The sequence below is a fragment of the Saccharopolyspora sp. NPDC045941 genome (assembly GCF_056431445.1).
The window spans coordinates 57,672-115,342 of record NZ_JBWKKU010000001.1; the positions used below are offsets into that span (position 1 = coordinate 57,672).

Consider the following 57,671-nt stretch of genomic DNA (forward strand, 5'->3'; position numbering starts at 1 on the left):
CGCGGCCGTGGAGCCCGGACGAGGTGGAGGAGGCCTGCATCCTGGTCGAGGCGGCCGCCGGCGCCGTCGCCCCGGAGCGGATGGACCTGCTGCTGCGGACCGCGACCAGGTTCGGCGTGCGGCCCCGGGTGGGCCGGTTCGCCGAGGCGGCCGGGAGGTTCGTCGAGTGGTGGGCGGAGCACCCGCACGCCGGCGTCGACCCGGCGCGCTGGACGTGCGGTCCGGAGATGATCGACCTGCTGCGCGACGTGCTGGCCCGCCGCTTGGCGGGCCCCGGCGCCGCCGAGGTCGCCGAGGCGATCGACGCCCGCTGGTGGCGGTTGCTGGCGCCGACGATCAGCGATCCCTTCATGCCGCTGGACGCGGCGGTCGCCGCCGCCGCGGTGGCCTCCGGCGGCTCGGTGCGGCAGGAGACCACCGCCCGGTTCCGCGAGCAGCTGCGCGCGCCGGACCGGCCGGGCACCGGCGAAGCGGTGTGGGAGGCGCTGTACCGGAACTCCGCGCCCACCATGGCCGAGCTCAAGGACTTCCTCACCGCGCTGCCGTCGACGGCCGTCTCGGATTCCCTGGCGCAGCGGGCGTTCACGGTGCTGGAGAAGTCCAAGGTGTCCGGTCGCTACCTGGACGTCCTGCGGATGCTGGGACATCACCTCGGCGACCGGGACGACCTGCGCAAGCTGTGGGACGACGACGGTCGGCTGCGGTCCTGGCTGAGCAACTTCGCGCGCAAGGGCGCCGAAGCAGATGCCGCGACGCTGAAGGGCATCTCGGAGTCGGTGTTCACCGCCCGCGCGGACCAGATCATCGCGGTGCTGCTCGACATGGACCTGCCTGCCGCGCTCGACCTGACCGTGCGGGGCGGCGACCAGCTCCAGCAGATGCTGGTGCACGCGCTGCCTGCGGTGTGGAACGACGAGCAGGCTGCGCAGTCTCGGCGCGACCACGCGGTCGTGCTCGCGTTCCTGACCGGCTGGGAGGACGCCGCCTCGGAGCAGGTGCGGACGGCGTTCGACAAGGCCCTGGAGCGCTGGGCGGGCCAGCACAAGCCGACCGACTACCGGCGGATCAGCAAGGTGCTGCGCGGCGTGGCGGCCGAGTACGCCGCGGGCTGGCACGAGTGGCTGAAGGAGTTCTCGCAGCAGAAGCCCAAACCGGCTCGCACCCGCGAGTTCGCGCGCCGGCTGTTCGGCAGACGGGAGAAGTAATGCCCTACGTGATCGGGGCCCTCCTGGTGCTGTGCCTGGGCTTGTGGCTGGCCACGGTGGTCATCGGGATCGTGGCCTGGCTGTTCCCGTTCTTCGTGCTGTTCGGCAGCTCGTGGGCGTTCGTCTCGACGTGCCTGGTGCTGGCGGGGCGCGGCACCGCGCAGCCGCAGCTGGTGACGCCGAACGACGTGGTCAACGGCACCGCCGGGTTGCGCAAGCCCAAGGGGCCGTTCCCGCACGACTGGGCCTGGCCGGGCTACCTCGCCGCGCAGTGGCGCCGCGACCTGGTCGCGGCCTGGCACAACGGTCTCGCCTTCATCGTGCGCGGCTGGCAGTGGGGCCTCAACTACGGCACCGGCAGCAAGCTCCGATTCGCGAGCATCGGCCTGACCGCCCTGATCTGGTCGGGTGTCACCCTGGGCGCGCTGCTCGGGGCGGCGGAAGTGCTGGTGATCGGGGCTGTGGTGCTCGGCATCGGATGGCTCGGCCGGGGTGCGCTCGTCGGGCTGCTGCGCGGCTACGACCTCGTCGTGCGGCGGCTGCGGAAGGCCAGCGGCAGCTGCCCGGTCTGCTACCACGTGATGGCCGTTCCCGCCTACCGCTGCGACGGCTGCCAGGTGGTGCACCACGACATCCGGCCCGGCGCGCTGGGCGCGGCGTCGCGCACCTGCGGGTGCGGCGCGAAGCTGCCGACGACCGTGCTGCGGGCGTCCAAGCGGCTGGAGGCGCTGTGCCAGCGCTGCGACCGGCCGCTGCGGGGCGGTTCGGGCGCGGTCACCGACATCCGGATGCCGGTCTTCGGCCCGGTGTCGGCGGGCAAGACGCGGCTCGTGCACGCGGGCCTGGTCACCCTGCGGGACCGGGCCGCCGCCGAAGGTGTCGTGCTCGACTTCGTCGACGGCGCCAGCAAGCAGGCCTTCGAGCACGGCGAGCAGCTGATCACCACCGGCGGCGACACCGCGAAGACGCCGGCCGGGCAGCTGCCCGCGGCGATCACGGTGCGGTTCACCCGCAGCGGCTCGGCGAAGGCCCGAGACCAGGCGCTGGTGCACCTCTTCGACGCGGCCGGCGAGTTCTACGTCGACCGGGACGACAACAGTGAGCTGGAGTTCCTCGACCACGCCGGGGGACTGGTGCTGGTGGTCGACCCGTTCGCCATCGGCTGGGTGCGCGACCAGCTCGGCGGCGCGCTGGAATCCCGCCTGGCGCAAGCACATCCGGCCAGCGGCGACCCCGAGCAGGTCTACCAGGTGACGGCCCGGCGGCTGCGCGACTACGGGGTCCAGACCGAGCGCCGGGCCCTGGCGGTCACGGTGGTCAAGGCGGACCTGCTGGCCGACCTGCCGTGGGCCGCGGACCTGTGCGCCGGGGCGGTGCGGGAGTGGCTGAACACCGCGGGCCTGGACAACCTGGTGCTGGCCGCGGAGCGGGACTTCGCCGAGGTGCGCTACTTCGTGGTGTCCTCGGTGACCGGGATCCGGCCGGGACACCGGCTCACCCCGGCGGCGCCGTTCCGCTGGCTGATGGGCCGCGGCGGCTTCGCCCTCGGCCGCGACGAGAAGCCGACCACGGAGGCCGTATGACCATCCGACCCCCGGCGAACTACCGGGTGTACCGCTGGCTGCTGATCGCGGTCTTCGCGATCGCGATGCTGCTCACGATCCTCGGCTCGGCGGTCAGCTGCGCCGACTTCACGACAGTGGTGTTCGGCGGTGCCTGACGAATTGGTGCTCGGCATCGACCTGGGCACCACCTACTCCGCCGTCGCGTCCATCGTGGACGGTGAGGTCGAGGTGGTGGGCAACCGGCTCGGCGAGCTCACCACGCCGTCGGTGGTGCACTTCGCGTCCGTCGACACGGCCGTGGTCGGCGCGGCGGCGCGGGAGAACCTCGATCCGGAGAACACAGTCGAGCTGATCAAGCGCCGGATGGGCACCGAGTTCGAGCTGCTGTTCCACGGCGCGCGGCACACTCCGGAATCGGTGTCGGCGCTGATCCTGCGCAGCCTCGTCGACGACGCCATCGCCCGCTTCGGTCCACATGGGACGGTTCGCGCGGTGATCACGGTTCCGGCGTACTTCGGGATCCGGGAACGCGAAGCCACCTTGCAGGCGGCGCGGCTGGCCGGCATCGAGGTGCTGGAGGTGCTGAGCGAACCGGTCGCGGCCGCGCTGCACTACTCCGCCCAGGCGGAGCCCGGCGCCGCGCTCGTCTACGACCTCGGCGGCGGCACCTTCGACACGACCGTGCTGCGGGTTGCCGACGACGGAGTGCACGTGGTGGCCACCGACGGCGACAGCAGGCTCGGCGGTGCCGACTGGAACGAGCGCATCGCCGAGCACCTGGCGGCGGCGTTCGCCCGCGAGTTCCCGGACTCGGATCCGGACGACGAGGAGTTCCGGCAACAGCTCCAGGGCGTCACCGAGCACCTCAAACGCCAGCTCAGCACGGTCACCAGCCGCCGGGTGAAGCTGCGCTGCGGCGACGACTCGGGCAGCTTCGAGATCGACCGGGCGACGCTGGAGGACCTCGGCGCGGACCTGGTGGAGCGCACCCTGCGGATCGTCGACCGGGTGCTCGCCGATGCGGCGACGAAGGGCGTGTCGAGGATCGACGAGGTGCTGCTGGTCGGCGGCGCCACGAAGGCGCCGATGATTCGCGCCGCGCTGCAAGCACATCTCGGCCGGTCACCGAAGATCATCGATCCCGACCTGGCCGTCGTGTCGGGGGCCGCGGTGCGCGCGCACCGGCTCGCCACGGCGCAGGACGGCACGTCGGCGGCGGTGGTGCCGCGCAGCTTCGGCGTGCTGGTCGAGGACAGCCACGACGAAGGCCTGCGGAGCTTCGTCGAACACCTCGTGCAGCGCAACGATCCGCTGCCCGCCACCGCGACGGCCCGGTTCGCCACCATCGTGAACCGGCAGCGGTCGGTCCGCATCCAGGTGTTCGAGCAGGCAGGCGACGTGCCTTCGGCGGAGGTCGAGCACAACCGCCGGGTGCTGGACGGCGAGTTCGCCGGGCTGCCGCCGCTGCCCGCCGGATCGGTGATCGAGCTGACGTTGCGCGTCAGCGCGGACGGCCTGCTCGCGGTGACCGCTCGGGAGCCGCTCAGCGGCGCGGCGCTGGAGCTGGAGGCCTATGTGGACGGTGTCGTGGACGGCGCGGCGACCGAGCGGCTGGCCGAGACCATCGCCGGGCTGACCGTGCGGTGCTGAGTTCGGGGGAGCGATGAGTTCGTGGATTCGCCGGGACTTCGGCGGGATCGGGTTGACGCAGGCACCGCCGGGCGAGTACCTGCCCAGGCTGCAGGAGCGGTACGGCGGGCACGTCCTGCTGTGCATCGACGTGAGCGCGTCGATGCGGGGGCAACGGCTGGAGCAGGCCATCGCCGGCGGCGAGCGGTTCCTCGCCGAAGCCGACGGCGCGCACTACAAGAGCGGGCTGGTGCTCTGGTCCGATGTCGTGCAGCAGTACGTGCCGCCGGAAGCCCGGCTGGACGACGTGATTTCCGCGCTCCGGAAGGCCAAGACGTGGGGCGGCACCGTGCTTTCGTCCGCGCTGCGGCTCGGCATCGAGGTGCTGCCGAAGTACCCGGGCGACCGCGTGCTCTGCATCTTCAGCGACGGGGCGCTCGGGGACCACGCGAAGGCTCGTGAGCTGGCGCGGAAGGCCTGCGCGATGGGCATCCGCATCGTCGTCCGCGGCCTCGGACCGGACGCCGCGGATTCGCTCGCGGACTTGGCCTGCCCCGGGGTTCCGGACGCCGACCAGCAGATCGACGACGCCGCGGGCGTCGCGGCGGGCATCGCCTCGATGGCCACCGGCCTGTCGGCTCGTCGCGGCCGGTGAGCTGCTCGTGCAAGGCGATCGTTGGGGTAAGGTCGTGGCAGCCGCGACAAAGCGAGGAGGTGAGCCCGATGACGACGACCCGTTCCACCCGGGCGCTCCTGGCTGCGGCGGCGGTCTGACCGACATCCAGGAGAGCTCGTTCCACGAAACGTGCACTGGATGAAGGAAGAAATGACTGTTCAGCCCTTTCGCATTTCCGTTCCCGACGACGTCCTCGACGATCTGCGCATCCGCTTGGCGCGCACCCGCTTCACGACCGCGTCCGACAGCGTCGGGTGGGCCGGCGGGACGGATCCCGACTACCTCCGCGAGCTCGTCGCCTACTGGGCGGACGGGTTCGACTGGCGCGCCGCCGAATCGGCGCTCAACGCCTACCCGCACTACCTCGCCGAGGTCGCGGGCCGGCAGGTGCACTTCGTGCACGTGCGCGGCAAGCGGGCGGAAGGCGCGCCCGCGCCGCTGCCGCTGGTCCTGACCCACGGCTGGCCCAGCAGCTTCGTGGAGATGCTGCGGGTCGCCGGGCCGCTGACCGATCCCGCCGCGCACGGCGGCGATCCGGCCGATGCCTTCGACGTGATCATCCCCTCGCTGCCGGGTTTCCTGTTCTCCGAGCTGCCGGCGGGGCCGTTCACCCGCCGCGGTGTCGCCGAGATCTGGCACGAGCTGATGACCGGCACCTTGGGTTACCGGCGGTTCGGCGCCTTCGGCGGCGACATCGGCGGCGGAGTCACCCAGTGGCTCGGCGCGCTCTACCCGGGGGAGGTGGCGGGGGTCCACGTGACCACCGCGGTGATCGCCACCGACTTCGGCGAACGGCCGCCGACGCCCGAGGAGCAGGCCTACCTCGACGCGGTGGCCGCCTACGACGAGTCGGACGGCGGGTACAGCGAGATCATGCTGACCCGGCCGGACACGGTCGCGGCGGCGCTGGTGGACTCGCCAGCTGGTCTCGTCGCGTGGATCGCCGACAAGTACCGTGACTGGAGCGACTGCGGCGGTGACCTGGAGCGGCGCTGGGACAAGGACGCGCTGCTGACCGTCGCGACCCTGTACTGGGCAACCGGCACCATCGGCTCGTCGTTCCGGCAGTACTACGACTACCACCGCAACGCGCCGGTCCCGCCGATCGAGGTGCCCGGGGCGGTGACGCTGAGCCAGGAGCCGGTCTTCGCGGACTTCCCGAAGAGCCTCGCGGAGCGCATCTACCGCGACCTGCGCCACTGGAGCAGTCCGGGGCGCGGCGGGCACTTCATGCCGCACGAGGAACCGGCGCAGGTGGCGGAGGAGTTGCGCGCCTTCTTCCGTCCACTGAGGACGCAGGGCTGACCCGGTGGTCCCGCGGGCCCCCGGTCGCGGGACCTGCCGGCCATCGTTCGAATTGCCGGAATTGAATTCCCGCGCACCAAAGGTCCGACTCGCTTGTTCCGGTCGGTGGGATAGCAGATTGTGAATAACGTGATCTGTTACACCGTTGGTGTATGTCTGGTCACGTTGTGATAACGATGGGGCAGGTGGGGAGGATACTCGTATTGGCGGATGCTGCGCACAACCATCGAGGCGAAACAAGACGACGGTCGTTCGCGGCTCTTTGGTGCACCGGATGTCTGGAGGTCGGCGATGGTCGCGGCGCTGAAAGCGCACGCAGCGTGGTTGGTCAACGCACTGGGGGTGAACCGGAACCCGTTGCGAAGGCCCATCGATCGGCTCGCGGCGGGCATCTCGGTGCTGCTGCTCATGGTCGCCCTGATCGCGATCCCCGCGTCGGGCCTGTTCGGCGCGTCCCTGCACGCCGACCTCACACAGCGTGCGGCGACGGCGGCGGAGACCACGCGGCCGGTGGACGCGGTGCTGACCACCCGCCCCGCGCTCAGCGTCCCGGTCTCCGAGGCCTACAGCCAGGACGCCCTGAACTCGACCGCGGTCGTCGAGTGGCGCGCCGGGCTGGCCCGGACGCAGAGCGCGACGGTGCAGGTCCCGGCCGACAGCACGCCGGGCGACACCGTGACCGTGTGGGTCGACCAGGAGGGCAACCGGGTACCGGCCCCGGCCGGCGGAGGAGCGATCACGGCGTCGGCGATCTTCGCGGCACTGCTGATGCTGCTGGTGGTCGAGCTGGCCTGCATCGCCCTGATCACGGGAACCCAGCACCTGGCCCGCCGCATGTGCATGCGAGCCTGGGAACGCGAATGGGCGTTCCTCCAACACGGCGGAACCTGGTCCCAGCGCTGAACTCCCGCGTCCCCACCCCCGGTGGCTTCCGGTCGCTGGATCAGGTGTTGTGGGGCGCGCCCTCCTCGGGTTGCCGGTAGGACCCCGCGTGTGAGCAACGGCCCGGCAGCGGGTCGGGCCGGGCGGCACGTGACGGGAGTTCGAGATGCCGGATGTCCGTTGGACCGATGACCTGCTGGACCGGATGCGCGGTGCCGGTGACCCGGGAGCCGACGAGGCCATCGCCGAGGTTTACGCGGCAGGGCAGGAGGAACCGGTCAGGCAGGCGCTGCTCGGGTTCGGCCGGAACGCGCAGGCGATACCCGACGGCCTGCCGCCGAAGCTGCGGGGCTACCTCGACCGGTCCTCGGTGCTGCCGGACTGGGCGGATCCGGCCCGGATGGAGCGCGGCAACGATCTGCTGGGCCGCTACGAGCCGCACGTGCTCTCGACCCTGCTGTGCGGATCGCTCCCGCTCTGCTACGCCTGCGCCAACGGCGTGCAGGTCCTGCACCGGTCCCAGCGGCTCACCGGGCAGGTCTACCGGCGACTGGTGGAGACCTCGCAGTTCGTGATCGACGTGCTCGACGAAGGCGGGCTCGGCGCCGACGGCCGGGGCGTGCGATCCGCGCAGAAGATCCGCCTGCTGCACGCGACCATGCGCTACCACGTCTCCAGCCTCGGTGATTGGGACGGCAACGGCGGCATCCCGATCAACCAGGAAGACCTCGCCGGGACGTTGCTGAGCTTCGCCGTCGTGATCCCGCTCGGCCTGCAGCGGCTGGGCGTGGAACTGCCCGCCCGCGACCGGGACGACTTCTTCCACATCTGGCGCGTCATCGGCCACGTCCTGGGCGTCGACGAGCGGCTCAACCCGTCCGACTTCGACTCGGCCGTGGCGCTCAAGGACCGGATCCTCGAACGGCAGCAGGCCCCTTCCGAAGCCGGGAGGGAGATGACCAAGGCCCTGCTGGACTTCATCCGCGAAGTGCTCCCGGGCCCGGCCTTCGCCGGTGTGGGGCCGAGCCTGATGCGCCACCTGGCCGGTGACCGGACCGCCGACATCCTCGCGGTGCCGCCCGCGGACTGGACGTCCCTGGGGATCCAGCTGCAGTCCGGCCTGAGCTTCGGCTACGGCAAGACCGGCGACAAGGTGCCATTGGCCGGAAAGCTCGCCAGCGAGTTCGGTCGGGTGGCGCTCAAGGAAGGGCTGCGCATGACGAACAAGGGCCGCCGCTACGAATGGCAGGTCCCCGCTGGCCTGACGGAACCTTCCTGACCTGCCGAATACCCACTTCGCGAACGGCCTGTTCGCCTCGATGGACGAGGTGAACAGGCCGTTCGCTCGTTCCGCTCGGCGGCGCCCCGCAGGTGTGGTTGCCGGGTGTCAGTTCGGCCTGGGGGCCACCACTGCGCGGTAGGGGGCGAGCATCTTGGCCAGCCAGGCCTCGCCGATCGGGGTGTCCAGGTCGATCTGCAGTTCCGGCTCTTCGCCGTCCAGGCCGTCCGCTCCGCAGCGGTCGCCGAACAGCACCAGGGCTGGATTCCCGGTGTCCCGCTTGGACGGCCAGATCAGCCCGTCCGCCCACTCCGCCTGCGCCCGGATCCACGCCGCCCAGTCCCGGGTCCGCTCGTAGGCGTCCTTGCCCTCGGTGTCGACCAGCCAGGAATCCTGCGCGACCGCGGCCAGATCGGGTCCGGTCAGCAGGCTGACCAGGGTCAGCTCGCGGGCGGTGCGGACGGCGCTGAGCCGCCGCTCGGCGATCTGCGCCCGGCGGATCAGCCGCTGCCCGTTGCCGCCGAAGCCCAGGTTGCGCAGCAGCACCTCCGCCAGCGCCGTCGTCACCTGCAATCCGGCGTAGTAGCTGGGGAACGGGTCCGACGGTGTGCCGTCGAACCGGCCGCCCGGCGCGTTGCCGGCCTGGGCGGGCTTGAACTCGGCCGCGTGCCGCCTGCGGTCGTGCAGCCGGAACAGCGTGGTGTCGGCGGGCAGCACGTACCGGGTCGGGGCGGCCTCGAACTCCAGCGGTGGGGTGGCCATCGGCATGGTCACACCTCCGCCGAGTCTTCGCGGGCGGCGTCGATCAACGCCTGGTCGGTGACCCGGCCGATCAGCTCGGCAGGCACCCCGCCCAACCAGTCGTTGATCCCGAGCCACCAGTCCGCCGCTCCCCACGGGTCGTCGGCGGCGCGCAGGTACCGGTTCACGGTGCGCACCAGCTCGCGCGGCGCCCCCGCGGCGTCGAACTGGAACGCGGGCCACCGGGCGGGGCCGCCGGCGCCCGGCAGCCGGATCAGGTCCGGGTCGGCCGGGTCGCCGCCGCCCGCCGAAACCTGGTGCGCGTCCAGCGAATCCGCCGCGCGCAGCCGGTCCAGGTCGGCGCGCGGCGCGGAATCCGCCAGCCGGTCGCTCAGGTCCGTGCTCAGCCGCTGCCAGTCCACCTCCGGCCGGCGGAACCGCGACACGGGTTCGGCGAGCGCCCGGCGCACCGGGTGCGTCACCGGCAGCACGTCCCCGAGCAGCGAGGCGATGTCCTCGGCGATCAGCGCGGAAGTCTCCGAATCCGCCGCGTCCTGCAGCTCGGCGACCAGCGCGACCAGCCTGGTGAACGTCTCGGGGTCGAGCCGGTCGGCGACGTCGTCCCACTCGGTCGCCAGCGCGTCCAACATCCGCTGCTGACTCAACGTCGACCTCCTCTCCGGTGCGCGTCCGGTGTCCGTGGTTCAGTCAACACCAAGATCCGACGAGGCGGGGCCGGGATCGCGGAAGCCCGATCGATCGCCGGGCGCTCGCGAAGCCGGGGCGCGCACCATGAAGACGTCCACGGCGTCCTCGGTCTCGACCGAAAACCCGTGCCGCTCGTACAGTTCCCGGGCCGGGCTGCCCTGCAGCACGTTCAGCCGGACCAAGGCGTCCTCCCGGTCGCATCGCTCCAGCAGGCTGCCCAGCACGGCAGATCCGATGCCCCTGCCCTGCAGGTCCGGGGCCAGGTAGAAGTGCTCCAGCCAGTAGGCGCTTTCGGCCGGGCGCAGCGCCACGCAGCCGGCGAAGGCGCCACCCACCTCGATCACCCAGGTGTGCGCAGGCTCGAACCCGTCCCGCAGCCGCTGCCGCACGCGCTGCTCGTCGTACCGGCCGAGCCGCTGGAGGTCCGCTCGGAGCACGACGGCCCGCAGCTCGGCCACCGCCCCGACGTCCGCTGCCGAAGAGTCCCGAAGCTCCCAGTCCGCCATGACCGCGAGGCTATAGGACCTGTTTCCAAACTTGCTCTGCGTGGCGGTGCGGGTAGCGGAACCTCAGGAACCTTCTCGCTGTGGGATCCCCGACTCATGAATGCCAATTCGCCACGTCGGGGCTGTCCTCGCGAGAAGGCCCCTGAGAACCCGCGGCGGTGCGAGTTGCGAGGGTGGGCTAAGCGGCTGCGCCGCTTCAAAGACAAACTCCGCGGGACCACACCTCACACCACGATATCCAAAACAGCCTCTATAGAGCCTGTTCCGGGGTAGGGGCTTGTGCCCTCGAAGTGGCGCGTGGGCTGTGGCGATTTCGCGCGAAATCGACGTTCCCGGACAGCCTCTGCCGCCGGGCTTGGGAGTTCCGGGCGTGGCCTAGGCGTTGGCCGGGCAGAGCACCGGTTTCCCGACCTCGCCCGAACCTCTGAGCTGCACCATGAGCTTCTGGGCGTTCGCCCCGGCCATCGCGCTGACCCCGACGGCCGTGCAGACCAGCTGCGTCGACGCGAGAGCGGACAACGTGCTCGGCGGCACCGGGATCTGCACGGTCACGATCCCGCCGTCCGGGGCGCCGGCCCACACCTGCTCGGTCGTGAGGAACGGCAGTTCCGTGCGGAATCCGGCCGCGCCTTCGGCAGGGGTGGGCCCGGCGGCGAGCAGGCGGAGCGCCTCCGTCACGGTGCCGAGCCGGCCGGTCTCCCGGGTCATCGGCCTGACCTGGCCGGGCTCGCCGGTCACGAAGTACAGCACCGGCCCCCGTGCGATGCCGTCCGGCCCTTTCCCGGCGAGCACCACGTCCGTCGGCTGCACGCCGCAACCGGCGAGCACCAGCAGCACGGCCGCCAAGGCGATGCGTTTCACGAGACCTCCAGGGGCAGCCGCAGCGTGAACTTCGCACCACCGCAGGGCTGGTTGCCCGCCTCGATGGTGCCGCCGTGTAACGCCGCGTTCTTCATCGCGATCGACAGCCCGAGTCCGCTGCCCTCCGACCGGGTGCGCGCCGCGTCGGCCTTGTAGAACCGCGCGAAAACGTGCGGCAGCACGGCTTCCGGCAGCCCCGGGCCGTTGTCGGTGACCTCGACGACGGCCTGCCCGCCGGCGCTGCGCAGGCGCACCCGCACAGGCGGCTCGCCGTGCCGGAGCGCGTTGCCCACCAGGTTCGCCACGATCACGTCCACCCGCCTGCCATCGACCTCGGCGACGATCCCCGGCGGCAGGTCCGCCTCCACCCGGTCGCCCCACTGGCGGGTGCGCAGCGTCCCGGTGATCAGCTCCCCGAGGTCGGTTTCCTGCCGGTCGAGCCGCGCGGTGCCGGAATCGAACCGGGAGATCTCGATCAGGTCGTCCACCAGCCGCGCGAGCTTCTTCGTCTCCGAGCTGATCAACCGGGCGGCGGTGCCGGCGTCGCCGGGAAGCCCCGCGCCTTCCTCGTCGAGCACTTCGTTGACCGCCGTCATCGCGGCCAGCGGGGTGCGCAGCTCGTGCGACACGTCGGCGACGAACCGCCGGGAGTCGGCCTCCATCCGCCGCAACTCGCCGACCGAAGCCTCCAGGCTGGCCGCGCTGTCGTTGAAAGTCCGCGCCAGCTCGGCGAGTTCGTCGGAGCCGCGGGTGGGCAGCCGCGTCGTCAGGTCTCCGCGGGCGAGGCTGCGGGCGCCATCGCGCAGCCGGCGCACCGGCCGGAGCACCGCGCTGGCGGCGAGCCAGGCGACGATCACCGCGAGCGGCACCGCGACGGCGCCGGTCAGCCAGCCGTTCGTCGCGAACTCCTGGATCTGCCGCTCCTGGTCGTAGAGCGGGAACGAGGCGTACACCTCCAGCCCCGACGGGTGGCGCTGGAAGTGCTCGTCGGTGGTCAACACGGGCATGCCGACGACGAGCATGACGGTGCTCTGGTTCTCGACCCGCTGGAACACGACCTGCGTGCCGTTGCGCACCGTCGCGCGCAGGCCTTCCGAGATCTCCGCTGCGGGATAGGTGGCGTCCTTCGCGGTCAGGCCGCCGAAGACGACGACGGTGTGCCTACCGAGCCGGCCGTGGAGTTCGTCGAGGGCGGCCTGGTCGAGGGGCAGCCGGAGGCCCGGGGCCAGCCGGTCGACGTCGTCGCGCAGCTGCTGCATGAAGTGGTCCTGCGTCGTGGCGAGCACGGTGCGGCGGGCCGAGACGTAGTTCGCCCCGGTCGCCGCGACCGTCGCCAGCAGCGCGACGAACGTGACGATCAGGACCATCCGCGGCCGGATTCCCCGCGTCCTGCCGAGCAAGCGCCCGATCACAGGGGGCCGAACCGGTAGCCGAAACCGCGCACGGTCCGGATGTAGACGGGGGAGCCGGGCACGTCCTCGATCTTCATGCGCACCCGCTGCACGCAGGCGTCGACCAGCCGCGAATCGCCCAGGAACTCGTGCTCCCACACCAGGTTCAGCAGCTGCTGGCGGCTGAGCACGTGGCCGGGCACCTTCGACAGCTCCAGCAGCAGTCGAAGCTCGGTCGGCGTCAACGGGACCGGTTCGCCCGCCTTCGACACCACCAGCGCGGCGCGGTCGATCACGAGATCGCCGTGCCGTTCCCGATCCTGGCCCGGGCCACCGCCGTTGCGGCGCAGCACCGCCTTGATCCGCGCGTCCAGCACTCGCGCCTGCACCGGTTTCACCACGTAGTCGTCGGCGCCCGCCTCCAGGCCGCTGACCACGTCGATGTCGTCGCCGCGGGCGGTGAGCATGATGATCGGCAGGTTGCCGGCGGCCCGGATCCGGCGGCACACCTCGAAACCGTCGATCCCGGGCAGCATCACGTCCAGCACCACGATGTCCGCGGCGCCCAGCAGCCGCAGCCCACCTTCCCCGTCCGGCGCCGGCTCCACCACGTGTCCGTGCCGGAGAAGGCCCAGGCACAGCCCCTCCCGGACGGCCGGGTCGTCCTCTATCAGCAGCACATTCGGCACCGGCCGATTATGGATCTCCACCGCGGCACCCATGTGGTTCTGTAGCGAAACCATGACATGACCAAGGCTTGACGCCGACATCGCGTCGCGACGCTGGAACCATGTTGGAAGCGAAGACCAGGCCGCTGCGGGCACAGCGCCCCCGGCGGCGGAACAACTGGCCGGTCGTCGCAGCGCTGGTCGCGGTGGCGGTCCTGGCCATCGCGTTCGGCGTCGGCCAGGCATCCGGGGATACCGACTCCAGCACGGTGGTCTTCGACCGCGTCGAGCAGGAAACGCTGCGCACCGACCACGCGGACCGGCAGTTCCGGTCGGCGTCGCTGGTGAAGCTGCTCATCGGGCTCGACCTGGTCGACCGCGGGATCCACGCCGAAGCGGCCGAGCCCGCGGGTGACCCGGATGCTCTCGCACAGCGACGACGGCATCGCCAGCGAACTGTGGTCCTCCGGTGGCGGGCCGCAGATCGTCACCCGCGTCGCGGCCGACCTCGGCCTGTCCGACACCGAACCCCCGGACACGCCGGGCCGCTGGGGCGACACGCTGATCACCGCGAACGACGTGGTCAAGGTGTACCAGCACGTCCTGGAGCTGCCGGCGGAGAAGCGCGCGCTGCTGCTCGATCCGCTGCGTGATGCCGCGCGCATCGCCGCCGACGGCACCGACCAGCACTTCGGCATCCCCAGCGCGCTGCCCGGCGGGGAGTGGGGCGTCAAGCAGGCGTGGGCGGCCGGACGCGGCGGCGTGGACGTGCACACCAGCGGGCTGGTCGGCGGCGGCGACCGGTACATCGTCGTGGTGCTCACGCACCATCCGGAGGGCTATTCGCTGGAGAAGGCGGAAAGCCGCGTGACGGCCGAGGTCGAGGAGCTGTCCGCGCTGCTGGGCTAACCGCTCACCTGGTGGCCTGCGATGTCGGTGCGTGCCTTGGCCACCGCCTTCTGGTCCATGCCGCCGATCTCGAGCTCGAAGCGCACGTCGTTGCCGCTCTCCAACTCCTTCGCGTGCACCGTCAGCGCGCCGGTTTCGGACATGTGGAAGGTGATCTCGATCCGGCACCCGGCCGGCCGGGCCGGAATGCCGGTGAGCATGCCGTGGCCCACCTTGGTGTTGTCGGCCAGCTCGTCCGACGGCGTCGACCCGGCCTGCTCCCACACCTCGATCTCGGCCATCCGCTGGTTGTCGATGGCCGTCTGGAACGGGTACGGGCCGGTGTCGGCGGGCAGCTCGGTGTTGGCGTGCAGCAGGTGCGCCACCATCTGCCGCGCCCGCATCGGGTCCGTCAGCGCCAGCGGGTCCCGCGGATCCAGCGCCTTGACGCCGAACGCCCGCGGCACCACCGTCGCGACCCGCTTCCTGGCCATCGCATCGACGTCGGCCGCGCTGATCCCCAGCTGCCGTTCGGCCGGCGCGCCCTGGACCTTCTTGGCCTGCCTGATCAGCGCGAACAGCGCCGCGCCCTTGGCGACGGCGAGGTCCGGTTCGGAGAGCCGTGCGTCGAGCCCGAACCGCCGCTTGAGCTCCGCCGCCACGGCGGGCATCCGGGTCATGCCGCCCGCCAGCAGGACCTCGTCGAACCGCTCGACGCCCTTGCCGCGCGCGGTTTCGATGATCCGCTCGGTGATCGTCATCGTCCGGTCGAGCAGGTCGGCGGTGAGTTCCTCCAGCTGCTCCCGGGTGACGGGCACCGTCACCGCGGCACCCGCGGCCCGCAGCGCGACGTTGCGGGACATCGTGGCGCTCAACGCCTTCTTAGCCTCTTCGGCGCGGTCGGCGAACTCCTGCATGGCCAGCTCGTCCGCGCTCGGGTCCAGGTTCGGGTGCGCGTCCCGGAACGCGGCCAGCAGGTGGTCGGTGATCCGCTCGTCCCAGTCCGCGCCGCCGAGCCGGCCGTCGCCGTCGGTGCACACCACCTTGATGTCGTCGCCGGAAACGCGGATGACGGTGGTGTCGAAGGTGCCGCCGCCGAGGTCGTAGACCAGCACGTGCCGGGTCTGCGGCGCGTTGTCCAGCGCGTGGTGGTGCAGCGCGGCGGCGACCGGCTCGTCCAGCACGTCGAGCACGTTCAGCCCGGCGATCTCACCGGCCTTGCGGGTCGCGTCGCGCTCGGCGATGCCGAAGTAGGCGGGCACCGTGATGACCACGTCGCGCACGGTGTGCCCGGTGTTCTCCTCGGCCGCGCGGGCGAGTTCGCGCAGGATCAGCGCGGAGATCTTCTCCGGCGTGTAGCGGTTCCCGTGGTAGGTGAACTCGGTGTTCTTGCGCCCCATGTCGCGCTTGACCAGCTGCGCCACCAGGTGCGGGGCGAGCAGCGCGGAGTTCTTCGCCGCCGTGCCCACCAGCGCCGTGCCGGGCCGTTCGAAGTACACCACCGAGGGCGTGGTGTCCTCGCCGACCGCGCTCTTGGCGATCACCGGGCGAGCGGCCTCGTCGATGTGCGCGATGCACGAGTGCGTGGTGCCGAGGTCGATGCCGAACGTCGCCGACGCCATGGGACTCCTCTCAAGCGGAGAGTTTTCAGGGTTTGCTTGCGCGGCGGTGCAAGCTGCGTCCCACACCGCAAGCGGCTACGCCGCTCATAAAAGCAGAAGTCACCGGCCTTGGTAGGTGAATCCTGCCCAGTGCGCGAGCTCGGCGGGGTCGATGTCGGCGAAGAAGAGCGAGAGTTCTTCGGGCAGGCCGGGCAGCGGGCGGCGGCGCGGGTCGAGCATCCACAGCTGCGCGGCCCGCAGCGCGCTCGCCGGATCGGCGTAGCCGGCGTTGAGGTAGTGGTGGAACACGATCATGAACATGGCCGTGGGCAGGTCCTCGACTTCCCAGCGCGTGCCCACGACGCCGGCGGCACCGGCGGCGAGGAACGCGGTGGACAGCGTCAGCACCTCGTCGTGCTGCCGGTCGGTGAGGTCGCTGGCGCAGGCCGCGAGCACGACGAGCGCCCCGGCGGCATCCCGCGGCCGGTCCCGCGCCTGGCGCAGGATGTCCTGCACCGGCAGCACTTCTCCGGAACCGAGCAGCAGCGCGGACTCGATCGGCAGCTCGGCGGGCGTGGCGTGACATGCCAGGTGCAGCAGCGAGGCGGTGGGCAGCAGCGCGAGCACCTCGGCGGGCTTCGGCGGCTCGCGGCGTTGCCGACGGCGCCTTGGGTCTGGCGGCTTGCCCAGGTAGGTGCCGTGCCCGTAGTGCGCCTCGTGGATGTGGCCGAGCTCGTGCCGGCTGAAGTGCAGGTCCGGCGTCCGCACCAGCGCCGGTTCGCTTGCCCAGGAACGGGTTTCGCGTCGACCTGCCTCGACGAACTGCCGCGCCGACGCGGCGTAGCAGATGACGGCGTCCTGGCAGACGTGCCGGACCTTGCCGCCGGGCACCCGCCGCCGCGCCGCGTGCCACGGCACGGTGCCGAGCTTTCCGGTCGGCACCAGCACGATTCGCAGCGGTCGCTCGCGGGGACCGGCGGCGACCAGGTCCAGCACCGGGTTCAGCACCGCGGTCCACGCCCAGTCGCAGACGCTCGCCAACGCCGCGCGCCACTGCTCCTCGACGTCGTCGCCCCGGGCGCGCTCCCGCTGCAGCCGGTCGAACCGGGCGACCGGGCCGTCCTCGGTGAGCTGCGGCGACTCCACCCGCTCGACCAGCCCATCGGCGGTGACCAGCACCGCGGCCCCGGGCAGCAGGTAGACGAGGGCCTGGGTGCGAGCGGCGCGCAGCCCGGCGGCGATCTCCGCGACCGGCGGCGGAGCGAGCAGGTGCGCTTCGGCGGCGGTGCCGTCGAAGGCCCGCAGCACCCGGTACCGCAGGTCGCTGGGCAGCGCGGCATCGGCGACGCTGGCCGTGCCGGCACCACCGACATCCCACGGTTGTTGTTGCCCCACCTCGGATTCCCACCGCTCGGCCAGGTCCGCGTGGCCGTTCTCCCGCAACAGGGCCGGCATGTTCGCGTCGACCGTCGCGGCGTGCAGCACCATGCCGCGCCCCAGCTCCAGTGCCTGCACCGCGGTCTCCGGCTGGCCCGATGCCAGGCACCACCGGCTCACCTGCACCGCCTCGCCGGACGCGGTGTTCGCGGTGTCCAACGCGCGGCGGGCGCTGGATTGCAGCAGCACGTTGCGCGCCCTCTCGCGCAACGCCTCAAGCCCGTTCTGCACCGCGCGCTGCGGATCGCGGCGCACCGCATCGCCGCGGGTCGCGTAGCAGTCGGCCAGCGAGTTCAACAGGTGCGCGGTCTCGAACGCGCCCGGCTCCAGCTCGAACTCGCGGAGCACCTGCTCGAACCGGTCGATGGCGTTGTTGAGATCGCGCGGATCGCGGGTGAACTCGTAGCGGACCCGCAACGCGGTCCCCAGCATGTCCAGCGCGTGCCGACGCTCGCGCGGGAACAGGTCGGTCTTCCCGCAGACCTCGACCATCAGTCCGACGCCGCGGTTGAGCAGCGTGAGATCCCGGGTGGCCATGCCCTGCACGACCAACGCGTTCGCGGCGCCCAGGGCCTCGTTCGGCTGGTCGACGTGGTGCTCCGGAACCCGGGCCACGGCGTCGAGGACGGCGTTCATCGCGTCGCGCGCCTCGCCGGAGTCGGCACCGGCGAAGCTCAACTCGTCGCCGTCGAGGAGGTTGCGAAGCATTCGCGCCGTTCCCAGCGCGCTCGCGATCCTGGGCTGGAGGAAGTCCCCCGGCGACATCTCCGCTGCCAGCTCTTCGAGCTCTGCGGCCACTCCGTCCAGCGTGGCGGCGTCGAGCCGGTGCGGCGAAAGCCGGCTCACGGCGGCGGCGAAGCGCGTGACCTGGTCGTTCCCGTCGTTGGCCGCCGCGTAGTAGCGGGCGGCGTCGAGGTCCTCCTGGCCGCCGAAGGCCATGAACCGCTGGGTGAGCAGCCAGCTCAGCCACGGCATCATCAGCGGCCGCAACTTGTGGTCGGCGGGCAGCAGCTCGTCGGCGCGCCGCATGTTCGCCACGGCTGCCCCGAGCTTCTCCTCGGCGCGGTCGTTGACCACCTGGAAGCTCTCGGCGGCGCCCAGCAGGAAGTGGTTGATCCCGGCGTTGACCCGGTCGGCGCCGCCGCGGCGGATCGCCTGTTCGCTCAGCTCCCGGACCCGGGAAAGGGACGCCGGCGACTGCGCGCGGTCGGTCGCGACGGACCTGAACAGCGTCGACGTCAGCTGGGTGAGCACCGTCGCCCGGTCCGGGTCGTCGTCCGAGAACTGCTCCAGCGCCTGCTCCAGCCGCCGGATCACCGCGGCGTTCTCGGCCGGGTCGAGGTCCGGGGCGGCCTTGCCGGGCGGGTTGGAGGCGAAGCGCAGCCCGGTGAGCAGCAGCGAACGCATGGGGTGGTCGGCGGGCAAGGCCGCGGCTGCCGCGGCGATCTGGGCGGTCGCGGCGTCGGCGTCCTCGGCGCTGCCGCTGACCTCGGCGAGCTTCGTGGCCAAACCCGCTTGCAGCGCGGCGATTTCCCGCTTGCCGGGTTCTTCGTCGGGCCACGCGTTCTTCGCGTCGTCGAGTTCGCCGATCGCGGTCGTCCAGTCCTCGGTGGTCGAGCCGTCCAGGTTCCCCACCGCGTTGACGATGACCTTCAAGGTGGTCACGGACCCGTCGCCGGCTCCGTCGGGGGAGATCGCGTCCAGGTGGCGGCGCACCTCCGCGAGGTCCTCGGCCGGGGCCGTCAGCGTGATCCGGTCGGCGACATCGGCGGCGATGGGGCCCTGCCGCAGCTCGGCGGGCATTTCCGCGGTCAGCAGCAGGAAGGCGAGGCCGATGTGGCAGGCGTCCGAGGTGCGCGCGTCGGACGGCACGTCGAGCGTCGCGGTGAGGTCCTCGGTGGCGGTCCGGTGATCGGTTTCGCCGCCGCCCATCGACAGGTACCGGGTGAGGTGCATCGCGCCGCGCCGGAAGCGGATCTGGTTCCGCAGCAACGAGTCCGGCAGCTGCGCGAAGGCCGCGTCGAGATCGGCCAGCGCGTCGTCGACGTGCTCGAAGGATTCCAGGACGAGCGCCGCCTGCGCGGTGATCAGGCCGATCCGGGCCACGATCTCGGCGGAATCGTCGGGCAGCAGCGGCCGCAGCCGCCGCAGGTAGCCGACGGCGGCGCGGAACTCCTCCTGGGCGCCGCGCTCGGCGCGCATCGCGTGCGCCAGGCCCAGCTGGTAGAGCGGTGCGGCGCGGGCGGGGGAGTCGTCGGCGAGGGCGTCGAGCAGGTTCCCGGCGACCTCGATGACGTCGTCGATGTCGTCGCTCTCGGCACGGTGCAGCAACAAGTCCGCCAGCTCCACCAGGACCTGGTAGGCGGTTTCGTCGTCGAGTTCCTCGGTGAGCTGCGCGTACCGCTGCGCGATGGCCTCGTCGAGCTCCGCCGGATCGCTAGTCACCGAACCTCCCGAACCGATCGAGAACCCACCCTAAGGCCCCGCCGATGCCCCCACCCCGAGGTCGGTCCGCAATTTCCATTGAAATCGAAGGTTCAATTTCAATGGAAATTGCGGAAGGGGGACCAGCCGGGCACCCATCCGGCACCCGCCACGCGGCCGAACGGTGGCGGTCGAACAGGTGAATTCCGTTCTGTCGCAGCGTTGGTCCGCGTAGCCTCCCGATGTTCGCCGCTCTCGACCAGAAGGAGACCCCGGTGAGCAGACGAAACCTGTTGGCCGCAGCGTTATCGGCGGCCGTGGTGACCGCGACGCTGGCAGCCTCACCCGCCGCGGCGGTCCCGGCGGATGCGCCCAACCTCAACGATTTCGTGCTCAACAACACCAGCGGTGACCTGCAGTCGAGGGTCGACAAGCTGGACGCCCAACTGCCGAAGCTCGGCGTGCAGAACATCCTGGACCAGGCAAACCGCCAGGGCAGCACGGGAAGCGCCTGCACCTCTCCGGCGCTGGACACGATGAAGGAACCGACGCTGCGCAAGTTCTGCTTCAACGCGGGCGACACCGACACGACGGTGTGGATGCCGCAGGGCGTCACGACCGTCGCGGACGCGCAGGAAGACCAGCAGTGGGGGACGAAGCAGGCCCTGCTGGTCAGCTGGTACAACAAGGACACCAGCCCGGCGAAGGGCGTGCGGGTCTCCTTCCTCGACCCGGCGACCAGCAAATACCAGCACGTGCTGCTCGTCTACCCGTACATCAACAGCAACGGGAACCCGTCCTACGAGGCGGTCACCACGCCGCAGGCGGGCGACGGAGGCAGCGTCCACGCGGGCGGGATCGTCTGGTACGGCAACTACCTCTACCTCGTCGACACGGCCCGCGGCATCCGGCTGTTCGACATGCGCTCGATCTTCGACCTGAAGTCGGCGACGAACGGCGACACGGCCGACCAGAACCAGGTGGGCCGCCAGAACAACGTGTACTACGGCTTCGGCTACCGCTACGTGATGCCGCAGGTGGCGGGCTGGTCGAACCCGGAGGGCGTGGTCGACCACCCGGCCGACTACAAGTGCCTGGCGGGAGGCCGCCAGCGCTACTCGTACGTGTCGCTGGACCGCAGCACCACCCCGGACACGCTGCTGACCGGCGAGTACTGCGGTGACCAGGGCGACCCGAACCTGAACGGCCGGGTGGCGCGCTGGAACCTCGACGGTGCGACGGGCCTGCCGAGCCCGGACGGCGACGGCATCTGGCGGGCGAAGTCGGCGCTCCGCCTGCCGAAGCCGCGCGTGCAGGGAGCAACGGCGACGGACGGCCGCTGGTACCTCAGCAGCACGGGCGGAGGAACAACCGGTCCGGGCCACTTCCAGGCCGCGTTGCCGGACAAGGCGACCGGAGCAGGAGTGCTCACAGTGGACGGTCCGGACCGCGAGGTGGCGATCGGCGTGGAGGACCTGTCGTACTGGCCGGGCAAGAACGAGGTCTGGACGGTGACGGAGCACCCGGGCAAACGCGTGCTCTACAGCGTGCCCCGCTGACCGGGAAGCGTAGGCACCCGGGACACGAGCTCGGCGAGAGCGCGTTTGCTCCTGAAGGTCGCGGCGCAGCCGCGCCCGTGGAGCAAGCGACGAAGCGCCGAAAACTGATCGAACCAGCACAAGCAGCGGGGTGGAACACCAACCAAAGGTGTCCCGCCCCGCTTTCGCATGCCCAGCGGCGAGCTGCAATAAAGGATGACCAGCTTGGGGTTCGGTGACGGGTTGGAGACCCACGTCGAAGGCGTCCCATGTGGTCGCTGGCCTCAAACGGGACCGGCTTGGGGAGCCGGTGACGGATCGAACGGTCTCGTTGACCTGACGAACGCGAGGGCGCCTCAAAGGGGACCGGCTTGGGGAGCCGGTGACGGCTGGACAAGCTCGAACCCTGCCCTGCCAACGGCGAGCCTCAAAGGGGACCAGCTTGGGGAGCCGGTGACTGGAGTCGATGACCGATGCAGAGATGGCTGAGTGGCAGCCTCAAAGGGGACCGGCTTGGGGAGCCGGTGACGGTGCGCAACGACCCCGTCATCGAACGCCGCAAGCAGGCCTCAAAGGGGACCGGCTTGGGGAGCCGGTGACGGAGGGTTTGGGTTTTGGGTGCTTTGACCTGGGGTTTCAAGGATCGTTGCGAAGGGTCTCTGGTAGAGATCGTTCACTTGGGGTTCTTTGATCTTACACCGTTGTGATACGTCGTTTGACCTGCGGTTTTGGGTCGCGAAGGGTCCGTGGCTGAGGGCGTGACGCCGGAGCCTTCGCGTGATTCCGGTGGTGTTGCCGATGGCGCCGTGGCTGATGGGCTGGCTGTGGCGTTGTCGATGTAGGCGACAGTGTTTGTCGTGTGCTGGTTTGTGGCGGGGCCGGGAGGTGCCACGGTGCTCCCGGCCCCGCTCGTCCGGATCGCAGGTGCGGTCAGGTCCGCGATCCGGGTGCCGCCGCGCGCCGCGGGGGAGGGGGCGCGTCGCGTCGGGCGACGGCCTCAGCCCGCTGTTCCGGGAATGTCCATGATGGACAGATCGGTGGGCAGCAGGATGCAGCAGAACTCGCCGAACTGGACCGGCACCAGCGGTAGCCGGCCGACGGTGGAGGTGTCGTGCGGTAGCACGTGGCCCTCCATCAGTTCGCCGAAGACCTGCGCCTGAACCCGGGTGCCGGGTGAAATCCGGCCCAGTGCGGGGAGGTTGGGAGAGGGGCGGTCGCCTGATGGGGTCGGGGCAGTAGCGGCCGCCTCCTCTCCCGCCCGAGGCCGCGGCACGGCCGGGGGAGAAACGGCCGCAGGTCCTCGGGAGACCGGTGCAGTGGTGGTCTTCATCGAAAAGTCCGTTCTGCTCGGAAATCCAAGAAGCGGTGCCTGGCAGACGCGCGAGGTCGGGGGATACGCCCACCAGGCACCGCAGCACCGACGCGGATACCGGCTCGCCTGGGGGTGCTTGCCAGTCTCGCCGAGACTTGCAAAATGCAACTAGCAAGATCTTCAGATTCTTCGCCGCCAGCGCAAATTTAGCTGGTAGTAGCAGAAATCTGGCTCCTGTGGCTGCCCTCTGTGTCTCGATGCAATTCCGTTCGGTACGTCATCAAGGTAGCAACGCAATTGCGTTTTGGGCAGTAACATGATCGGGTGAGATCGCGCCGCTGATCGCCCGGAGCGTGGAAGGCTGACGAACATGCCGACACCAACAGTGCGTCGACTCCAGCTCGGACACGAGCTTCGGCACCTCCGCGAAGACGCCGGCTGCGACCTGGCCGAAGCCGGTCGCGCCATCGGCAAAGCGGAAAGCACGATCAGTCGCCTGGAGTCGGGCCAAACCGGACTGAAACGTCAAGTCCTGGACCAACTCGTCGACTTCTACGCCGGCAAGGTCCGCGTCCGAGTCGACCGGAGCTTCTACCTGGACCTGGCGAAGGGCAGCGAACAACGCGGCCGCTGGACGGGCTACCGGGCGATCTACCACAAGTACGCCCGCATGATGGTCGACCTCGAAGCCGACGCCTCGGTCCTCAACCACTACCAGTGCGAGTTCCTGCCGGGCCTGCTGCAGACACCCGAGTACCTGCACGCCATGCATGCGGAAGCCGTGCCGCAGGTTGTCGAGAATATTGACGACGTGTTCCAAGCCAGAGCGGCGCGTCAGGAGATCTTCACCAAACAAGACCGACCCGACATCGGTTTCGTGCTGTCCGAGTCCGCCCTCCGCACCGTGGTCGGAACGCCCGATGTCATGCGGAAGCAGCTCGACCACGTAGCGAAGATCTCCGAGCTGCCCAACGTGCAGCTCCAGGTGCTGCCGTTCGGGGCGCGGATCCATCCGGCGGCGCGAAGCCAGTCGTTCATGACCTTCCGCATCGAAGCGCCGGGAAACTCGGGGCCGCTCGAGTTCGTGTACCTGGAGGAACATCACGACGGGAAGTACCTCGACGACCGCGAAGACGTGGACCTGTACAACCGCCTGTGGTCGCGCTTGATCGGCGCAGCCCTCGACCCGGTGGCGTCCAGGGATAAGGTGCTGGAAGTGGCCGAGAGCTACTGAGCCCAGCACAACCCTGTAACGCAAGGATCGTCGCCATGAAGTTCAAAGACTGGCGCAAGTCCGCCCGCAGTGAGCAGAACGCGAACTGCGTCGAGATCGGCTTCGCCCCGGGCCGCATCGGCATCCGGGACACGAAGCTCGGCGAAAGCAGTCCGATCCTGGACGTCGACGGAGCGGCGTTCGCCGCGTTCGTGCGTCGAGTGCAGGACGGTGCGTTCGACATCTGATCGAACCGACAGAAGAGCGGGGCGGGCCACCAGCCACAGGTGCCCCGCCCCGCTCTTTCTGTGACCGGCAGGTAGCTGGCCTCAATGGGTACCGGCTTGGGGAGCCGGTGACAGTCTCCGAACTGTTCTATTCATTCCAGGGCGAGGGTGTGCCTCAAGGGGAACCGGCGTTGGACGCCGATGACAGGCATCGTCGCTCGACGAGATCGAACGCTGGATCACGGCCTCAAGGGGGACCGGCGTTGTGGGCCGGTGACAGCTCGATGAACTACGACACGGCCATGCTGGCGCTGTACCTGCCTCAAAGGGGACCGGCGTTGTGGGCCGGTGACAGGGGCAACACGCTGAGCCGATGTGGGACGCTCGCCAACACGCCTCAAAGGGGACCGGCGTTGTGGGCCGGTGACAGTTGCGGGCATTGTCGCCGCGCTGGTGCGAAAGTCTTTGGTGGCCTCAAAGGGGACCGGCGTTGTGGGCCCGTGACAGGCCGACGTGCTGTCGGACTCCACCGGGATCCCCGCGCCTCAAAGGGGACCGGCGTTGTGGGCCGGTGATAGGGCTTGGTGTTTTTGGGGGCTTTGACCTGGGGTTTCAAAGATCGACGCGAGCGGTTTCCGGTGGAGATCGCTCGCTTGGCTCTCGTTGATCTTACACTCCTGCTATTCGTCCTGTGACCTGCGGTTTTGGGTTGCGAGCGGTTCGTGCCTGGAGGTGTTCGCGTTGGACCGCTCGCAGTTGGGTGACCATCACCAGCGGTGCTGGTGGTGCGCGGGTGGTTCAGGTAAGGGTCGAGGTGTGGCCGATGAAGGCGGCTGTGGTGGGGCGTAGTGGGGTCAGTTGGATGAAGTCGTCTCGGTTCAGGATCTCTTTGTTTCCCTTGAACTGGTGGACTTGGCCCTCGTCCTGGTGCCAGTGCCGCAGTTTGGTGATTTCTGGCTCCGGCACCTCTTCGTGCTCGGTCCACAGGTCGCCGACCGCCGCTTCGCCACTGGTCAGCAGGGCTGCCCAGCAGTCCGTGCCGTCGATGCGCACGCGCAGCCAGCGTCGCGCGGCCCACGCCCACAGGTGGGTCGTGATCGGTGGCCGGGTGGGCATGGGTTCGAGGTGGAAGCCGTTCACGTCCGCCCAGCTCGCGTCCCAGCCCGCAGCGATCGAGTGGAGCTCGCGCCAGTCATCGGCCAGCCGGTGGCCGCTGCCGTGCAGGTGCCAGGTCATGCAGCGTCCTTCCGGAGCGTCGAGGCGAGCGACGCCAGGTCGGGCTCCCGCCAGTCGGTGTCGGCGACGCGTACCGTCCCGTAGCCGCGCATGGTGCTCTGGCCGATGCCGATCAATCCGTCGTTCAAGTCGGCGATCACGGCGTTCAGCAGCGGCAGGTCGCCGTCTTCCAGCTTCCCGATCTGATCGACGCGCAGCCGGAACTGCCCGGCCACCACGAGTTCGTCCTTGTACAGCGCGCCGTCCTTGTAGCCGCCGGAGAACCGGTCGATCCCCACGTGCGGACGCTCCTTCTCCACCACCGGGTTCTCGATGACGGCGGTGTGCACGACGATCGCCCCTCGCCGCGCGGACTCGTGGCCGCCTGACCCGAAGATCCGGCACGGCCGGCACTCGTCATCCTCCTGGCCGTTGCAGGCCGGAACTCCGACCACGCGGCAGATGTACTCCGCGCGGGACCGCATGATGCCCTTGAGCGTCGAGCCGGGAATCGCCGGAGCACCGTCCAGCTGGAAGATCTCGCGCGGCGCCTGCTCGGGTTTGTCCTCGTCACCAACGCCGCAGTGCAGACCGTCCACAATGGTCATATGCACGTTCAGCAGCGGTTCGGCAGCGGGCGCGGGCACTGGCTGACTGGTTGGTTCGGGGTAGGAGTCCAGGCCCGTGCGGCGGACCCAATCGAGCAGGCCTTCGGGCGTGGCCAGGTCGTAGTCGGCGGCGCCCCAGCCGATGAGTCGGCACTTCCCGGCCCCGGTGGTGACACCTCGCCCCAGCCTCGGGTGCCAGGACTTCAGCTTGGTCAGGAACACCTCGCGCCGCTGATCCGGGTTATTCCAGCGCAGCATGATGTCGAACTCGGTCCCGCGCGGCAGCTGCTCGACCCTGTGCAAGGCGTTGTTCCTGGCCGCGCCGCGCGATCGGTCGATCGCAGTTCGGGCGTGGTGACCGGTCTCGTCCCGCCCAGGATCGTCGACTGCCGGACGATAGCGGGTGCCGAGGACCTGGATCGTGGACGGCGTCAGGGCGAAGTCTTCGGAATCCGGTTCTTTCCGCTCCTCCGGCCGGCTGCCGAACAGGTCGTCCAGCGCCTCGCCGCAGTGTTCACGCAGGCTGCCCGCCACGGTCGTGCCGGGCAGGTGGATGCTGCCGGCCGGGTCGCGGTGTAGCCGCAGGTCGCTGCCGCGCTCGGTCGGAAGCTCGGCACCGATCACACCGCCCTCCGATTCCAGGCGAATCCGTGCCGTCAGCAGCAGTACCTTCACTTCCCGTACTCCAACTTCTCGACTAGGCGGCCGAAAAGCACTGGATCGGTGACGTCCAGCAGTTTCCGCAGCGCCTTCGCGTACTCGTCGTCGCGATCCAGCAGATCCCGGAACGGCGCGTCGCTCTCGATGCCCTTCCGTAGCTCCGCGGTGCGTTTGCGCAGGTGGGGAAGGGCTCCCCCATCGTCGACACTCAGGTCCGCGCGCAGCTTCGCGAGAACGCTGCCCCACTGGTAGAAGGAAAGTGGTGCAACCGGCCGGCACAGCGCGCCGAAACCTTCCCGCCGCCGCAGCCCCACCCCGCGAACCATGAGCGCACGCAGGGCGGCGTCGCTCGGCCGCTCCGCACAGCGGACGCGGTAGGTCGAGCCAGCCTGAACCGCCCGCTCCGTCGGCTTCGGCAGGCCGCTGGCCAGGTGCCAGCCGCCGACCTCTGTCCAGCGCTGCCAGGGCTTCACCACCGATGAGGCCTCCACGCCCAGCACCTCCGACAGCTCGCACAGGTCCGGCTCGGCGGCGGGCAGGCCCAGCGCATCGACGAAGATCCCCGGCGCGGCCAGCTGCAGGATCACGTCCTTGCCGATCAGCTTTGCGGGCTCCGGCTCGGCCTCGAAGTCGATGGCGACCTCGGCATTGCCCTGAATCGTGCGCTTTCCGCCCAGGGAGATTGTTCGCACCGGTTCACCATCGATGTGCAGCGAGCGCAGCGCGGGCCCGGACAGCCAGCCTTCGAACACGTTGCCCGCGGCGATGCTGCTCTGGTTGAACAGGCTTCCCGTGCGCACGACGCCTTCCGCATCGAGCGCGGGCCGAGTGCGCGGCGTCCGCCGAACCTTGCCGATCGGGCCGCCCTTGCTGTATTCGAGCTTCTGCTTGCACCACGGGCATGCGTCCGCCTCCTCGTCGACCGAGTCCCACCAGAGCTTTCTGCAGTCGTCGCCCGCCCGGTATTTGTGGACCTTGACGCTCAGCGGCACCGGAAGGCTCGCCGCGCAGTGCAACGGGCCGAAAACCACGTCGCCTTCGAAGATTTCGAGGAAATCATCGTTGGGATCGCCGTGCGCGAGCAGCCACTGCTCGGCCAGCGCTCCTCGCACGGCTGTGCCGGGGATGTGGTCGTAGGACTCCTGCCGGAAGTCATTGCGCAGGTGGCGGACCACCGCGACCGGCTCGGTGAGGGTGACGGTCAGCTTTGCAGATTCGGTCATGGCTGATTCACCTGGAGGAATCGGCGGACGGCGGCTTCGTCGAGTTCGTGGCTTGTGCAGGTGATGCCGACCCAGCCCAGGCCGCGCCGCCGCAGCGCGCCCAGCGACCGGGTCGCTTGCGCGGCGACTACCAGCACGTCCTGGTGCATGGTCAGATCTTCGATGCGGGCGGTCTGCGTCACCGTGAAGGTTGCGCTCTCCGCCCCGGTCTGTTCGGCGATGACGAGCATGTCCTCGGCCGCGGTGTGGGTCTCGCGATCGATGCGCACTCGCGCGCTCGGCATCGCCGGATACCAGGCCGGCTGCTCATCCGGTTCGTGCGCCCGGGGAACCGGCGAACTCCAGTGCCACGGGCAACGCTGCCGACTGGAGCCGAATACCTCGGCCACCACCGGGTTGTCCGTGCCGAGCAGCAGTCCGGCGGTGGCGCGCACGACGCCTTTGAGGCTGGAGCCAGGTAGTGCGTGCCGCTGGCTAATGGTGTTGTGCACGCCTGGGCCACCCTGCCCGAGCGCGACCCGGAACGGGCCGTGGAAGGTGATCTCGAATTCGAACCGGGTTACCGCCGCCACCAGTGCACCATCCCCAGTGCGTCCGCCAACAGAATCGGATCCTCCCGGAAGGGAGCGACCTTGCCGGCCAGGCCGAGCCGCCGGAGGTGCTGCTCCACCGGCTTGGTGCCGAGGTCGTGAGAGCGCAGCAGTTCGGCGAGTCGTTGCCGCGCGGCGTTGGGAAGCTCGGCGAGCTCGGCCAGCTGGGGAGCCTCGTCCTCCAGTTTTGCGTGCCGGAACGGCGTCCGGTCGATCGGCTCTTCGCCGTCGCGCGTCGCGTCCTGCCAGGCGATGGCGGCCTCGGCACCGAGGTATTGCGTTTTCGCGTTGCGCAGCAGTGTCGAGACGAGATCGTGCATCACGTGCAGCGGCTTGATGTGGTGGTGGAAGACGATTCCGGCTGACAGTGACGGCGATAGGACACCGGTTCCGTCCGTCTTCTTCCTGATCTGCCGCCCGAACACCGATTGCAGCGTCCGGACGAAATCCCACGCACGGTCGGCCGGGACGCTGACCAGCACGTCATCACCGCCGACCAGGTGTGGGACCACGGGCGGTGCCGTGTCGCTGTCCCAGATCTCCCGGACGGCTGCGACAAGGGCTTCCCACGTGGACTCATCGATCACCTTCGTGACCTTCTGCAATAGTTCCCGAGCCCGCTTCTCGTGGCGCATTGTGTGGAGCTCGCCGATAAACTTCCCGATCGCGTTGCCGTCCGCGTAGATCAACGCCACGTGCGTGCCACCGCTGCTCAGCTTGGCAAGATCCTTCATCATGTTCGGGACCCGTGTGGTCGTGCCGAGCCTGCTCAGCAGTTCTTTCTCTTGGCGCGGCATCCGCTCGCCCTGCTCGGCGTCGATCGCCGCCGCCTTGCGCTGAGCGCATTCCCCGCACAGGCGGTTGTTCTCCTCGTCGGCGTTGTTCGGGGTCGCGGGCCAGCTGTAGCACCAACCGCACGGCTTGCCCGGCGGCCAGTCGCTCACCGCCGGAGACCACGTGTTCTCCCGCTTCGCCGGGCTCAGCTTGGCTTCGGCGTAGTTCCCACCGACGAATGTGCCGGCGCGAAGAGTGGCGGTCGGCAGCTTTCCACGAAGATGGCTGATCACGCGCTGCCTGACCCGCTGCTCGACCTCATCGTCGTCGACCAGTAGCTTCAGCGCCACGACGCCGTCGATGTCGCCGACCTCGTCATTGCGCACGACCTTGTCCCGCATGCCTTCGAGTACCTTGTCGATGGTCTCGCGAGCGGTCGCCTCGGAGATCATGGTCGATCCGCCGCGTCGGCCGCGCAGCTTCGTCGTCCGGGTCAGCCACGACTGGATGTGCACGACGCCGATGTCCAGGTAGACGCTCACGAGCTCCCCTTCTGCTGCGGATTCTCCTCGACGACGAGCGGCAACTCGTGGTCGTGCTCGGCGCGAGGATCCACATGGGGTAGCGAAGTGAGGGGATATTCGCCGTAACCCGAGGTGTGCTTCCAGAACGCGAAGCCGGCATCGAATTTCTCCGAACCGTGCCGCGCCCACGGCTCGCCTGGCGGATACCAGACCCTCTCCGGATCGACGGAGTCCGGGTGCAGGACCTCGGCGAGTTGGGGCCATAGGGTTTTCCGCAGCGGTTCGGGCTGAGCGTCGCGAAACTCGGCCAGCAGCTGCTCGGCGTCGACAGGTTGCTTCGCCGAGCCGCCGTCGTAGCGGGAGCCGTTCGTCCACATTTCGCCCTCGACCAGCGTGATCCGGCTGCTGCCGAAACCGAGCGGCCGCCCGCCGCCGATGTGCTGCAACAAGCCGCCCGACTCCATCGCCCGGCCTGGAAGCAGGGCCGCCAGCAAGCCGCCGAGCTGGGCGTGGTCGATGTCGGTGAAGGTGATCGTGGCGGTGAGCTTCGTTCCGGCCGGGAAGGCCACCGCCTCCGAAGCCATCTTGCTGTTCCGTTGGTGCGGGCGGGCGACCTCGCGTCCGTTGAACTCTGTTGTGTGCCAGTAGTATTTCCACCCACGCAACTCCCGAAGTTCCTCCTGGTCAGCCTCGGAACCCCACTCCCGCAGCGGCTGATCTTCCCCGCTGGCGGTCTTTCCCTCGAATTCATCGTTGTGCAGGTAGAACTGCCCGGCTCCCGGGCGCGGCACTCCCAGCGGAGGCAAGGTGTACGGCTCCGGCTTCACCGCCACGTCGGCCAGTGCATCTCCGAACCGCACATGACCTCGGTAGGAGCGCTGCATCGCCCGATCGGCCGCTTCGGGATCGTCCGGCTTTCCGGACAGGTCCGCCGAGCCGAACAGGCGGCAGCTAGGGCACAACTCGCGATCCGAGGTGCACGGCCCGAACTCCCGGACGCGTTTCCCGGTGGCGTGTTCGCCGGAGTGTCGCCAGGCCATCGCCAGGCCCAGGTCCGTGATGCCGTGCTCAGGATCCCAAGTGACCCATACCGGCTGGTGTTTCCGCAGCTCGGCACCCGCGATGTGCCGGTAGCCGACGGTGCAGACCTCGTCGGTGCCGTTGTTGTTCTTGCGACGGACGGTCACGAGCTTGATGGGCTTTCCGTCTTGTGCTTCCAGCTCGCTGGGGCGCTGGTCATCGGTGCCTGCGACCAGTTCCCGGAAGCGATCCCACACTTCCCGCCGCACCTCGACCGGTTGGCCGTTGCACTTGCGGAGGTGCCCGAAGTAAGGACCACTGTCGTCACGGGTGTCGCTGAGGAACAGCACCCACTCACCGCTGGGATCCCGCTGGAAAACGCCGTCTTCCTTGGTGAATCTTGTGCCGGACAGGAGCGGGCGACGTGCGTTGATGTCGTCCAGCTGCTTCGCGGTGAGCCGGTCCTTGCGCATGTCGCCGAGTTCGCAGAGCTCCACCACCGGTGGCCGATCGCCATGCGGCGCGACGGTCACGACCGCCATCCGCCGGCCCTTGCTCCACTCGACGGGATCCCGGTAGCTCGGCACGAACTCGTCGTCGAAGACCCGGAGGCAGCTGCCGGTCATCGTCTCGTGCAGTGACCGGATCGCGCCCTTCCACGACGAGCCCGGAATGAACGCGGTGCCGTCCGGGCGCGTCGGCAGTTCGGCGCTGTCGTCGTCGCCGAAGCCGCGTATGAGCAGAGGTGTCACGGCCTCTATCGAGACGGTGAGTTTTCCGGACAGCAGCGCCGGATCTCCTCGGTGCCCGTTGGGTGCCGCGCGCTGCGGCGCCTCCGGCGGGAGGGGGACGAACGTGTACGGGTTGACGAAAAATTCGTCCAAGGCTCTGCCTCCTGGGTGACCCTGCCCTTGAGGTGGAGAAAACCGAGCGTAATCACTCGGCGACACGGTAGGTTACATGCGTCCCCCCGAACGACGTGGAGCGGTATGGGAATCCTCTCGAATCTGCGACGTGGCAACGCATCGAAAGGCGTGCGGGCCTTCTCCATCGCGGTAGTCATGCTCGGTGCGGTGGCCACCGCGATGCTGTCGCTGGTACTCGAAGACCTGCTGCCGAAGGGCGACCCGCAAGCGCTGTTCGATCCGAAACGGCTGGCCATATTGGTCGCAGTGCTGCTCTTCGCCGGGGGCGCGGTGTGGCTGCGGTACGGAGTGCGCCAGACATCGGGAACGTTGTTCAGCGTGCAGGTGCTTGACGAGGGGATGCGCGACCGCACGCAGGAGCAGGGCCGGAATTCCCGTGCGGTTGCGGCGAAGAAGCACATGTCGATCCGGGTGCTGCACCGCTGGCTCGATTTCGAAACGAGCACGGGCAACGATGTCATCGACCTGGAAGCTGACTGCCGCGAAGCAGGTGCTCAGCTGCAGTTGATGGTCAACACCACGCCAGACGACGGCAAGCATTCCGTCGCGCCGGTCATGCTGTGGCCGATAGCGATGGCCGTCGGCGGCTACCTCCCGGCGCGCACCCACGACTTCAGGATGGTGGAGCTGCCGACCCAGCCAGGGGAGAAAGAGCAGCAATTCGAACTTCCCCTGATGCTGGAGAAAGATCTGCCGAAGCTGGCCGCCAGAGCGGAGCGCATCGAGGACGCAACAGGGGAGCGCATCGGTGTGCACATCGGCCTCGCCAAGTTCTCCGACCAGTTCTACAAGCACCGCTTCCGGCACTTCCGGGCGGCCGGAGTCCGGACCTGCTACACGGTCAGCGACTCGGATGACATCCTGATCAGCGAGAACCACAAACCGGTCTTCACCGGCGAGGAGCTGAAGCGGCTCAGCCGGCTGGTCACAGCGGAGTTGTTCCGCATCAAGGAAGAGCATCCCGACGACGAACTCGTGGTATTCGCCAACATGCCGAAAACCGTTGCCTTCGCCGCAGGATGGCAACTCATGCAGTACCGCCGCTCCTTCTACCGCAACACTTACCTGATGCATTACGACTCGGGGACGGAGACCTACATCCCGATGCGGGTTCGTTCGTCACAGCCGACCACTGGGTTCACCGTGCGGCAGATCCGTGGCGGTGCGGCTTGATGCTCACGTACTCCTTTCCACAGCACATGCGGGTTCGCGGGCGGATGGCCGGTGCAGTTGCCGGATGCTTGCGGAAGACCGTCATGAGCCGGGTGCCCGATCCGATTCCGCCGGAGATCAGCGGTCACGGCGCGGACAATCGGCCGCACGTCGCCTACCTGCCGCTGCTCGATGCCGGGCATCCCGATGCGGGCGGCGATGTGCTCGGCGTCGGGCTGTTGGTTCCCGATGGGCGGACGGATCTTGTCGCGGCCGTCGACGCCGCGCTGGCGGAAAGCTTCGAGCTCCGCCTGCCGGGCGCGCACCTGCGCCTTCGGCGCCGCATCACGGCAGGAACGCCGCTGGAGCCCGAGTGGTGGTTCGGGCGGGCTCGGCGCTGGGCCACGGTGACGCCGATGGTGCTCGACCGGTTCTCCGGAAGGGACAACGAGGAGGCAGAGGTCGGCCGCGCTTGCCAACGTGTCGGGCTTCCCGAACCGACGGTCGTGATCACAGGACACGACCCGCTGGTGCGCGGTGGCGCGTTCCTCAGGCCCGGCGACCTCGCCCGCCGGGAGAAGGTGCCGCGTCCCTTCATCCATGTCCTCCTGGAGTTCCCGACGCCGGTGTCGGGCCCGGTTCTGCTCGGTGCACAGCGGTATCTCGGCATGGGGCTCTGCGTGCCTCGCTAGGGCCAACTCGACTTCGCTCGAAACGCCTTGGGAATCGTCCGAACGCGCTTCCCCTGTCCTGTTCGGGGACGTGCGCAATCCTGCGGAGATCCTGGAAACTCGGTGGTCAGCAGCGGATTCGAGATCCCCGGGCCGGTCCGCCGATCTGCTCCAACCTCCGCGCCGGGACCAGCGGCCTGCCGGTCCTCTCGGCCGAGGTGGCGGCCGCATTCCGACCGGGGCGTTGGCCCGCGGGTCACTCGGCCGACAGCACGAGGAGTCCGAGACCGATGAGCGCGGCGAGAATGGTCAGCAGCATTTCGCCCGTGATGCCGAGCAGGAGCGCGAGGGCCAAAGCGCGCACGGCGAACTGTCGCTGCAGCCGGGCGACATCGGACGGTGTGCCGGACGACGGTGTGACCATCTCTTTCCTCCGAACGATCAGGAGTGCTTCCCGGTATGCCGTGAACTTGGGACCGGGCCGGCGAAAATCGGCGCGGTGCCAGGGGGAACAGGTGGTGCCGTCGGGCTTCTGCTTGCGCTCACCGATCGGACCGGCATTACGCGCGGAACGGCCGGCTCCCACCGCTCGCAGGCGATCACGCCGCATCCGTGCGCGGTGCGGTAGCCCGTGCTCAGCCGCGCAAGAAGTACAGGACGGTCATGATCACAGCGATGGCCAGGATGCTGCCCCGCAGCAGCGAGGCGGGGAGACGGCGGGCGAGGTGGGCGCCGGCCCAGCCGCCGGCCACCGCGCCGACCAGCATGGCCGCGAGGACGAGCGGAGCGCTCAGCACGTCTGAAGCGAAGAGGAACAGCACGGCCGCGCTGAGAAAGACGGCCGCGAGCTGCACGACCCGCATCGGGTTGCTGGTCGCGGCGTCGACTCCGAGCCCGATGCTCCACAGCGCGAGCATCGTGATGCCTACGGCGCCGCCGAAGTATCCGCCGTACATGGCGAGGAAGAACTGACCGATCAGGACGGCTCGGGGACTCATGCCGACCGAGCGGCCCAGCACGGTGCTCAACGCCTGGGGGAGGCGCCGCCCGAAAGCGAGGACCAGCGTGGCGGAGGCGAGCAGCCAGGGCGCCGCGGCGTCGAACGACGATGCCGGCAGTGCCAGCAGCAGGCCGGCACCGATCCCGCCGCCGACCATGCTGATCGCCGTCAGCGCCTTCGTGGACGTTCCCCCGACCGGGGTGAGCTCGCGTCGGTAGACCCACGCGCTGGCCACGGCCCCGGGTACGAGGGCGACCCGCGACAACGCGTTCGCGGTCACCGGTGGCAGGCCGAACGCGACGAGAGCGGGCAGCGCGACGAACGTCCCCCCACCACCGATGGCGTTCAGCGCTCCTGCGGCGATGCCGGTCAGCAGGACGAGCAAAGTCTCGATCACAGCCCGAGCATCGTCCCGTGACCAGCGGATCCACAATGCGCAATCGACGTACCCGGCCTAAGGCTGGGACTTAGGCTGAGGCGGTGCGCTATGACCTGGCCGACCTGCGGCTCTTCCTCCACGTCGTGACCGAGGGGTCGATCACGGCGGGTGCTCGCCGGATGCACCTGAGCCTGCCTTCGGCCAGCGCCAGAGTGCGCTCGCTGGAAGGCCAGGCCGGCGTGGCACTGCTGATCCGCGGCCGGCGGGGCGTGCGGCCGACACCGGCCGGGACGACCCTGGCCCGCCACGCGCGGGACGTGCTCGCCCAGACCGCGCGACTCGAAAGTGCCGTCGCGAGCTACACCCGGTCTCCCGCCGCTCCCCTGACGCTGCTGGGCGGCGGCTCCGCGATGCACCGGCTCGTGCCGAGGGCCCTGGTCTCCTTCCTCCGGGCACACCCGGACGTCGACGTCACGGTGTCCGAGAGCCGCACCCCGCAGACCGTGCGGATGCTCGCCGACGGCGAGGCGGACCTGGGCGTGGTCCTCGACGGCGAGGCCCGTGACTGCGGCCTGCGCATGGAGCCCCTCGGCGATGACTCCCTCGTCGTGATCGGCCAGGCCGGCGGAATCCTCGCCGAGCGGACCGCGCTGACCTACGGCGAGGTCGCCGAACACCCCCTGATCGGACTCAACGCCGACTCCTCGCTGCGCCGTTGGATCGAGAAGCACCTCGCACCACACGCTCCAGTGGTGCGCTACCGCACCACCGTCGCCAATCTCAACGTCCTCGTCGCCCTCGCCGCCGCCGGAGTCGGGCTCGCCGTAGTACCGCGTCCCGCCATCGACCCCCACCAGCCACTAGAGGTGTGCGAACTGCAAGACCCCTGGGCTCGCCGCCACCATTTGCTGGCCTGGGGCGTCAAGGACCATGCCGCCTCGACGGCCGTCGCCTCACTCGCCGAACACCTGCGTCACGCAGCCCTCTTCGATCCTGCCTCCCACAGCACACCCGCAGACGTCGTCGGCCCATGACGGCTGGCCGGCCGCCGCCCCGCCTTTACCGAGCGAGGGACTGCAACTGGACCGGCTCTTCACCGCCAGGTCATACCCCGAACAGGATTTCTCCCGAAACGCCATGGGAATTGCCCCAACGGGCCTACCCTGTCGTGATCAACACCACGAGGACCGAGTGGATTCGACCATGGCATCTGTTGACAGGCCGCAGATCGACACTTCCAAGCCGAGCATCGCGCGGGTGTACGACGCTTTCATCGGCGGCAAGGACAATTTCGAGGTGGACCGCGAGGTCCTGCAGCAGATCCTGCAGATCGCCCCGGACGCGGTGCAGGTCGGGAAGCAGTGCCGGGGCTGGCTGATCCGGGTGGTCCGCTACCTCGCGGGGCCGGCCGGCATCGACCAGTTCCTCGACCTGGGCTCGGGCCTGCCGAGCGCGGAGAACACCCACCAGGCGGCGCAGCGCATCAACCCCGAGGCGCGGGTGGTCTACTTCGACATCGACCCGTCGGTCGTCGCGCACGGCCGAGCGCTGCTGGTCGACAACGAGTACACGCACTTCGAGTTCGGGGACATGCGAAACCCCGCGGAGATCCTCCAGAACCCGGTGGTGACCAAGTACCTGGACCTGAGCCGCCCGGTGGCGCTGATCCAGGGCAACACCCTGCACCACGTGGCGACCGACCGGGATCCGGCCGGCATCATGTCGACCTACGTCGACGCCCTGGCCCCGGGCTCGTTCCTCGCGATCTCGCACCTCTACGACCCGGACGACGGCACATCCCGAGCCAGGCTGGCGGAAGAGGCCCAAGCCGCGTTCAAAGCGATGATGGGCACCTGCTTCTACCGGAAGCGCCACGAGATCGAAGCGCTGTTCGACGGTCTGGAAATGATCGAACCGGGCCTGACGTACCTGTTCGACTGGTGGCCCGACGGCCCCCGCCTGAAGGAACCCTCCGACGCGGAGCACAACCTCCTCGGCGGAGTAGCCCGCAAGCCCTGAACGGTGCGTGCCCATGCAGGGCCGCCGATGATCTCGCCGGCCTGCCGGAATCGCTACAGGATCCAGGTGGCGACGCCGAGCGCGATCGCGACGGCGAGCAGGACCAGGCCGGTGACCAGGACTGTTCGGCGCGGCGCCGCCTGCCTCGGGACGTGCGGCTGCTGCATCTGCGGCGGGTGGCCGAAGCCGGGCGGCAGGTGCTCCGACGACGGCACCCAGGCCGAGCGGTCCGGGACTTCCAGCCAGGTCGGGCCGGGCTGCGGCGGGCCGGTCGGGTCTGACGGAAGCGGGGCGTTCGCGATCGGCGGGGGAGCGGTCGGCCGCGTCGCGCGGCGTTGCAGCCGAAGCCCGTACACGGTCAGGGCCAGCCCGACGACCCCGATCAAGGCCGAGAGCACCGAGCCCAGCTTGTCCGCGATCTCCAGCACCCGAACAGATTGCCAGACCGGCGCGCGGAAAAGCGCTAGGCGAGCCGGATCCCGGGCCACTCACCGGCGGCGGCCATCTGCCGCGTCACCACCGTGATGCCCTCCTGCACCGCCGTCACCGCATCCCGGGACGGGTAGTACTCGACGGCGTTGCAGACCGCGACGCTGCGCGTGATGACCGGGTTGCGGATTCGCCGAACGCCGAGCTCCCGGTGGTTCTCCTGGTCCGCGACGCTCGACAGCGGCAGGATCGTGCACGCCTCGCCGCCGGCCGCGATGCGGATCATCGAGCCCAGCGAGTCCACGTCCGCGACGATCGACGGCACCAGACCCTGCGCGGCGAACGCCCGGTCGATCAGCGCCCGCAGGTTGCTGCGGCCGCCGGGCACCACCAGCGGCGTGTCGTGCAGGTCCACCAGCCGGATCTCGTCATCGTCGGCGGCGGGCGGTTTCGGCTGCCCGATGAGGAAGAGGTCTTCCGAGTACAGCGGGGTTTCGGCCGGTCGGACGGTGTCGTCGTCGCGGTAGAGCACCGCCAGGTCGAGGCGGCCGAGGGTGAGCAGTTCCTGGATGTAGCCGCTCATCGACTCGAACAGCTGGAGGTGGATGCCGGGGTGGTGCGCCTTCGTCCAGGAGAACAGCGCCGGCGCCAGGCGCACCGAGACGGTCGTCGGCAGCCCGACGGCGACCGGGCCGTGGATCTGGTCGCCGCTGAGCACGTCGCCGGCGATCCGGTCGAACTGCCGCACCAGCCGCTGCGCGTCGCGGTAGAGGGCGCGGCCGGCGGCGGTGGGCGTCACGCCGCGCGGCCCGCGTTCCAGCAACCGGACGCCGAGCTCGGCCTCCAGGTGGGCGATCCGCTGGCTCAGCGCCGGTTGCGAGACGTAGAGGCGGCCGGCGGCGCGGGTGAGGCTGCCGGAGTCGACGACGGTGATGAAGTCGCGCAGGTGAGCGATGTCCACGTCGCCCCCGTTCCCGCTGCCTGTCCACTCGTCCGGGATTCAACCACGCCCCGCCCGCAGCGTCCTGAGACGCCGGTTTCGCGCGAAACCGTCATCCCTCCTGCATGGGAGCGCCGGTTTCGCGCGAAACCGCCGAACCGATCTCCGCTCGGCTACTCCGCCGCGCGCAGCAGCCGCCGGGCGCGCTCGACCACGGGCCGGTCGATCATCGCGCCGTCCAGCGACACCGCCGCGCCGTTCGCCTGCTCGTCCGCGTCGACCACGCGTCGCGCCCACGCGATCTCCTCAGCGCTCGGGCGCATGGCGTCGCGGACGATCGGCAGCTGCGCGGGGTGGATGCACAGCTTCGCGCCGAAGCCCCATTCCCTGGCGCGGCGCGAATCCCGCTCGATGGCATCGGTGTCGCTGATCGACGGCGTGACACCGTCGACCGGCGCGGGCAGCCCGCTCGCCGCGGACCAGCGGACCAGGTCCGCCCGCGAGGCGTCCAGCGCCGCGTCGGCAGTCACGCCGAGGTCCAGCGCCAGGTCGATGCTCCCGAAAACCAGCCGGGCCAGGCCCGCAGCCGCGCAGATCTCGCCGAGGTTCACGAATCCGCGCGCGGTTTCGACGAGCCCGAGCACCGGCCGGCCGGTGGCCTCGGCCGTCACCCGCACGTCCTCCGCGCTCTCGGTCTTCGGCAGGACGACCGCGTCGGGGCCGAGTTCCCGGCAGAGCTGCACGTCGGCGTCGAATTCCGGGCTGTTGCGCGCATTGATGCGCACCGCCACGCCGGAGCCGATCGGCCACGCGGCGCGCAGGTTCTCCCGTGCCGATGCCTTGGCGTCCGCCGGGACCGCGTCCTCCAGGTCGACGATGACGGCATCCGCCCCCGCGCCGACGGCCTTGGCGAACCGCTCCGGACGCGACCCGGGCACGAACAGCCAGGTGACCGCGTTCTCCATCACACCACCCCATCTCGAACGAGAGCGTCCACATCGGACTCGCCATGACCGAGCTCGGCCAAGATCTTCCTGGTGTGCTCGCCGACGTCCGGGATCGGATCCATCCGCGGCGCGGGATCGACCGGCCCGGGAGGCGCCAGCGCGGGCACCGGGCCACGCGGCGTCTGCACCTCGTGCCACCGGCCGCGCGCCGTCAGCTGAGGGTGCGCCCACACGTCGGCGAGGGTGTTGACCCGAGCGCAGGCCACCGGCACGGCGGTCAGCAGCGAGGTCGCCTCGTCGCCGGTCAGGGCCGCGAAGCGGGCGGCGATGATCCGGCCCAGCTCCTCGCGGTTGGCGTTGCGGTTGGCGTTGCCCGCGTAGTCGGGATCCTCGGCGAGCTCCGGTCGGCCGAGGAACCGGTCGCAGAACGCCCGCCATTCGCGCTCGTTCTGGATGCTCATCATGATGACCTTGCCGTCGCGCGCGGTGAACGGGCCGTACGGGTAGATCGTGGCGTGCGCCGCGCCCGCGCGCGGCGGCGGCTGGGCGCCGTCGTAGGTGTAGTAGAGCGGGAAACCCATCCACTCGACCGTGGATTCCAGCATCGACACGTCGATGTGCGCGCCCCTGCCGGTGTTCGCGCGTTCCAGCAGCGCCGCGAGGATCGAGCTGTAGGCGTACATCCCGGCGGAGATGTCGGAGACGGAGATGCCGACCTTGGCCATGTCCTCGCCGGAACCGGTCACCGACAGCAGCCCGGCCTCGCTCTGCACCATCAGGTCGTAGGCCTTCATCGACTCGTACGGGCCGCCGCTGCCGTAGCCGGAGATGTCGCACACGACCAGCCCGGGGTTGCCGGCCTGCAGCTCGTCGGCGCCGAGGCCCATGCGGGCCGCCGCGCCCGGGGCGAGGTTCTGGAGGAACACGTCCGCGGTGCCGAGCAGCTGCCGCAGCACCGCCATGCCGCGCGGGTCCTTGATGTCGAGCGTCAGCGATTCCTTGCTGCGGTTGACCCACACGAAGTGCGAGCTCAACCCGTTGACGCGGGAGTCGTACTGGCGCGCGAAGTCGCCGGCCCCCGGCCGCTCGACCTTGATCACCCGCGCGCCGAGGTCCGCGAGCTGCCTGCTGGCATAAGGCGCGGCGATGGCCTGTTCGAGGGCCACCACGGTCACGCCGCGGAGGGGTTGCACTGGCTTTCCACCTCTCAGGACAGGTTGGCGTGCGCGATGAGCGCGATGGTCACCGTGATCGCGCCGCCGATGCGCGTCGCGATCTGCGCGAACGGCATCAGGGCCATCCGGCGGGTGGCGCTGAGGATCGCGACGTCGCCGGTGCCGCCCATGCCGGTGTGGGTGCCGACGACGATCGCGGTGTCCACCGGGTACATGCCGATCCACCTGCCCACCAGGAATGCCGTGGCCATCATGGTGATCACGGTGGCGACGATGGTGACCACGGTGCCGACGGTGAACGCCTTGAGCAGCTCGTTCCACGGCGTGGACGAGACCCCGATGGCGAACAGCAGCGGGTAGGTCACGGCGGTCGACATGAAGCCGTAGACCAGGCCGGAGTGGTGCTCCAGGCTGCGCGGCAGCCAGCGGGTCAGCTTCAGCGCGATCGCGGCGACCAGCATCACGATCGGCGCCGGCCAGCCGAACAGCGCGTGCGTGGCCTCGCCGAGCAGGTACAGCGCGACGGCCATGAACCCGGCGACCGCCAGCTGCCGGATGTCGAACGCGGGCTGCTCGCTCGCGGCGAGGTCGAGCCCGTCGCCCTGGGCGGGCTGGATCTTGCCGAAGCCGGTGGTCCGCGGGAAGCGCTGCCCGATCATGGACAGCACGCTGGAGAAGACGATCGCGCAGACGTTGGCCAGCAGCACCACCGGAAGCACCTGCGCCAGCAGCGTTTCCGCCGGTCCCGCGCCGGATTGCGAGTAGCCGAGGGTCAGCGGGATGGCGCCTTCGCCGAGGCCGCCGCCCATCACCGGCACGACGATGAAGAAGACGGTGCGGTGCAGGTCGCCGGTGATCGCCCAGCCGACCAGCGAACCGGCCACCAGCGCGGCCACCGAACCCGCGGCCAGCGGCACGAAGATCTTGAGGAAGCCCCTGATCAGCACGGTGCGGTTCATGCTCAGGATGGAGCCGACGATGATCCCGGCGATGAACACGTACAGGAAGTTCGTGGACTTGTAGAACGTCGAGATGCTCTTGGCCAGGTCGGCGGGGATCCACTCCGCGGCGACGAGGAAGGCGGGCAGGAAGGTCACCAGGATGACGGGCCCGCCGATCGAGCGGAAGCCGGGAATGCGCCTGCCGACCTCGTAGCAGGTGTAGCTGCAGACGCCGAGCAGCGCGGCCATCGTCGGGATGTCGGCCTTCAGGTCGTCCTGCCAGGCGAGCACCGCGAGCACGACGACCAGCAGCGCGTAGAACGGCAGCGGGATGACGCCGATCCGGACCGACCAGATGGACCGGTGCCGCTCGGCGGGAACCACGTGCTCCGCCGTGTCCGGGGGTGATGCCATCGCGCTACCTCCTCGTAGGGATAGCAGGCATCAAACCTCCGGCCGCCGGGCCCGAGTAGGGGCCGATTCCCGAGGTGGGCATAAGCCGCGCTTATGGCTCGGGGCCGGTTCAGCGCTCCTGCGGCGGGTCCGGGGCGAGGGTTCCGTCCGGGGCGATGTGGTCGAAGATCTGGTCCACCAGCGCCACGACGTGCGGGTCGTCGACGGTGTAGAGGTGGCGGCGGCCGTCGCGGCGGGCCGTGATGACGCCCGCCAGCCGGAGCTTGCTCAGGTGCTGGCTGACCGTCGCGATGCTGATGCCGACCCGCTTCGCCAGCGTGCCGACGTCGTACGAGCCGTGTGTGATCAACCACACGAGGTGGAGCCGCGGCGGGCTGGCGAGCAGGGCGAACGTCGCCGCTGCGGCGGCCAGCTGGGCCTCGGTCGGTTCGGCCTCCTGCCTGGGCAGGCCGGGTTCTGCGGTGGGCAGCGCGGGATTTTTCGGCATGGCGAGTCCGATTCTTCCGCATCGCACAACCCCGGGGTGGCCGCCGCGCAAACACTTCGTTGGTTGCGAAAACTACGAAATGACTGCGATGGTGGTCCTCGTTCCGAAGGGGAGTAGTCCGCAAGACCACCGTCGACACGCTGAGATCCGTCTCCGGCGGTGGCGCCCGCGATGCGGGTGGACGAGACCTTCGGCCAGCTGATCTGTGCCTGGCCGAGACCCCTGGACGTCCCGGCCGAGGCAGGCCGTGGTCCGGGAAGGTGCTCGATGTCCACCAAGTTGCTGCGTCCGCTCGCGCTCTGCGGAGCCCTGGCGGTGCCCGCGTTGATCATCCGGTTCGCCGGGCTGCCGGTGAGCCCGGTGCTCGGCCTGCTGCTGTTCGGCATGGCCGTCGTCGCCTCGTCGTTCGTCCTGGCCTGGGCCGCGGAGGCGGCGCAGGTCGACATCTCCGGCGGCCTGGCGATCGCCATCCTCGCCGTGATCGCCGTGCTGCCCGAGTACGCGGTCGACCTCTTCTTCGCCTACACCGCGGGTAGCGATCCCACCTACGTCGCCTACGCCGCGGCGAACATGACCGGCTCCAACCGGCTGCTGCTCGGCCTGGGCTGGTCGCTGGTGGTGATCGTGGCGCTCGCGCTGGCCAAGCGGCGCACCGGCAAGACCGTGCGGGAGCTGACCCTGGGGTCCGGCAACCGGGTGGAGCTCGGGTTCCTCGCGATCGCCTCGGTGGTCGCCTTCGTGGTGCCCGCGACCGGGCAGATCTCCCTGCTGCTCGGGTTCGCGCTGCTCGGCTTCTTCGTGTTCTACCTGTGGAAGGTGTCGCGCGCCGAGGCCGAAGAACCCGATCTGGTCGGCACCGCGGCCACCATCGGCGGGCTGCCCAAGCACGTCCGCCGGCCGCTGGTGATCGCGCTGTTCGTGTTCTCCGCCGCGGTGATCGTCGCCTGCGCCGAACCGTTCGCCCACTCGCTGATCGAAACCGGCACCCAACTGGGCATCGACCAGTTCCTGCTGGTGCAGTGGCTCGCGCCGCTGGCCTCGGAGGCGCCCGAGTTCATCGTGGCGATCCTCTTCGCCGTCCGCGGCAAGGGCGCCGCCGCCATCGGGACGCTGATCTCCAGCAAGGTCAACCAGTGGACCCTGCTGGTGGGCAGCCTGCCGGTGGCCTACCTGCTCGGCGGCGGCGGGACGGCACTGCACCTCGACGCCCGCCAGGTGGAGGAGTTCCTGCTCACCGCGACGCAAACGGTGCTCGGCGTCGCTGCGTTGCTGGCGTTGCGCTTCCCGCGCTGGGCGGCATGGACGCTGCTCGCGTTGTTCGCGACGCAGTTCGCGCTGCCCGGCCAGACCGCTCGCTACGTCCTGTGCGGCATCTACGCCGTGATCGCGATCGCCGCGCTCATCCGCAACCGCCGCTACATCCTGCCGACCCTCACGGCGCCCTTCCGGCGCGAGGTCGCCGAACCCGAGGTGAAGGAGCCGGCGTCCGTGAGCTGAGCCGTTCATCAGCGGGCGCACCCCCAGTCTCGCGCCCGCTGGTGAACCCTCAGGTGCTGCGCAACGCGACGCAGCACTCCCCGGGCCGCGGTTCGAGCACCGCCTCCACGGACCGGGCCTCCAGGCCGGCGAGGAATCCCCGCAGGAAGGCGTGGTTGAGCCCGCACACCAGCTCCGGCGACCTGGCGGTCAACGGGTGGAACGGGCAGTTGCGCAGCCGGACGCAGGTCGGCGTCTCCCGGTCCGGTTCGAAGCCGTAGCGGGCCAGCACGTCCTCGGTCCTGGTCAGCGCGCGTTCGGCGCCGAGCCGGCCGGGGCGGCTGCGGATGCGCTCCTCGGTGCCCAGGCGGTGCCCGCGTTCCTGCGCGGTGCGCATCGCCGCCTCGATCGCGGTCTCCTGGTCGCCCTCGGTGAGCACCGCGTCGAGCAGGATGTCGGCCAGCAGGTCGGGGCGCCGCGGCGGGATGCTCACCCCGATGTGGGCATCGGTGGGCTCGTAGACCTTCGGCGTGCGGCCGACCTTGCGGATGCCGCCCACCGGCTCGAACCGCGCGCACAGCAGCCCCGCGTCGACGAGCTTGTCCAGGTGGAAGGCGGCGAGCTTGCGGGAGATGCCGACCGCGGCGGCGGCCTCGTCCCGGCCGATCGGCCGCCGGGCGCGGCGGATGAACTCGTACATCCCGCGTCGCAGGTCGTCCGCCAACACGGCGATCGCCGCCATCGAGCCCGCCACCGGCTCGTCGCTGGGCACCATGTCCTAACGGTAACGCTTCCCGCGCCCAATGCGGTGTCCGAAATCGCACCGGAACATCGACATGCTGCTGCATTGACCCGGCTTCCGGAATAAGACTAACGTTCATTGGTGAAACCAGGTCCGGCCTGGCACAACCGACCGGAGGAACGCCCGATGTCCGCCCTGTCCCCGCACGTCGTCCACGAGCCCGATGGCGAGATCGATCTCGCCGCCGCCGAGAAGGCCGCCGGCGACCTGCTGCGGGCGCTGGGGATCTCCACGGACTCCGAGAGCCTGGTCGGCACGCCGGGCCGCATGGCCCGCGCGTACGCGGAGCTGTTCTCGCCGCGGCCGTTCGACCTGACGACCTTCCCGAACGAGGAGCAGTACGACGAGCTCGTGCTCGCGCGGTCGATCCCGGTGCGCTCGGTCTGCGAGCACCACCTGCTGCCGTTCGTCGGCGTCGCGCACGTCGGCTACCTGCCGGGCGACCGGATCCTCGGGCTGTCCAAGCTGGCCCGGATCGTCGAGCACTTCGCCTGCCGCCCGCAGGTCCAGGAGCGGCTGACCAAGCAGGTCGCCGACTGGCTGTGCGAGCAGCTCGACCCCAAGGGCGTCGGTGTCGTGATCGAAGCCGAGCACACCTGCATGACCCTGCGCGGTGTGCAGGCCACCGGCTCCAACACCGTGACCTCGACGCTGCTGGGCACCCTGCGGCAGGACGCGCGCTCCCGGCAGGAGTTCTTCGCCCTCACCGGCGTCAACGCCTGACGCGCTCAGTCCGAGCGCGCCGCGTGCTCGGGTGTGCGCGGGACTCGGTGGAACAACGCATCGAGCGCGAACGGTCCGGCACCGAGCACGGCGATCAGCAGGAAGAACCAGGCGTAGAGCGCGGCCGGAACGCCGGCGTTCTGGATGGGGAGCAGGCCCCGGGGCTGGTGCACGGAGAAGTACGCGAAGGCCATCGTGCCCGAGCAGACCAGCGCGGCCGGCCTGGTGAAGAGCCCGAGCAGGACCAGGCCGCCGCCGACGAACTGGATGATCCCCGCCCACCAGGAAGGCCAAGCGAACGCCGGCACGGCGTACGGCGCGCCCAGCACGCCGAACAGCGCGGCCACACCGTGCAGCATGAACATGAACGACACGACGATCCGCGTCACGGACAACGCGATCCCGCCCAGTCGATCCGATTGGTCGTGCGTCACACGACTGCCCTCCTCCGCGGTGTTGCCCCTACGACGTAGGCGTTTCCGCGCGAGGAACTTCCCAATCCGGACGCGCCCGTTCCAGCGGTGGCCGTGCCGCGGACTTCAGCGGATCTGCCAGTGACAACGCCGAAAACGACCAGGGCGATTTCGCCGAACCGATGGGTGGGAGAACGAGGCCGGGCGTGGACCTGCGTGACATCGAGACCTTCCTCACCCCGGCCGAGGAACTGCACTTCGGCAGGACGTGATCCCGGTCCTCGCCTCCGGCGAAGCCGCGCCACTGGGGCACGCTCAAGTGACTCACTGCTTCGCCCGGCCCGACATCGCCTTCGTCCGCGCGCTGGGGGCCGTGGTCTGGCGCACCGCGAGCCGGACCGGCCTGATCCGGGACTTCGTGCGGTCTCGGCCGGGAACATCGTCGTCGGAGCCGACGGAACTCGAACCGGCCCGCTGACCCCCTGGTGGGTCCAGATGAAGGAAATCGCCCCTCGCCGGAGTTCCCGGTGAGGGCCGATTCGCGCTGATCTCCAGGAACCTGTGAGCGGACGGCTGGAGCGAATAAAGTGGGGGTTGATCTCGAACCGGATCAACCCCGTTTCGCACACCTGCGCCGTTGCGCCCCCAGCAGGACTCGAACCTGCGACCTAAGGATTAGAAGTCCTTTGCTCTATCCAGCTGAGCTATGGGGGCCGATCGGGCTGCGGCTCGCCTGAGCTGCAGCAAGCAGGGTAGCCGGACGCGGGGGCAGGTGTGGGACTGACGCCGCACCGTTGCCGAGCCGGTACCTAACAGCAAGCTGATCGACTGCCGAACGCGACCCGATCAGGCGGGTGGCAGCTTGTGCAGGGCGGCCGCGGTGAGCCGGAACAGCTGGTCAGCGGTATCGGCCGCGGAGGCGCCCTGCATCGAGAGCATCGTCAGCAGCGTCCGGTCGGACCGGATCGCGGTGGACGCGGTGCAGGTCTGGTGGTTGCTCACGAGTTCGCAGTACAACAAGCTCGTATGCCCCTCGATGTCGCTGGGCACGCCGCGCGGTTGGCGGCGGAAGGCGGTGTCGAAGGGTTCGTAGAAGCCGGCCGCGGCGGTGTTCTCCGGGCCGCTGGCCAGCAGGTGGGCGCAGGCGCCCGCGATCGGGTTGTTCGCGTGCGGCGGTCCCACCGGGCCGCCGACCTCCGCGAGGTCCACCGGCGTCAGCAGACCGCAGGCGTCGATCCCCTCGATGTTGCGCGGGGTGGCGATGCGCACTTGGGTCACGGCGGCCGATGGCGGTTGCGGAGGCGGCGTCGTGGCGTCGTAGAACCCCGCTGCCGGTACCGGCTCGCCGGAAACTTGCGCGGCGCAGGCGGTCACCGCGAACAGCAGCAACATCGGCAGCAGGAACGCACAGCGACGGACAATGGTCACGCGGTAACCGTAGCGGCCCGCGGGTGCGGCAGACCACGTTCCCGCGCGCCATCCTGCGGCGTGGCCGCCACGCGTCGGCCGTTACGCTCGGTGTGTGCCATCCGAAACCCCCGTACCAGCACCGGAACGGCGCGGTACGGCCAGCGCGGTGGGCGTGCTGGTTGTCACCGCCGGGGTGCTGGCGGCCCTGATCGCCGCCGCCCTCACCACGCTTTCCGCCGGTGCCTCATACTCCCTGCTCGGCCTGCCCGATCCCGGGCCGGTCACGAAGTACGGGTTGCCGGTGGTCCGGGTGCTGGCGGAGTCCGGTGCGGTGGTGTGCATCGGTTCGTTGCTGCTGGCGGCGTTCGGGATCCCGGCGAAGCGCTCGGGCGCGCTGGCCGCCGATGGGTACGCGGCCGTGCGGACCGCCAGCTGGGCGGCGGCCGTCTGGTGCCTGGGCGCGGCGCTGATGGTGCCGTTCATCGCCGCCGACGCCACCGGGCGCCCGGTGTCCGACGTGCTCAGCGCCGAGGTGCTGTTCGGCCTCGTCGATGCCCTGGAAGAAGCCAAGGCCTGGGCGCTGACCGCGCTGTTCGCGTTCGTGGTCGCGCTGGCCTGCCGGGTGGTGCTGTCCTGGGGCTGGACCGTGGTGACCTTCGGCCTGGGGCTCGCCGGGTTGTTCCCGGTGATCGCCACCGGCCACTCGGCCAGCGGTGGCGCGCACGACATCGCGACCAACAGCCTGCTCTTCCACCTGTTCGGGGCGGTCATCTGGGTCGGCGGGCTGGTGGCGCTGCTGGCGCACGCCGCCCGCGGCGGCGCCCACCTGCCGCTGGTGGCCAGGCGGTTCTCGCTGGTCGCCCTGGTCTGCTGGGCGGCCATGGCGCTGTCCGGCGTGATCAACTCGCTGGTCCGGGTTTCGCCGGAGCAGCTGTTCACCTCCACCTACGGCGTGCTGCTGGTGCTCAAGACCGTCGGCCTGGTGGCGCTCGGCGTGTTCGGCTACTTCCAGCGCCGCAGCGTCGTGCAGCGGCTGGACGACGGGGCCGGCAGGTCGGCGCTGCTGCGGTTGGGCGCGGGCGAGGTGCTGGTCATGTTCGCCACGATCGGCATCGCCGTCGCGCTCGGGCGCACGCCGCCGCCGGACGGGGCCAAGGAGGTGCCTGGCCGGACCGAGCTGCTGATCGGCTATCCGCTCGACGAGCCGCCGACGTTCCTCCGCCTGCTGTTCGACGGCCGGTTCGACCTGGTCTACGGCACGCTCGCGCTGACCCTGGCCGCGCTGTACCTGGTGGGCGTCCACCGGCTGCGCAAGCGCGGCGACGCCTGGCCGGTCGGCCGGACCATCGCCTGGCTGTGCGGCTGCGCGACGATCCTGGTGGCCACCTCGTCGGGGATCGGCAAGTACGCGCCCGCCGTGTTCAGCGTGCACATGGGCCAGCACATGCTGATGTCCATGCTGGCGCCGGTCTTCCTGGTGATGGCCGGCCCGACCTCGCTGGCGCTGCGGGTGTTCAAGCCCGCCGGGAAGTCGCAGCCCCCGGGGCCGCGCGAGTGGCTGCTGGCCTTCGTGCACTCGCCGGTGACGCGGCTGCTGACCAACCCGGTCGTCGCGTTGGCCCTGTTCGTCGGGTCCTTCTACGCGCTGTACTTCACCGGCCTGTTCGACGTGGCGCTGACCGAGCACTGGGCGCACCTGGCGATGAACGCGCACTTCCTGCTGGTGGGCTACATCTTCTACTGGCCGGTGATCGGCATCGACCCGGCGCCCCGCCCGCTGCCCGCGCTAGGCAAGGTCGGCCTCGTCTTCGCCTCCATGCCGTTCCACGCGTTCTTCGGGATCGCGCTGATGATGTCGCAGACGGTCATCGGGGCGAGCTTCTACCGCGGCCTGGACCTGCCCTGGATGACCGATCTGCTCGCCGACCAGCGGCTCGGCGGCGGGCTGGCCTGGGCGTCGGGCGAGGTGCCGCTGGTCGTGGTGATGCTGGCGCTGCTGATCCAGTGGTCCCGCGCGGATTCCCGGGCCGCCCGGAGAATCGACCGGAAGGCCGATGCGGACGGCGATGCGGATCTGGCCGCCTACAACGAAATGCTCAAGCAGCTCTCCGACAAGGACACCCCTCGGAGTAGTTGACCTGGCCGATCGGCCGGAGTTGTCACGGAACGCGGTAAATCGGTCGCGCTGCGTGACGATCTTCGGGCAGTCTTGGTTCGCGGGCCGGAAGTCGGCCGCGCAGGACCGAGAGGAGCGGCAGGGATGTTCGAGACCCAGGTGACGGTGGTGGGCTACGTCATCACCGAGCCCGTCGCGCGGGAGACGCAGAACGGAAACCGGGTGGTGAGCTTCCGGGTGGCGGCGACCTCCCGCCGGTTCGACCAGGGCGCCGGGGAATGGGTGGACGGCGACCGGTTCCTCGCGACGGTGAACTGCTGGAAGCGGCTGGCCGACGGGGTCGCCGCGGCGTTGGGCAAGGGCGATCCGGTGGTGGCGACCGGGCGGTTGCGCACCCGCGAGTACGAGGCGGGCGGGCAGTGGCGCACCGTCGTCGAGCTGGAAGCCACCGCGGTCGGCCTAGACCTGGCGCGGGCCTCGCCACCAGAGGCGCCGGGCGTGCCCCGGCCGCGGTCGAAGATGGACCGCGGGCTCGTCTCGCTGCCCGGCGGTTGATCGCGATCTTTCTTCCCGGCCATTGCGGATTTCGGTTCCGAGGAGGTGATAACCGCCGGTGCGGGGCGGCCAGGCGCCGCCGGCGAGGTGCTGGGGGACCGCGTGCGCGGTCCGCCACGGGGCGCAACTACGATTCATGGCATGGCCGAGTTCATTTACACCATGAAAAACGTGCGCAAGACGCATGGTGACAAGGTCATCCTCGACAATGCGACCATCCAGTTCTACCCGGGCGCCAAGATCGGCGTCGTCGGGCCGAACGGCGCTGGCAAGTCGACCGTGCTGCGCATCATGGCGGGACTCGACCAGCCGAACAACGGTGAAGCGTTCCTCACGCCGGGCTACACCGTCGGCATCCAGCAGCAGGAGCCTCCGCTCAACGAGGAGAAGACGGTCCTCGGCAATGTCGAGGAGGGCGTCGGGGAGATCAAGCAGAAGCTCAACCGCTTCAACGAGATCGCCGAGCTGCTCGCGACCGACTACTCCGACGAGCTCATGGAGGAGATGGGCAAGCTCCAGGAGGACCTGGACCACGCGGACGCGTGGGAACTGGACTCCCAGCTGGAGCAGGCGATGGACGCCCTGCGGTGTCCGCCGCCGGACGCGGAGGTCAAGAACCTCTCCGGTGGTGAGCGCCGCCGCGTCGCCCTGTGCAAGCTCCTGCTGAGCAAGCCCGACCTGTTGCTGCTCGACGAGCCGACCAACCACCTGGACGCCGAGAGCGTGCTCTGGCTGGAACAGCACCTGGCCACCTACCCGGGCGCCGTCCTCGCCGTCACCCACGACCGGTACTTCCTGGACAACGTCGCCGGCTGGATCCTGGAGCTGGACCGCGGCCGCACCTACCCGTACGAGGGCAACTACTCGACCTATCTGGAGAAGAAGGGCGAGCGGCTCGCCGTGCAGGGCAAGCGCGACGCGAAGCTGCAGAAGCGCCTGAAGGACGAGCTGGAGTGGGTCCGCTCCAACGCCAAGGCGCGCCAGACCAAGTCGCGTTCCCGACTGGGCCGCTACGAGGAGATGGCCGCGGAGGCCGAGCGCACTCGCAAGCTGGACTTCGAGGAGATCCAGATCCCGCCGGGCCCACGCCTGGGCAACGTCGTCGTCGACGTCGAGAAGCTGAAGAAGGGCTTCGGCGACAACCTCCTCATCGACGGCCTGTCGTTCACGCTGCCGCGCAACGGCATCGTGGGCGTCATCGGCCCGAACGGGGTCGGCAAGACGACGCTGTTCAAGACCATCGTGGGTCTGGAGCAGCCGGACGCCGGCACGGTCAAGGTCGGCGAAACCGTCAAGCTGTCCTACGTGGACCAGAACCGGGCGAACATCGACGCCGCCAAGAACGTCTGGGAGATCGTGTCCGACGGGCTGGACTACATCCAGGTCGGCCAGGTCGAGATGCCGTCGCGCGCCTACGTCAGCGCCTTCGGGTTCAAGGGCCCGGACCAGCAGAAGCCGGCCGGGGTGCTCTCCGGTGGTGAGCGCAACCGCCTGAACCTGGCGTTGACGCTCAAGGAGGGCGGCAACCTGATCCTGCTGGACGAGCCGACGAACGACCTCGACGTGGAGACGTTGAGCTCGCTGGAGAACGCGCTCGAACAGTTCCCGGGCTGTGCTGTGGTGATCTCCCACGACCGCTGGTTCCTGGACCGCGTCGCCACCCACATCCTCGCGTGGGAGGGCGACGACGAGGACCCGGCGAAGTGGTTCTGGTTCGAAGGCAACTTCGAGGGCTACGAAGCGAATAAGATCGAGAGGATGGGCGCGGAGGCGGCCCGTCCGCACCGAGTGACGCATCGCAAGCTGACCAGGGGCTGAACGGAGGCGCTTTGGCGAGCGTGCCCGCTTCACCGAACACAAGCTCGGCACAGGGATTGCTCGAACCCGCACGGCAGATGCGGTGGAGAGTACCCGAGTTGGCATTGGTGCTCAGTGATCGTGCGGTCGCGCTCGCCAGGCGCACCGGTGACCAGGCGGCTCGCCTGAGAGCCGAGGCTCTCGCCTTGTTCGCCTCGAACCGGCTGGGCCGGGGCGTCCCGGCAACCGTCCGGGCGCTCGCGGCGGTCCGAGACGCGGAGGCCGCGGGTGACGCCGAGGTCGTGGCGGAGCTGCGGGTCGAGCTGGCGTGGTGCGCGCGCAGCGCGGGAAACTGCGAGGTCTCGGTCCGGGTGCTGAACCCGGTGCTGGAGCAGGAGCGGATCGAGCCCGAAGTGCGGGCGCACGCCCTGCTGGCGTTGGCCGCGTCGCTGCCCGCGCACCAGCAGGACGGGCAGCGCTCCGAGGCGCTCGACGAGGCCGAGCGGCTGTACGAGACGTGCGGTCTCAGCAGGGACACCGCCCGGCTGCTCAAAGCTCGGGTTCGCGCTGCGCGAGCGGGGCATCACCGCAGGCTGGGCGAGTTCGGCGAGGCCGTCGCCGCGGCCGACGCTGGTCTTGCGCTGCTCAGGCAGCTCGGCGATCCGGCCGCGGACAGCGGGGAGATCCGGACCCGTCTCGTCCTGGAGCGGGTGCAGTCGTTACTGGAGCTGGGGCGCCGTCCGGAGGCCGTCCAGGCGACTGAGTCCGTGCTGGCACAGCCGGTTCGCGCCGCGGCGGCAGGGCCGGTCGGTTGGCTGGGGCTCGCGATGGCGACGCGCGTGCACCTGCCGGACGGCAACCACGGCGCAGCGGTGCGGACGCTCAACGACACCGCGGCCATCTCGGAGCGGCACAAGCTGGACGGGCTGCTCGCTGAGGCGCTGAACGCCCTGTCCCATGTGCACGAACGAGGAGCGGAGTTCCCCGAAGCGCTTCGCACGCTGCGGGGCGCGTACGCCGCCGACCGGCGCTGGCGCGCGGCCGTGCACAACGCGCGGGTCCGGTTGCTCGCGGAGTACCCGGTGCTCGCGGGCGATGTCGAGGCGCCTCCGCGTTCGAGCGGTCCATCTCGGCCCGTACCGCACGAGCCGGTGCCGCAGGATCCCGATCCGGTTGGGGCCCGAGCGGTCGTGCCGGAGCAGCCGGCGTACTGGCCCCCGGAACCTCGTCAGCCCGAGCAGGATGCTGTCGAGCAGGCCGAATCGGAGCACGCGAAGCCCGAGCACGGGGATGCGCACGACGCGGCGCGTCGACTGATGGAGACGCTTACCAGCAGGGCCGCAGGAGAGAGCGAAGGCGGGCGCCGTCGGCAGGAGATGCCCGAGCCCCGGATTTCCGAGGAGTCGGCGCAGCCGACGGTCGTGCTCGACCCGTCGACGATCCAACCGGCCGAGCCCGAGGCGGACCAGTCCAGTGCGGCGGCGTTCCCGGCCGCCGAGCCGGCGGAGGCCGAGGGTGGCGGCCAGTTCGCACGCACCGAGACGACGGAGGCCGAGGAAGGCCAGTTCGCACGCACCGAGAGGGTTGCCCTTCCGCCGCTCGCCGAACAGGGCGTTCCCGGCGGGGAGCCCGAGCCGGAAGAGCACACCGAGCAGGCGTCGGCCTCGTCGCAGGCGAGTTGGTGGCCTTCGGAAGCCTCGGGCCAGCTGTCCGGCGCCGAGCGCACCATTCCCGAGGTGCCTGTGGCGTACGAGCCGCAGCAGGACCAGCCGGGTGACCCAGGTCTCCAGGCCGAGACGAGCGCGCTCGCCGCGACGTTGGACAATCTCCGCCGGACGGCGGCCGCTGCCGGCCGCGACTCGAGCACTGCGGATATCACCACGATCATGCCGGTGATCGGGGCGCCGGCCGGGCCGGGCGACTGGCCGGGAACCGGATCGGCGGCGGATTCCCCGGTGGCCGATCCGCTGCCGGAGGCGCCGCGAGCCGATTTCAAATCGCAGTACGGCCAGGACCCGACGGCGACCGAACCCGCCGCCGAACGGCCGGGCGGACACCGGGCCGACGACGCGCTGCCACTCGAACCGTCCTACGGAGCGAGTGAAGCCGCCCCGGCGACCGAGCCCCCGATGTTCCAGACATCGCCGGCAGACGTCCTGACCCCGGGCACGTCGGCGGCGGACGAGCCGGCGGCCGAGTCGGCTGGGGCTTCGGCGACGGGGACGGGGCAGCGCGAAGGCGGCCGCCGATCGCGCGGCAAGTCGCTCGCCGAGATCCGCGCCGGTCTCCAACTGTCCGCGGAGCCCCGCCCGGGCCGCCGCCGCGCCAGGCATGCCGAACCTGCCGAAGCACCAGAACCGATCGAACCACCAGAACCGTCCGCCCCCGCGGTCACATCGCCGACTCCCGCCGCGGAGCTGCTCGGCAGGCACCACCAGGACTGGGCGACCGAGCCGAACCTCCCGGTCGTCGAACCGCAGCCGTCACCGCTCGCCGCGGGAACGCCCGAACCGGCAGGCGACCGCGAGGCCCCGGAACCGCCCGTCGCAACGACACCTTCCGCAACACTGCCCGAGGTGGAACCACCGGCGGCGGATGCGGGGGCAGCGGAGAAGATCGGCCTCGCGGAGCTGCTCACCGAGGCGCTGATGGCCTACGAGAGCGGTCGGCGCGAGCAACCCGAGGTCGAGGAGGCCGCGCCGTCGGGCCGGCACAGCGAAGCGCGTGTGTCCGGAGTCACCGGCCGTTCCCAGGTTTCCCGTTCCGCTCGATCGTCCACATCGGACGATCTTGGTCCGGCCGTGGCCCCTCGGCACCGCCGGGCGGCGGGCGACTCCACGGCGGTGGATCCGCTGTTCTGAAGCCGTTTCGCCGAAGCGGCGCAACGACTTGGTCCGAATGCGCCGACGCGCGCCGACGTGCACCGCGGCCTGCGCGGACGTGACGCGCGACATTCCACGCCACCTTCCGGTGGCCGGCTGCGAATCGCGATCAAGACCGTTTTCTGAAACGTCAAAGTCATCGATCATTGTGCCGCTTTTCACGTGCCCGACCGCGCTACCGCCCTCTGCCCGGCGCTGGAACTGGCAGTCTTAAGGTGGAACCTGTTGGCACAAAGAGGTGCCGTCAAGCGTGGAGCTGCCTGAAGATGACCTCGAATCCCGGACAGTTGAAGACCGGAGAACGCCCGCGAGTCGCTGGGGACGACGCGGTCGGCGAGCGGTCCGAGAACCCCGAACTGGCCAAGCGCCGTCTGCTGGACAGAGCGGTTGAGTCCGCACCGGAACTCGCCGAGCTGTTGCGCGCCTACTACCGACACGTGCCCGCCGAGGAGCTCGTCGACGACGAGCCCGCCGACCTCGTCGGGGCACTGCGGTCGCACCACCGGCTCGCCGCGGAGCGGGTCGCGGGGCGCCCGCTGGTGCAGATCTTCAACCCGGATCGGGCCGAGGACGGCTGGGGGAGTCAGGCGACGGTGGTCCAGACCGTCACCGACGACATGCCGTACCTGGTGGATTCGGTGATCGCCGAGCTCGGCCGCTACGGCGCCGAGGTGCAGCGCATCATCCACCCCATCGTCGTGGTGCGCCGCGACGTGGCCGGCGAGCTGCTGGAGGTGCTGCCGGGCGCGGACCCGGCGGCCCCGCCCGCCGACGCGATGGCCGAAAGCTGGATGTTCGTCGAGGTCGACCGGGTCGTCGACACCGACCGGATCGCCGACCTGAAGCAGGGCCTGGCCGACGTGCTCAACGACGTGCGCGAGGTCGTCGAGGACACCGAGCGGATGCACGCCACCGCCCGGTCGCTGGCCGACGAGCTGGACCGGACCCCGCCGCCGCTGCCGGGCGCCGACGTCCACGATGGAGCCGAGCTCCTGCGGTGGTTGGCCGACGGGCACTTCACGTTCCTCGGCTACCGGCACTACGAGCTGGTCGACGACGGCACCGAGCCCGCGCTGCAGGCCGTGCTGGCCTCCGGACTGGGCGTGCTGCGCAGCGACAGCGTCGCCGCGCGCAGCCTGACCGCGGGGCCGGACGCCCGCGCCAGCGCGCTGTCCAAGGACCTGCTGGTGCTCACGCAGGCCAGCGCACCGTCCACAGTGCACCGTCCGGTGCACCCGTTCTACGTCGGCGTCAAGACCTTCGACGAGGCCGGGAACGTCACCGGGGAACACCGCTTCCTCGGACTGTTCACCACCACCGCGCTGCACGAGGACGTGCTGGACATCCCGTTCATCGAGCGGCGGGTGCGGGAGATCATCCACCGCGCCGGGTTCCCGATGGAGTCCTACTCCGGCCAGCGGATGCTGGAGGAGATCCAGAACTACCCGCGCACCGAGCTGTTCTCCACCGACGCGGACACGCTGCAGGACACCATCACCGGCGTGCTGGCGCTGGCCGAGCGCCGCAAGCTCAAGCCGTTCCTGCGCCGCGACGCCTACGGCCGCTTCTACTCCTGCCTGGTGTACCTGCCGCGGGACCGCTACACCACCAGCTCGCGACTGGCGATGCAGGAGGTGCTGCTGGAGGAGCTCAACGGCACCGGCCTGGAGTACAGCACGCGGGTCGGCGAGTCCACCCTGGCGCGGGTGCACTTCGTGGTGCACACCGATCCGGAGGACCAGGTGGAGCCGGACCTGGTGCGCATCCAGCAACGGCTGTCCGACGCCATCCACACCTGGGACGACCAGATGATCGAGGAGGTCGACGCCGAGCAGTCCGGCGGCGGCCGCGACGGTCACGCGGGGCGCAGCCTGTCGGAGGCGATGAGCCAGCTCGGCCAGCGCTACGCGTCGAGCTTCCCGGAGGCATACAAGGAGGACTTCACCGCGAGCGAGGGCCTCGCGGACCTCCGGCGGCTGGAGTCGTTGTCGGGTCCGCGCGACCTGAAGATGTCGTTCTACGCGCCGCGCGACGCCAGCGCGGGGCAGCGCCGCTTCAAGCTCTACGTCGGCGGCCGGGTGACCCTGTCGCGGGTGCTGCCGGTGCTGCAGAGCATGGGCGTCGAGGTCGTGGACGAGCGGCCCTACGAGGTCATCGTCGGCGACACCGACCAGCAGTTCTGGATTTACGACTTCGGGCTGCGGCTGGACCCGGCGACGCTGGACACCGCGACGAGCGACGGCCTGCTGGAAACCCTGCGGGAGCGCTTCGAGGACGCCTTCCGCGCGGCCTGGCTCGGCGACGCCGAGGTCGACCGGTTCAACGCGCTGGTGCTGCGCGCCGGGCTGAACTGGCGGCAGGCGTCGGTGCTGCGCGCCTACGCCAAGTACCTGCGGCAGGTCGGCGTGGCCTACAGCCAGGACTACATCGAGGACGCCATCCTGGCGCACCGCCTCACCACCACGACGCTGGTCAGGCTGTTCGAGACGCGGTTCGACCCGGCGCTGGAGGCCGACGACCGGGCGACCCGCGAAGCGGACCTCACCGACGCGGTCACCAAGCTGATCGACGAGGTCACCAGCCTGGACGCGGACCGGATCCTGCGCAGCTACCTGAGCCTGATCCGCGCCACGCTGCGCACCAACTACTTCGCCGCCGACGGGGAGCGGGAACGCTCCTACCTGGCGCTGAAGCTGGAGCCCAGGGAGATCCCGGGGCTGCCGGAGCCGCGCCCGCAGTTCGAGATCTTCGTGTACTCGCCGTGGGTGGAGGGCGTGCACCTGCGGTTCGGCTCGGTGGCCCGCGGCGGTCTGCGCTGGTCGGACCGGCGGGAGGACTTCCGCACCGAGATCCTGGGCCTGGTCAAGGCGCAGGCGGTGAAGAACGCGGTGATCGTGCCGGTCGGCGCGAAGGGCGGCTTCGTGGTGAAGCGTCCGCCGATGCCCACCGGCGACCCGGCGGTGGACCGCAAGGCCACCCTCGACGAGGGCATCGCCTGCTACCGGATGTTCATCTCCGGTCTGCTGGACCTGACCGACAACCTGGTCGGCGGCGAGGTGGCCCCGCCGAAGGACGTGGTGCGCCACGACGGCGACGACACCTACCTGGTGGTCGCGGCGGACAAGGGCACCGCGACGTTCTCCGACATCGCCAACGACGTCGCCAAGTCCTACGGCTTCTGGCTGGGCGACGCGTTCGCCTCCGGCGGCTCGGTGGGCTACGACCACAAGGCGATGGGCATCACCGCCAAGGGCGCGTGGGAGAGCGTCAAGCGGCACTTCCGCGAGTTCGACGTGGACACCCAGTCCGAGGACTTCACCGTGGTCGGCGTGGGCGACATGGCCGGC

At 70.1% G+C, this 57,671-nt stretch carries 50 protein-coding genes and 1 tRNA gene (2 of these 51 cut by a window edge); 24 read left to right on the top strand and 27 right to left on the bottom strand.

The genetic code is table 11. The features are described from left to right. The 8 genes from AC07FN_RS00245 to AC07FN_RS00280 form a co-directional block, all read left to right on the top strand. Positions 1–1,205, top strand: the 3' portion of a protein-coding gene (locus AC07FN_RS00245) for a GTPase-associated protein 1-related protein (RefSeq protein WP_478393650.1). It extends 1,198 nt beyond the left edge of the window; the window shows 1,205 of its 2,403 coding nt (coding positions 1,199–2,403); the start codon falls outside the window, past its left edge; its stop codon occupies positions 1,203–1,205. Beyond that, positions 1,205–2,788, top strand: coding sequence for a TRAFAC clade GTPase domain-containing protein (locus AC07FN_RS00250; protein WP_478393651.1), 1,584 nt, complete (start codon positions 1,205–1,207; stop codon positions 2,786–2,788). The genes AC07FN_RS00245 and AC07FN_RS00250 overlap by 1 nt, the downstream gene beginning before the upstream one ends. Further along, a complete protein-coding gene (locus AC07FN_RS00255; RefSeq protein ID WP_478393652.1) occupies positions 2,785–2,925 on the top strand; it encodes a hypothetical protein in 141 nt (46 codons plus the stop codon). Before AC07FN_RS00250 ends, AC07FN_RS00255 begins: the two co-directional genes overlap by 4 nt. After that, positions 2,918–4,420, top strand: a complete 1,503-nt coding sequence (locus AC07FN_RS00260; protein WP_478393653.1) for an Hsp70 family protein — start codon at positions 2,918–2,920, stop codon at positions 4,418–4,420. The genes AC07FN_RS00255 and AC07FN_RS00260 overlap by 8 nt, the downstream gene beginning before the upstream one ends. A 13-nt stretch (positions 4,421–4,433) precedes the next feature. Next, a complete protein-coding gene (locus AC07FN_RS00265) occupies positions 4,434–5,054 on the top strand; it encodes a vWA domain-containing protein (protein ID WP_478393654.1) in 621 nt (206 codons plus the stop codon). Between the two features lie 171 nt (positions 5,055–5,225). Beyond that, entirely contained in the window at positions 5,226–6,380 is a 1,155-nt protein-coding gene (locus tag AC07FN_RS00270; protein WP_478393655.1) for an epoxide hydrolase family protein, read from the top strand. Between the two features lie 291 nt (positions 6,381–6,671). Further along, positions 6,672–7,283, top strand: a complete 612-nt coding sequence (locus AC07FN_RS00275; RefSeq protein ID WP_478393656.1) for an Rv1733c family protein — start codon at positions 6,672–6,674, stop codon at positions 7,281–7,283. A gap of 145 nt (positions 7,284–7,428) precedes the next feature. After that, positions 7,429–8,541, top strand: a complete 1,113-nt coding sequence (locus AC07FN_RS00280) for an oxygenase MpaB family protein (protein ID WP_478393657.1) — start codon at positions 7,429–7,431, stop codon at positions 8,539–8,541. Positions 8,542–8,649: 108 nt separating this feature from the next. On the opposite strand, the gene AC07FN_RS00285 is transcribed toward AC07FN_RS00280, so the two are convergent. The 6 genes from AC07FN_RS00285 to AC07FN_RS00310 all read right to left on the bottom strand — a co-directional run bounded on the left by AC07FN_RS00285 (position 8,650) and on the right by AC07FN_RS00310 (position 13,470). Next, complete coding sequence (locus tag AC07FN_RS00285) at positions 8,650–9,303, bottom strand: RES family NAD+ phosphorylase (RefSeq protein WP_358576234.1); 654 nt, start codon at positions 9,301–9,303, stop codon at positions 8,650–8,652. Between the two features lie 8 nt (positions 9,304–9,311). After that, a complete protein-coding gene (locus AC07FN_RS00290; RefSeq protein ID WP_478393658.1) occupies positions 9,312–9,947 on the bottom strand; it encodes a hypothetical protein in 636 nt (211 codons plus the stop codon). Positions 9,948–9,986: 39 nt separating this feature from the next. Continuing rightward, entirely contained in the window at positions 9,987–10,496 is a 510-nt protein-coding gene (locus tag AC07FN_RS00295) for a GNAT family N-acetyltransferase (protein WP_478393659.1), read from the bottom strand. Positions 10,497–10,871: 375 nt separating this feature from the next. Next, positions 10,872–11,357, bottom strand: a complete 486-nt coding sequence (locus tag AC07FN_RS00300; RefSeq protein WP_478393660.1) for a GerMN domain-containing protein — start codon at positions 11,355–11,357, stop codon at positions 10,872–10,874. Beyond that, complete coding sequence (locus AC07FN_RS00305; protein ID WP_478393661.1) at positions 11,354–12,724, bottom strand: ATP-binding protein; 1,371 nt, start codon at positions 12,722–12,724, stop codon at positions 11,354–11,356. The genes AC07FN_RS00300 and AC07FN_RS00305 overlap by 4 nt, the downstream gene beginning before the upstream one ends. Positions 12,725–12,765: 41 nt before the next feature. Then, entirely contained in the window at positions 12,766–13,470 is a 705-nt protein-coding gene (locus AC07FN_RS00310) for a response regulator (RefSeq protein ID WP_478393869.1), read from the bottom strand. A 366-nt stretch (positions 13,471–13,836) separates the two neighbouring features. On the opposite strand from AC07FN_RS00310, the gene AC07FN_RS00315 reads away from it, so the two are divergent. Further along, positions 13,837–14,325, top strand: a complete 489-nt coding sequence (locus tag AC07FN_RS00315) for a serine hydrolase (protein ID WP_478393662.1) — start codon at positions 13,837–13,839, stop codon at positions 14,323–14,325. On the opposite strand, the gene AC07FN_RS00320 is transcribed toward AC07FN_RS00315, so the two are convergent. Then, the gene (locus tag AC07FN_RS00320; RefSeq protein ID WP_478393663.1) at positions 14,322–15,926 is read right to left on the bottom strand and encodes an Hsp70 family protein; all 1,605 of its coding nucleotides are present in this window, start codon (positions 15,924–15,926) and stop codon (positions 14,322–14,324) included. The genes AC07FN_RS00315 and AC07FN_RS00320 overlap by 4 nt on opposite strands. 99 nt (positions 15,927–16,025) lie before the next feature. Next, positions 16,026–19,787, bottom strand: coding sequence for a CHAT domain-containing protein (locus AC07FN_RS00325; protein ID WP_478393664.1), 3,762 nt, complete (start codon positions 19,785–19,787; stop codon positions 16,026–16,028). A gap of 254 nt (positions 19,788–20,041) precedes the next feature. Here AC07FN_RS00325 and AC07FN_RS00330 point away from each other — a divergent pair, with 254 nt between their 5' ends. Beyond that, positions 20,042–21,325: a hypothetical protein gene (locus AC07FN_RS00330; protein WP_478393665.1), complete on the top strand. Its 1,284-nt coding sequence runs from the start codon at positions 20,042–20,044 to the stop codon at positions 21,323–21,325. Positions 21,326–22,301: 976 nt separating this feature from the next. On the opposite strand, the gene AC07FN_RS00335 is transcribed toward AC07FN_RS00330, so the two are convergent. Then, on the bottom strand, positions 22,302–22,427 hold the full coding sequence (locus AC07FN_RS00335; protein WP_478393666.1) for a hypothetical protein: 126 nt from the start codon (positions 22,425–22,427) through the stop codon (positions 22,302–22,304). A 559-nt stretch (positions 22,428–22,986) separates the two neighbouring features. Here AC07FN_RS00335 and AC07FN_RS00340 point away from each other — a divergent pair. Together AC07FN_RS00340 and AC07FN_RS00345 are read left to right on the top strand one after the other, a co-directional pair. Further along, positions 22,987–23,850, top strand: a complete 864-nt coding sequence (locus AC07FN_RS00340) for a helix-turn-helix domain-containing protein (RefSeq protein ID WP_478393667.1) — start codon at positions 22,987–22,989, stop codon at positions 23,848–23,850. A 35-nt stretch (positions 23,851–23,885) separates the two neighbouring features. Beyond that, entirely contained in the window at positions 23,886–24,077 is a 192-nt protein-coding gene (locus AC07FN_RS00345; protein WP_478393668.1) for a DUF397 domain-containing protein, read from the top strand. Between the two features lie 777 nt (positions 24,078–24,854). On the opposite strand, the gene AC07FN_RS00350 is transcribed toward AC07FN_RS00345, so the two are convergent. The 6 genes from AC07FN_RS00350 to AC07FN_RS00375 are packed head-to-tail and all read right to left on the bottom strand — an operon-like array spanning position 24,855 to position 31,554. Next, entirely contained in the window at positions 24,855–25,292 is a 438-nt protein-coding gene (locus AC07FN_RS00350; RefSeq protein WP_478393669.1) for a hypothetical protein, read from the bottom strand. Further along, entirely contained in the window at positions 25,289–26,554 is a 1,266-nt protein-coding gene (locus AC07FN_RS00355) for an RAMP superfamily CRISPR-associated protein (RefSeq protein ID WP_478393670.1), read from the bottom strand. Before AC07FN_RS00355 ends, AC07FN_RS00350 begins: the two co-directional genes overlap by 4 nt. Next, positions 26,551–27,762: a type III-B CRISPR module-associated Cmr3 family protein gene (locus AC07FN_RS00360; RefSeq protein ID WP_478393671.1), complete on the bottom strand. Its 1,212-nt coding sequence runs from the start codon at positions 27,760–27,762 to the stop codon at positions 26,551–26,553. Before AC07FN_RS00360 ends, AC07FN_RS00355 begins: the two co-directional genes overlap by 4 nt. After that, a complete protein-coding gene (locus AC07FN_RS00365) occupies positions 27,759–28,334 on the bottom strand; it encodes an RAMP superfamily CRISPR-associated protein (RefSeq protein WP_478393672.1) in 576 nt (191 codons plus the stop codon). Before AC07FN_RS00365 ends, AC07FN_RS00360 begins: the two co-directional genes overlap by 4 nt. After that, positions 28,322–29,668 (bottom strand): Cas10/Cmr2 second palm domain-containing protein, encoded by a 1,347-nt coding sequence (locus AC07FN_RS00370; protein WP_478393673.1) that lies wholly within the window; start codon positions 29,666–29,668, stop codon positions 28,322–28,324. The genes AC07FN_RS00365 and AC07FN_RS00370 overlap by 13 nt, the downstream gene beginning before the upstream one ends. Next, complete coding sequence (locus AC07FN_RS00375; RefSeq protein ID WP_478393674.1) at positions 29,665–31,554, bottom strand: RAMP superfamily CRISPR-associated protein; 1,890 nt, start codon at positions 31,552–31,554, stop codon at positions 29,665–29,667. The genes AC07FN_RS00370 and AC07FN_RS00375 overlap by 4 nt, the downstream gene beginning before the upstream one ends. A 105-nt stretch (positions 31,555–31,659) precedes the next feature. Between AC07FN_RS00375 and AC07FN_RS00380 the strand changes: the two genes are divergently transcribed. Both AC07FN_RS00380 and csb2 read left to right on the top strand, forming a co-directional pair. Continuing rightward, complete coding sequence (locus AC07FN_RS00380) at positions 31,660–32,769, top strand: hypothetical protein (protein WP_478393675.1); 1,110 nt, start codon at positions 31,660–31,662, stop codon at positions 32,767–32,769. 26 nt (positions 32,770–32,795) lie between these two features. After that, a complete protein-coding gene (gene csb2 / locus AC07FN_RS00385) occupies positions 32,796–33,440 on the top strand; it encodes a type I-G CRISPR-associated protein Csb2 (RefSeq protein ID WP_478393870.1) in 645 nt (214 codons plus the stop codon). Between the two features lie 235 nt (positions 33,441–33,675). On the opposite strand, the gene AC07FN_RS00390 is transcribed toward csb2, so the two are convergent. Both AC07FN_RS00390 and AC07FN_RS00395 read right to left on the bottom strand, forming a co-directional pair. Then, positions 33,676–34,029: a hypothetical protein gene (locus AC07FN_RS00390; protein ID WP_478393676.1), complete on the bottom strand. Its 354-nt coding sequence runs from the start codon at positions 34,027–34,029 to the stop codon at positions 33,676–33,678. A 25-nt stretch (positions 34,030–34,054) separates the two neighbouring features. After that, positions 34,055–34,816, bottom strand: coding sequence for a sulfite exporter TauE/SafE family protein (locus AC07FN_RS00395; protein ID WP_478393677.1), 762 nt, complete (start codon positions 34,814–34,816; stop codon positions 34,055–34,057). A gap of 83 nt (positions 34,817–34,899) precedes the next feature. On the opposite strand from AC07FN_RS00395, the gene AC07FN_RS00400 reads away from it, so the two are divergent. Continuing rightward, positions 34,900–35,832 (top strand): LysR family transcriptional regulator, encoded by a 933-nt coding sequence (locus tag AC07FN_RS00400; RefSeq protein WP_478393678.1) that lies wholly within the window; start codon positions 34,900–34,902, stop codon positions 35,830–35,832. A 169-nt stretch (positions 35,833–36,001) separates the two neighbouring features. Next, positions 36,002–36,817 carry an SAM-dependent methyltransferase gene (locus AC07FN_RS00405; protein ID WP_452612170.1) on the top strand — a complete coding sequence of 272 codons (816 nt, stop codon included), beginning with the start codon at positions 36,002–36,004 and terminating at the stop codon, positions 36,815–36,817. 53 nt (positions 36,818–36,870) lie between these two features. Here AC07FN_RS00405 and AC07FN_RS00410 read toward each other — a convergent pair whose 3' ends face one another. The 6 genes from AC07FN_RS00410 to AC07FN_RS00435 form a co-directional block, all read right to left on the bottom strand. Beyond that, entirely contained in the window at positions 36,871–37,245 is a 375-nt protein-coding gene (locus AC07FN_RS00410) for a hypothetical protein (protein WP_478393679.1), read from the bottom strand. Positions 37,246–37,280: 35 nt separating this feature from the next. Continuing rightward, complete coding sequence (locus AC07FN_RS00415) at positions 37,281–38,207, bottom strand: LysR substrate-binding domain-containing protein (RefSeq protein ID WP_478393680.1); 927 nt, start codon at positions 38,205–38,207, stop codon at positions 37,281–37,283. Positions 38,208–38,359: 152 nt separating this feature from the next. After that, positions 38,360–39,151 (bottom strand): HpcH/HpaI aldolase/citrate lyase family protein, encoded by a 792-nt coding sequence (locus AC07FN_RS00420; protein WP_478393681.1) that lies wholly within the window; start codon positions 39,149–39,151, stop codon positions 38,360–38,362. Next, positions 39,151–40,326, bottom strand: a complete 1,176-nt coding sequence (locus AC07FN_RS00425; RefSeq protein ID WP_478393682.1) for a CaiB/BaiF CoA transferase family protein — start codon at positions 40,324–40,326, stop codon at positions 39,151–39,153. Before AC07FN_RS00425 ends, AC07FN_RS00420 begins: the two co-directional genes overlap by 1 nt. 14 nt (positions 40,327–40,340) lie before the next feature. Next, positions 40,341–41,663 carry a 2-hydroxycarboxylate transporter family protein gene (locus AC07FN_RS00430; protein ID WP_478393683.1) on the bottom strand — a complete coding sequence of 441 codons (1,323 nt, stop codon included), beginning with the start codon at positions 41,661–41,663 and terminating at the stop codon, positions 40,341–40,343. 109 nt (positions 41,664–41,772) lie between these two features. Beyond that, positions 41,773–42,150, bottom strand: coding sequence for an ArsR/SmtB family transcription factor (locus tag AC07FN_RS00435; protein ID WP_358576254.1), 378 nt, complete (start codon positions 42,148–42,150; stop codon positions 41,773–41,775). 267 nt (positions 42,151–42,417) lie between these two features. Here AC07FN_RS00435 and AC07FN_RS00440 point away from each other — a divergent pair, with 267 nt between their 5' ends. Then, positions 42,418–43,647, top strand: coding sequence for a sodium:proton exchanger (locus AC07FN_RS00440; protein ID WP_478393684.1), 1,230 nt, complete (start codon positions 42,418–42,420; stop codon positions 43,645–43,647). 49 nt (positions 43,648–43,696) lie between these two features. On the opposite strand, the gene AC07FN_RS00445 is transcribed toward AC07FN_RS00440, so the two are convergent. Continuing rightward, on the bottom strand, positions 43,697–44,401 hold the full coding sequence (locus tag AC07FN_RS00445) for a helix-turn-helix transcriptional regulator (protein WP_478393685.1): 705 nt from the start codon (positions 44,399–44,401) through the stop codon (positions 43,697–43,699). 153 nt (positions 44,402–44,554) lie between these two features. Here AC07FN_RS00445 and folE point away from each other — a divergent pair, with 153 nt between their 5' ends. Then, positions 44,555–45,151, top strand: a complete 597-nt coding sequence (gene folE / locus AC07FN_RS00450) for a GTP cyclohydrolase I FolE (RefSeq protein WP_358576257.1) — start codon at positions 44,555–44,557, stop codon at positions 45,149–45,151. Between the two features lie 5 nt (positions 45,152–45,156). Here the strand turns inward: folE and AC07FN_RS00455 are convergent, their stop codons facing one another. Next, on the bottom strand, positions 45,157–45,585 hold the full coding sequence (locus AC07FN_RS00455) for a DoxX family protein (protein ID WP_478393686.1): 429 nt from the start codon (positions 45,583–45,585) through the stop codon (positions 45,157–45,159). Between the two features lie 247 nt (positions 45,586–45,832). Between AC07FN_RS00455 and AC07FN_RS00460 the strand changes: the two genes are divergently transcribed. Further along, positions 45,833–46,042: a hypothetical protein gene (locus AC07FN_RS00460; protein WP_478393687.1), complete on the top strand. Its 210-nt coding sequence runs from the start codon at positions 45,833–45,835 to the stop codon at positions 46,040–46,042. Positions 46,043–46,204: 162 nt separating this feature from the next. Here the strand turns inward: AC07FN_RS00460 and AC07FN_RS00465 are convergent. Both AC07FN_RS00465 and AC07FN_RS00470 read right to left on the bottom strand, forming a co-directional pair. After that, positions 46,205–46,278, bottom strand: a tRNA-Arg gene (locus AC07FN_RS00465). 132 nt (positions 46,279–46,410) lie between these two features. Further along, entirely contained in the window at positions 46,411–46,992 is a 582-nt protein-coding gene (locus AC07FN_RS00470; RefSeq protein WP_478393688.1) for a DUF3558 family protein, read from the bottom strand. A 94-nt stretch (positions 46,993–47,086) separates the two neighbouring features. Between AC07FN_RS00470 and AC07FN_RS00475 the strand changes: the two genes are divergently transcribed. The 5 genes from AC07FN_RS00475 to AC07FN_RS00495 form a co-directional block, all read left to right on the top strand. Continuing rightward, positions 47,087–49,111, top strand: a complete 2,025-nt coding sequence (locus tag AC07FN_RS00475) for a bifunctional copper resistance protein CopD/cytochrome c oxidase assembly protein (protein WP_478393689.1) — start codon at positions 47,087–47,089, stop codon at positions 49,109–49,111. Positions 49,112–49,234: 123 nt separating this feature from the next. Then, on the top strand, positions 49,235–49,645 hold the full coding sequence (gene ssb, locus AC07FN_RS00480) for a single-stranded DNA-binding protein (RefSeq protein WP_478393690.1): 411 nt from the start codon (positions 49,235–49,237) through the stop codon (positions 49,643–49,645). Positions 49,646–49,786: 141 nt separating this feature from the next. After that, positions 49,787–51,463, top strand: coding sequence for an energy-dependent translational throttle protein EttA (gene ettA / locus AC07FN_RS00485; protein WP_478393691.1), 1,677 nt, complete (start codon positions 49,787–49,789; stop codon positions 51,461–51,463). Between the two features lie 98 nt (positions 51,464–51,561). Beyond that, the gene (locus AC07FN_RS00490; RefSeq protein WP_478393692.1) at positions 51,562–54,303 is read left to right on the top strand and encodes a hypothetical protein; all 2,742 of its coding nucleotides are present in this window, start codon (positions 51,562–51,564) and stop codon (positions 54,301–54,303) included. Between the two features lie 287 nt (positions 54,304–54,590). After that, positions 54,591–57,671, top strand: partial view of an NAD-glutamate dehydrogenase gene (locus AC07FN_RS00495; protein ID WP_478393693.1) — the 5' portion only. It continues 1,893 nt past the right edge of the window; 3,081 of the gene's 4,974 nt are visible here — the first part of the coding sequence; the start codon lies at positions 54,591–54,593; its stop codon lies beyond the right edge, outside the window.

Coding starts and splice junctions, on each gene's coding strand:
- AC07FN_RS00250 (WP_478393651.1), top strand. CDS start 1,205: ATGCCCTACGTGATCGGGGCCCTCCTGGTGCTGTGCCTGGGCTTGTGG.
- AC07FN_RS00255 (WP_478393652.1), top strand. CDS start 2,785: ATGACCATCCGACCCCCGGCGAACTACCGGGTGTACCGCTGGCTGCTG.
- AC07FN_RS00265 (WP_478393654.1), top strand. CDS start 4,434: ATGAGTTCGTGGATTCGCCGGGACTTCGGCGGGATCGGGTTGACGCAG.
- AC07FN_RS00270 (WP_478393655.1), top strand. CDS start 5,226: ATGACTGTTCAGCCCTTTCGCATTTCCGTTCCCGACGACGTCCTCGAC.
- AC07FN_RS00275 (WP_478393656.1), top strand. CDS start 6,672: ATGGTCGCGGCGCTGAAAGCGCACGCAGCGTGGTTGGTCAACGCACTG.
- AC07FN_RS00280 (WP_478393657.1), top strand. CDS start 7,429: ATGCCGGATGTCCGTTGGACCGATGACCTGCTGGACCGGATGCGCGGT.
- AC07FN_RS00285 (WP_358576234.1), bottom strand. CDS start 9,303: ATGGCCACCCCACCGCTGGAGTTCGAGGCCGCCCCGACCCGGTACGTG.
- AC07FN_RS00295 (WP_478393659.1), bottom strand. CDS start 10,496: ATGGCGGACTGGGAGCTTCGGGACTCTTCGGCAGCGGACGTCGGGGCG.
- AC07FN_RS00305 (WP_478393661.1), bottom strand. CDS start 12,724: ATGGTCCTGATCGTCACGTTCGTCGCGCTGCTGGCGACGGTCGCGGCG.
- AC07FN_RS00310 (WP_478393869.1), bottom strand. CDS start 13,470: ATGGGTGCCGCGGTGGAGATCCATAATCGGCCGGTGCCGAATGTGCTG.
- AC07FN_RS00315 (WP_478393662.1), top strand. CDS start 13,837: ATGCTCTCGCACAGCGACGACGGCATCGCCAGCGAACTGTGGTCCTCC.
- AC07FN_RS00320 (WP_478393663.1), bottom strand. CDS start 15,926: ATGGCGTCGGCGACGTTCGGCATCGACCTCGGCACCACGCACTCGTGC.
- AC07FN_RS00340 (WP_478393667.1), top strand. CDS start 22,987: ATGCCGACACCAACAGTGCGTCGACTCCAGCTCGGACACGAGCTTCGG.
- AC07FN_RS00345 (WP_478393668.1), top strand. CDS start 23,886: ATGAAGTTCAAAGACTGGCGCAAGTCCGCCCGCAGTGAGCAGAACGCG.
- AC07FN_RS00350 (WP_478393669.1), bottom strand. CDS start 25,292: ATGACCTGGCACCTGCACGGCAGCGGCCACCGGCTGGCCGATGACTGG.
- AC07FN_RS00360 (WP_478393671.1), bottom strand. CDS start 27,762: ATGACCGAATCTGCAAAGCTGACCGTCACCCTCACCGAGCCGGTCGCG.
- AC07FN_RS00380 (WP_478393675.1), top strand. CDS start 31,660: ATGGGAATCCTCTCGAATCTGCGACGTGGCAACGCATCGAAAGGCGTG.
- csb2 (WP_478393870.1), top strand. CDS start 32,796: ATGCGGGTTCGCGGGCGGATGGCCGGTGCAGTTGCCGGATGCTTGCGG.
- AC07FN_RS00390 (WP_478393676.1), bottom strand. CDS start 34,029: ATGCGGCGTGATCGCCTGCGAGCGGTGGGAGCCGGCCGTTCCGCGCGT.
- AC07FN_RS00405 (WP_452612170.1), top strand. CDS start 36,002: ATGGCATCTGTTGACAGGCCGCAGATCGACACTTCCAAGCCGAGCATC.
- AC07FN_RS00420 (WP_478393681.1), bottom strand. CDS start 39,151: ATGGAGAACGCGGTCACCTGGCTGTTCGTGCCCGGGTCGCGTCCGGAG.
- AC07FN_RS00430 (WP_478393683.1), bottom strand. CDS start 41,663: ATGGCATCACCCCCGGACACGGCGGAGCACGTGGTTCCCGCCGAGCGG.
- AC07FN_RS00435 (WP_358576254.1), bottom strand. CDS start 42,150: ATGCCGAAAAATCCCGCGCTGCCCACCGCAGAACCCGGCCTGCCCAGG.
- AC07FN_RS00440 (WP_478393684.1), top strand. CDS start 42,418: ATGTCCACCAAGTTGCTGCGTCCGCTCGCGCTCTGCGGAGCCCTGGCG.
- AC07FN_RS00445 (WP_478393685.1), bottom strand. CDS start 44,401: ATGGTGCCCAGCGACGAGCCGGTGGCGGGCTCGATGGCGGCGATCGCC.
- folE (WP_358576257.1), top strand. CDS start 44,555: ATGTCCGCCCTGTCCCCGCACGTCGTCCACGAGCCCGATGGCGAGATC.
- ssb (WP_478393690.1), top strand. CDS start 49,235: ATGTTCGAGACCCAGGTGACGGTGGTGGGCTACGTCATCACCGAGCCC.
- ettA (WP_478393691.1), top strand. CDS start 49,787: ATGGCCGAGTTCATTTACACCATGAAAAACGTGCGCAAGACGCATGGT.